This is a genomic window from Nonomuraea candida (genome assembly GCF_000725485.1).
Taxonomy (GTDB): domain Bacteria; phylum Actinomycetota; class Actinomycetes; order Streptosporangiales; family Streptosporangiaceae; genus Nonomuraea; species Nonomuraea candida.
Genome location: NZ_JOAG01000030.1, coordinates 170,939 through 221,308 on the forward strand (window position 1 = coordinate 170,939; position 50,370 = coordinate 221,308).

Below are 50,370 nucleotides of genomic sequence, written 5' to 3' on the forward strand. Positions count from 1 at the left end.
GCCGATCTTGTCGTCGATCTCCGCGTAGCGCTCGGCGTCCATCACGAAGTCCAGGTATTCCTGCGGGGTGCAGCGGATGGTCTCTTCCACGATCACTTGAACCATAGAAAGAGAGTACTCTCTCACTATGGCGAGAACGACCCCGGGCGTGACCCGGGAACGCATCCTGGACGAGGCCATCCGGCTGTTCGCGCGGGACGGCTACGACGCGACCTCGGTGACCGACATCCAGCGCGCCTGCGGCCTGGCCGGCGGCTCGGGAGCGCTCTACAAGCACTTCCCCTCCAAGAAGGCCCTGCTGGAGGCGGCCGTGCGGCGCAACCTGGACACCATGGCGCGCCGGAGGGCGGAGGTGGTGGAGCACGTCCCTGACGACCCCCGCCAGGCGCTGCGCCTGATGGCGGACGCGGTGTGGAACGTGATCGACGGCGACCGGGACCTGGTGCGCATCATGCTGCGCGAGTTCACCGCGTTCCCGGAGATCTTCGAGCCGATGTGGCAGGGCGTGCTGGCCACCCTCTACCGCGAGTGCACCGTCTGGATCGAGGCCCAGCGGGCGGCGGGCGTGGCCGAGGCGGCCGACCCGGAGGCCACGGCCGCCGTGCTCATCTCGTCGCTGACCTACTTCCCGCTGCTGCGCATTCTCATCGGCCACACGCCGGGCGACCTGGACCGGGAGACGTTCCTGACGGCGTGGGCCGGCCACGCGGCCCGCACGCTCGCCCTGCCGGACGAATGACGGTAGCGGAGCAGGCCGACGGCGGTGCGCCCGTACAGCTCCGCCCGCTCCCCGGGAGGGGGCCGTCGAGGAGGTCGCAGAGGGCGGTGAGCGCCTGGCGCGGGCTGGCCGCCCAGTGCTCCAGCGGTCCGTCGAAGATCCGCTTCTACGCCGACGACCCCGCCGTGCGGCCGCATCGGCTCGATTTCAGCGCCAGGTCGCCGAGGTCGAACGGGGAACGGGTCTGGAGTTCAACCGGCTCCCGGCCGCGAGTGATGATCGGTTCGTACCGCTCCTGGCTGACGTGACCGATCATGGTCGGCATGGCTTTCGCGTTTCCCGAACGATCATCGAACCGGGATGAGACACCCTCTCAGGGGCAGCTCTCGCGGTACGGAAGGCCCGGGACATAGACCTTCCACTCCGCGGGGGTGAGGGAGCCACCCGCCCGCCGGCAGATCGCCCGGATGACGCCGGCGGGCTCGACGACGTACGTGCGCACCACCCCGTTCAGGTCAAGGGTGACGACCCCGGCCCCGTCGGCCGTGAAGGCGATCGACTGGAGCTGCCCCGTTTCCGGGTTCTGCCCGCCTCCGGTGTCGCGCAGCGTGCCGAGGCCCGTTCCGGTGACAGGATCGAACAACCGCACCCTGCCGTCCGGCGCCGCGACCGCGACGATGTCGTCACGCGGAGAGTAGGCGGCGATCGACGACTCGCCCGACTCGTCGCGGACGACCGGGCCGAGGCGGTTGCGGGCGGTGTCCCACAGCGTCAGGCGGCCCCGGGAATCCAGGACGACCACGCCGTCGCCGTCGCGGAGGAAGAAGATCCGGACGCCGGCGGTGCTCCTTCCGCCGGTGCCGAAGGGCTCGGTCACCGACCGGCCGGTGGCGGCGTCGAGCAGGCGCTGGCCGGCCCCGGCGACGGCCAGCCGCTCGCCGTCGGGAGAGAAGGCCACGTCGTTCGTCTCGGGAAGTGGCACGCTCCAGAGCTTCCGCTTCGCCTTCCAGTCCCATACCTGGGCGGTGTACGTGAGCTTGCCGCGCCCGTCGTCCGGGCTGCGCAGGACGAGCGCGAGGCGGGCGCCGTCAGGGCTGAAGCTCGCCACGTGGGGCTCCAGACCGCCCGGATCGGGGGCGATCCCGCCCAGGACGGCTCGCGAGGCGACGTCCACGATCCGCACGGCGCCCTGGTCCACCGCGGCCAGGAGCCTGCCGTCCTGGCTGAAGTACGCATCCTGCGCGGCAGGCAGCGCGCCCGTCGTCTTGCCGCTGCGGACGTCGCGCAGCCGGGTCCGATCGCCGGCCTGGATCGCCGCCATCCGCCCGTCCGGGCTCAGCCTGCCGAAATCGATCGAGGCGGACACCGGGGTGACGGAGAGGTCGGAGACGTCGACGGAGAAGACGCGATCCTCGACGAGATAGCGGAAGGTCCGGCCGTCGAAGGCGCCCTGAGGCTGCTCGTCGTCAGCGTCCGTACTGCCCAGCAGCGGCACCGTCGTGAGAAGCTGGGCATCGGCCATCCGCCAGAACTGCACCTCCTCACCGGTGATCGAGGCGAGCAGCTTCCCGTCGCCGCTGACCGTCACCGCCCCGCTGTTCCAGGTTCCTTGCGTGCCGGCGCCGTCCTTGACGCCGATGTCCACGACGGATCCGTCCTTGACGTTGGTCAGGCGCACCGACGTCGTCCGCGGCGCCGCCAGCCACGTGCCGTCCGCGCTCGCCGCCGAGCGGGCGGTGGCGGGCCGCGTGCGCCCGCCCGTTCGCGGGTTCCACTGCTGCGCCTGGTCGGGCTGCCGGATCGTCACCGTCCGGTCGTCCACGTGAGCGATCTCCGCCCAGCCGTTGACGAGGTCGAGCGGGCGCGCGAAGGTCCAGGTCCCGACGGCCGTGCCGCTGGACAGGTCCCAGGCGCGGGCCCGCCTGTCGGTCAGGACGACGAGCGTACGGCCCGTGGGCGCCAGGGCCACCGCGATCACCTCGTCTCCGGACAGCCCCAGCCGCGTGATCCCGCCGATCCTCCTGCCGGTGCGCACGTCCCACACCTGGGCGCTGTCCCGGCTGACGCTGGCCAGGGTCCGCCCGTCGGCGCCGAGGGCTCGCACCGTGTCGCCGGCGGTCACCCGATCCGCGAACACCGCCGACTCGCGCTGGGCGAGTGCCGTCGTCAGCCCCGCCCTCGTGAGCGGCGTGTGGTCCAGGCTCCACGCCGCCACGCTCAACCGCATCGCGCGCATCGGATCCGTGATGCGTACCTGCTGGGCGAGCCCGGCCAGCCGGGTCGCCTCCGACCTGCCCAGCGACGCGGTGATCTGCTCGGCCCGCCGATCGGCGGTCATGCCCTGCTGCACGGCCAGACCTCCGGCCACCAGGGAGATCACCAGCAACCCGCCGAGGCTCAGCGACACCAGGCGGGCGCGCTTGGCGCCGCGCCTGGCCAGCTCCGCGCTGGCCTGGAGGAAGGCCTGTTCCGCGGGGGCCAGCGTGATGTTGCGCCGCGCGTTCGCCGCCCACCGCAGGGCGTTGTCCAGGCTGCTGCCGCGGAACAGGTCACCGTCGCGCCGCCCGGCCCCGTCCCACCGGCGCGCCGCCGCGAGGATCTCCCTGTGCACCGCCAGCCCGTCGCGGTTGCTGTCGATCCAGCGCCGGTACCTGGGCCAGGCGTGCGGCAGCGCCGGTCGGGCCAGCCACAGCTCCTCGCCGTCCTGGGTCAGCAGGTAGGCGAACACCTGGAGGATCTTCTTGATCGCCGCCGCCTCGTGCGGCGCTCTTCCCTGGAGGACCTCGGCCCGGGCCGCCCGCCACACGGTCAGGTTCCCGTGCTCGTCCACGGTGACCAGCCGCAGGAACACCTCGGCCGCCAGCTCCCGCTCGGCAGGCTCGAGCATCGCGTACGCCTGCTCCGCCAGCGCGCCCAACGCGGGATCGTCGGCCGGCACGGCGATCCGCAGGGCCTCGCGGCCACCCTCGGCGAGCAGCCCCGCGGTGTCCAGCCGCCCGCCGCCACTGACCAGGGCGAGCAGCAGCTCACGAGAGGTCGGGCGGTCGAGCGGATCCTTGGCCAGGGCGGCGGCCGCCAGCGGCCGCAGCGACGACGGCAGCACGCCGAGATCCGGGCTGGCGGACAGCACGCGGTGCATGACCCCGCCCAGGCTCTCGGCCTGGAACGGGTCTTCCCCGGTCGCCGCGAACACCACGATGCCACCCCAGGCGAACACGTCGGCCGGCGCTCCCGCCCGCTGCCCGGTGAACACCTCGGGCGCCATGTACGTCGGGGTGCCGGTCACCAGCCCCGTCGCGGTCAGCGACATCTCGGCGGTCCTGGCGATGCCGAAGTCGATGACGCGCGGCCCGTCGGGGCCGAGCAGCACGTTGTCCGGTTTGAGGTCGCGGTGCACCACGCCGGCGTCGTGGATCGCGGTCAGTGCGGTGGCCACGGCCGTCGCCAGCCGGTGCAGGTCGCCGCCGTGGAACCGGCGCCCGTCCGCCACGGCCCTGCGCAGGCTGGGGCCGGGCACGTACTCGCTGACCAGGTACGGCCTGGGCCCCTCCAGGTGCGCCTCGATCACCCGCGCCGTGCAGAACGACGAGACCCGCTGCGCCGCGGCGGCCTCCTTGGCCAGCTGCGCCGCCCGGTCACCGTGCAGCACCTTGATGGCCACCCGGGTGCCGTCCTCGGCATAACCCTCATAGACGACCCCCTGGCCGCCGGAGCCCAGCCGGCCCGCGAGCCAGTAATCGCCCAACCGCTGGGGATCGCCAGCGACAAGATTGTTCATGGGACCTTGGATGCGAAGATCACCCGCGAAGTTCACGGAAGCGACGGTCGCGCTTCGCACACCCCTGCGATGCCGTCCGGTGATCACGGTGAACGTCGGCGGCGAGAGCCGCGATCGGCCCTGGGGCCGGCAGTCCCGCTCAGGCCGCTTCCCGCCGGCTCCCTCAGCCGCGGGGCTGAGGGAGTGGCTGGGGGTCGCCGTCAGATCAGGCGGGTGACCTCGCCGCTGTCGATCGAGTAGTGGGCGCCGATCACCTTGAGCTGCCCCTTGGCGATGCGCGGAGCGAACAGCTCGTCCTTCTTGAGCTGTTTCACCACGTCGACGGTATTGATCCGGATCATCTTGTCGATGTCGCCGCCCGAGCGCTTGTAGGCCGAACGCAGCGAGGAAGCGATCGTGCTGAGCTTGCCCGGCAGCTTCTTGTGGTCGTGCAGCGACTCCGCGGCGGCCGTGACGGCTCCACAGCGCTGATGGCCGAGCACGACGACGAGCGGGGTGCCCAGCTCGGCGGGGCCGTACTCCGCCGAGCCCGTGACGAGCGGGTCGATGGTCTGGCCGGCGGTCCGCAGCACGAACAGGTCACCCAGACCGGTGTCGAAAACGAGCTCGGGGGGCACCCGCGAATCGATGCATGAGAACACGACCGCGAACGGGTCCTGCTTCTGCGCGACCTCCGCCCGTCGCGCCGCGTCCTGGTGCGGATGCGTGGGAGAGCCGGCCACCCAGCGGCGGTTGCCCTCACGCAGCCGCGCCCACGCCTGGTCCGGGGTGGCGGGACGCGCCTCGGGGCCGGTCCCGTCTAAGGCCCGGGCGGGTACGGCGGTGCCGGTGGAAACCGCCGTGGCGACCAGGCCGCCTCCCACGACCAGTCCCGCGCGCAGCCAGCTCCGCCGATCCATCTTGTGATCGTTTTGCATGATCTGGAGTATGTGCCTCCTCGGCGTTGAGCGCCAGAAAATGTAACTCTTGTCACAGATATTGTTACAGGGAGTCATATTTGGGTTTCGTGGGGCGACGGCGGCCCGGCCTCCCGAGGGGCGGCCGGGCCGGACAGCCCGGCAGGCCAGGCAGCCAGTGAGCCGCTGCTCGCTCCTCCCGCCCGGTCCGCGCCCTGAGCCGGTCGGCGCGGGCCCGCCGGGCCATCCGCAGCCCCGATGCCCTGGCGCTTCGGCAGGTCCTTCAGGCTCCGGGCGGCGCGTTCGACGGGCGTGGTTCTTCTCGCAGGGGAGCTTCCCAGGTGGCGGTGATGTCGCGGGCGACATCACGCAGGAGGTCGATGAGCAGGTCCGCGAGCGGTGTGAGGCCGGCGTCGCTCTTGGTCACGGCGTAGAGCCGGCGGTACGGCCTGGGGCAGGCCAGCTCGCGATGGGTGGTGCCGGGCGCATGGGTCAGGGCCAGGCGCGAGACCAGGGCCACGGCGATGCCCGTGCCGACGAGGGCCTGGGCGACGTCGTAGGACTCGGTCTCGAACCGCACGGCAGGAGTGAACCCGGCCGCGCGGGCGGCGTCGTGGAACTGCTCGCGGGCGGCGTGGCCGGCCAGGATGGAGACCCACGATTCGTCGCGGAGTTGTTCCAGGCGGAGTCCGGCGTCCGCGGGCTGCCCGGTGGCCAGGGGATGGTCATCGGGGAGCACCACGACCATCGGGTCCACCAGGAGCGAGTGGGCCCGCAGGTGCGGGGGCGGCACGAGCGGGGCGCCCCAGGACGCGACGATGGCCACGTCCAGGCGCCCCGCGCCGATCTCGGCCGCTCCGCGTCCGGACACCACGTCCATGACGGAGACGTCGGCGTCCGGATGGCGGTGTCGCAGAGCCGTCAGGGCCGGCGGCAGCAGGTGCAGGGCGGCCGCCTGGAACGTCCCGATCCGCAGGCGGAGCGAGAGGTGGCCGAGCAGTGCGGCCAGTTCCGCCTCGGCCCTGTCCGAGGCCTCCTCCACGGTTCGGCCGTGTCTGGCGAGCAGCGCGCCGGCCGCGGTGAGCGTCGCCCCGCGCGGACCACGGACGACCAGGGGCACCTGCCAGTCGCGCTCGGCCTTGGCCACCTGCTGGGTGACCGCCGCGGGGGTGAGCCGGAGTGCGTGGGCCGCCGCCGTCAGGGAGCCGTGCCGCTCGATCAACGCGAGAAGCCGGAGCTGCCCCGGATCCACCACCATTCACCGATCTTAACGCTGCACCCTTCTGTTTTAACTTCTCTTGAGGGCGGAGGGCTGGAAGCCTGGTGGGGCACCCATCGGCCGCGATCCCCGGAAGGGGTTCTTTTCCATGCCCACGCATGTCCCCGTTTTCATCGCCACCACCTTGCTGCTGGCGATGCTGCCCGGCGCGAGTCAGGCCCTGATGATCCGGCAGGTGCTGGAAGGCGGGCGACGTACGCTCCGGGGCACGCTCGCGGGCAATGCCAGCGGCTTCCTGCTGTGGTCCACGGCCGCCGCGGCCGGGCTGTCCGCCGTCCTGCTGGCCAGCCCTGCCGCGTACGCGGCGCTGCGGATCGCGGGCGGCGTCGTGCTGATGATCCTCGGGGTGAAGACGCTACGGACCGCGCTCACCACGGTCACCATCCGCCCGCCCGACGAGGGCGGGCGGCGCACCGGATTCGTGGGCGGATATGTCACCGGCCTGGTCACCAACCTCGGCAATCCCAAGGCGGGCGTGTTCGCCGTCTCGGTGCTGCCGCAGTTCGTGACCGCGGAAGGCCCGGTGTTCCTGTCGACCGTCGCGCTGGGAGCCCTGTGGGCGCTCGTCAGCGCCTCCTGGTACGCGTTGCTCACCTGGGCCGTCGGCCGCGGGCGCGCCCTGGTGTCGCGGCCGGCCGTCCTGCGGGGGCTCAGGGTGACCACCGGCGTCGTCCTGCTGGGGCTGGGCGCCGCGGTGGCAGCAGGCCTGTGAGGGCCCGGGGTTGTATGAGCGTGCATCATGGGGTGATGCGTCGTCCTGCCTCGGTTCTCGTCTCCGGCCGCCTTGTGCTGCGGCGATGGCAGAGGCAGGACATCGATGCGCTGGCCCGGGCGATCCGGGACTCCCACGATCATCTGCTCCCCTGGTCGCTCCTCGCGGTGGGAGACAGTCGCGACGTCGCGACCGATCTGGTGACCACGGCTCGTTCGGAGTGGGAGCGGGACGAGGCGTACAAGTACGCCATCCTCGTGGAGGGCCTGGTCGTGGGCGGCTGCGGGCTGATGCGCCGGGCCGGGCCGGGCGGCCTGGAGATCGGCTATTGGCTGCACGGGGACTGGACCGGCCGGGGCCTGGTCACGGAGGCCGTCGCCGTCCTGATCGCGGCGGGATTCGCGCTGGATGGAGTCGAGTGGCTGGAGATCCGGCACGACGTGGCCAATGTCGCCAGCGCGGGCGTTCCCCGGCGCCTCGGCTTCGCGGAAGTGAAGCTCCAGACCGCCCCGCATGCTCCGTCCCCGCGGATGCCGGGCGAGTCGGGAGTCGTCAGGGTATGGCGGAAGACGCGTCCGTAGCCTCGCGAGGCCGGCCAGGGCCCGACGCGGGCCGTGCTCCGCAGCTCCCGCTCCCGGCGCCGCGCGGTGTCGTCCGCGTTCACGACACCTCCTTCAGCGTTCCCTCCCGTCCCCGAGAACCGCCCCGGCCGCGCAGGGGCACGCCGCGGCGCTTCATGTGCGTCCTGCACGTGATGCGCTTCAAGTCAGTTCACTCATCCCACCACTGGAGGTGCCATGCCCAAGGGCTACTGGGTCAGCGTCTACCGCACCATTTCCGACCCTGAGAAGCTGGCCGCTTACGACAAGCTGGCCGCTGCGGCCGTCAAGGCCGGAGGCGGCCGGGTCCTCGTCCGTGACGGCCGGGTCGTGGCGCATGACGCCGGAATCGCCGAGCGCACCATCCTGATCGAGTTCGACAGCTTCGAGCAGGCCGTCGCGACGCGCGAGAGCGCGGCCTACCAGGAGGCGCTGGCCGTCCTCTCGGACGCCGTCGAGCGCGACTTCCGCATCGTCGAAGGCATCGGCTGACCGAGGCCCGGCCGGATCTTCACCGAAGGGACGTCAGTCTCGTACCGGCTGGGGGTGGACGCTCTTCCACGTGACGGTTTGTGCGGCCAGGACGCAGGTGGCGAGGAGGGCGAGGGCGGCGCCGGTCCACATGGCGGTGGCGGTGGTGTCTCCGGAGGCGCTGATCGCCAGGCCGCCGACGGCGCTGCCGGCCACGACGCCGAGGGTGATGACGGAGGTGTGCACGGTGTTGACCAGTCCGCCGGCGCCGGCGACTTCGACGACGCGGGCCACGAGCGCGGGGTTCATCGTGACGCCGACGAGGCCGACCATGAGCACGCCGGGCAGGGCGGCCCAGGGCAGGTGGGCGAACAGGGCCAGGGCCACCAGCGAGCCGGCCAGGGCCAGGTGGCCGATGCGCAGCAGGGTCACCGCGTGGCGGTCGGCGTAGCGGCCCACCACGTTGTTGCCCAGGACGGTGCACAGGCCGTAGCCGAGCAGGATCAGGGTCGTGGTGCCGGGAGAGAAGCCCGCGTCCTGCTCCAGCAGGGGGGTGAAGTAGGAGAAGGCGCCGTACGTGGCTCCGATGGTGAGCAGGCTGACCAGGTAGCGGCTCCACAGCCGGGGCGAGCGGAACTGCCGCAGGTCGTCGGCGGAGGTCTGCGCGGAGACGGCGGGCAGCGCGGGCAGGGTGCGCAGGTCGAGCAGGGCGATGACCAGGCCGGCGGCCCCGAGGGCGAAGAAGCTCGCCTGCCAGTTCCAGGTGGTGGCGATGGCGTGGCTGATGGGCAGGCCCAGGACGGCGCCGAACATGAGGCCGTTCAGCACGATGGAGATCGACGACGCGATGCGGTCGGGGCTGGGGGCGAGCCGGGCCGCCATGGTCAGGGTGAGACCGAACACGGCGCCGCCCAGGCTCCCGGTCAGCAGGCGGAGCGCGGCGATCCACCAGTAGTCGTGCACCAGGGGCACGCAGGCTTCGAGCACCGCGTAAGCGGTGACGACGCCCAGCAGCGCGCCCTTGGGCGGGACCAGGCGCAGGGCCATGACGATGAGGGGGCCGCCGATGGCCATGCCGAAGGCGTAGATCGAGATCAGCGTGCCGATCGTGGTGGTCGAGGCGCCGAGGCTGCGCGCCATTTCCGGCAGCATGCCCATCGTCTGCAGTTCGCTCATCGCGACGACGAGAAGGGTGAGCATCAGCCAGTGAAGAGGCCGTTTCATGGAGCGACGCCTTTCTGTATTTCAGAATCCAAAACTTGGGCAGCGTAAGAGAGCGGAACCATCCGCTCTCTTCGCTCAGCCCAGCAGGGAACGAAGCCCGTCGAGGGCGATCCGGTGCAGGATGTCGGGGGTGACTCCGGTCTGGGCCGCCACGCGGATGCCGGAGATGATGGTGTTGATCAGGAGGGCGCCTTCACCGGCGGGAGGGCCGTCGGGCACGCTTCCGTCGGCGCGACCGGCCCGGATGGTGTCCTCCAGCAGCCCGAGGCGCTCCCGGAGGTCACGGTCGAGAATGCGCGCGATGCGCTCATCGCGCGCCCGCAGGCCGGGGTTCATCAGGGTGTGCACGCCCATGCAGCCGGCGGCATGCCCTTCGGCGCGCGCGACCCGCTCCTCCTCGATGATCGCGTCGATCAGCTTCCGGAGCCGTTCGGCGCCACTGAGGGAGGTGTCGGTGAGGATGGACTCCTGGCGCGCCCGCATGGTGGACGCGTAGTGATCGAGCGCCCGCACGAACAGCTCGTCCTTCGACGTGAACGCGTTGTACAGGCTGCTGCGCCGCACGTCGGCCGCCTCGCAGAGCTGCTCGGTCGAGGTGTCGGCGAAGCCGTGCACCCGGAACTGCGCCGCTGCGGCTTCGAGAACCACGCTCTCGTCGAAGGTTCGCGGTCTGGCCATGAGCGAACGCTACCACGTTTTGTATTCCCAGATCCAAAATAGGCGCCGAACCCTTCGTGGCCGATCATCTGCCACGGGGCTGCCGGCCGCGTTTCCACCGCACGGGCACCGGATGGCGGCTGCCACTCCGGGAGGTGACGGTGGAGGGCTGGGCCTGGCCGGCCTCGGCGGCGTCGAGGTAGCGGATCAGCGCCTGACGGTTGCGGTCCAGGACCTCCATGCGTTCGTCGATGTCCCGGAGGGTCCCCCGCAGGATGCCGACCAGATCCGGGCAGCTGTTCAGCCGCGGCTGCTTGCCCGCCGCGCACGGCAGCAGCTCGCGGATGACCTCGGTGGACAGCCCGGCGGCGAGCAGGCCGCGGATCTGCGCCACGATCATGGGGGCGTCGTCGGCGTAGTCGCGGTAACCGTTGGCCAGCCGGACCGAGGTGAGCAGGCCCTGTGATTCGTAGTAGCGCAGCAGCCGGGTGCTGACCGAGCTGCGGCGCGCCAGCTCGCCGATGAGCATGTGATCTGCCCCGCATCAGCTTGACGTTCCAACCGATGGGAAACTTTAGCGTCGCTCCCATGCAGTACACACATCTCGGCCGCACCGGCCTGCAGGTCTCCCGGCTCGTGCTCGGCACGATGAACTTCGGGCCGGACACTCCCGAGGACATCAGCCACGCGATCATGGACCGTGCTCTCGACCTCGGCATCAACTTCTTCGACACCGCCAACATCTACGGCTGGCGCCCCGGCGAGGGCTGGACCGAGCAGATCATCGGACGCTGGCTGGCCAAGAGCGGGTGCCGCGACGACATCGTCCTGGCCACCAAGGTCTACGAGCCGATGGGTGAGGGCCCCAACACCCGCGGCCTGTCGGCGCTGCACATCCGCCGGCAGGTAGAGGACAGCCTGCGCCGGCTGGGCACCGACCACATCGATCTCTACCAGGCCCACCACATCGACAGGAACACGCCATGGGAGGAGTTCTGGCAGGCCATGGACCTCCTGGTGGACCAGGGCAAGATCCTGTACGTCGGCTCCTCCAACTTCGCCGGCTGGCACATCGCCCAGGCCGGCGAGGCCGCCAGGCGACGGCACTCGCTCGGGCTGGTGAGCGAGCAGTCGCTGTACAACCTCGCCGAGCGCACCGCGGAGCTGGAGGTGCTGCCGGCCGCGCGCGAGTACGGCCTGGGAGTGATCCCCTGGTCCCCGCTGTACGGCGGCATCCTCGGCGGCATCCTGCGCAAGCCCCGCACCGGACGCGCGTCGGGATCGGACCTCACGGCCAAGCGGCTGGCGGCCAACCGGGAGCGGGTGGCGGCCTACGAGCTGTTCTGCGAGGAGATCGGCCGCCCTCCGGCTGACGTCGCCCTGGCCTGGCTGCTCCACCAGCCCGGCGTCACCGGCCCGATCATCGGGCCGCGCACGCTGGACCAGCTCGACCGTTCGCTCCAGGCCCTGGATCTCCGTCTCGGCGCGAGCGAGCTGGCCCGCCTGGACGAGATCTTCCCCGGCCCCGGCCCGGCCCCCGAGGCTTACGCCTGGTGACCGCGCCCGAGGCTTACGCCTGGTGACCGCGCCCGAGGCTTACGCCTGGTGACCGGCCCGGCAGCCGCCCCACGCTTCACAAGCCGCCCATAGAGGGTCCCGTCAGGGAGGGCACGATCAACCTCGCCGGCGCCCGGGCAGTTCGCCACGAGCGCGCTGATGGCTCCTATGCGGGGGCGGCTTCCGGCGTGTTCTGACCAGGTGGAACCAGCCCTTCGAAGAGCAATGGCGCCAGCTCTTTGATCTCGGTCACGCTCAGGCCCGTCTCACAACAGGCGTCGAACGCTCTGCGGGCGCCTCCGTCGATCCGGAGGACGCGGCCGCTCACCCTGTTGATGACGAGTTCGCTGCCGGCCCGGTCTGGGTGCGTGACCCGGCTCACCAGGTCACGCACCTTGATCGCCGGTGGCAGGCCGCCCATGTCACGCACCATCCGGCACCGCTCGACCAGTTCCGCCGGAGTCATGTGCGACAGGACACACAGCAGCAGTTCACGGGGGACCCAACCCGCTCCGACATAGCCAGGAACAGTTGAGGACGCGTCCTGTAGCCTCCTCATCCACTCCAGGGCGCGAACCGCGTCCACTCCGCTCGACACCTCGTAGTCGTAGTAGACGTCGACATCGCCCATGCCGGTCGGCTTGATCCGCACGCCGAAGTCCTCGAGGTGGTGGAAGATGGGCGCGTTATGCTCCAGCGAGAATGCGCCGGCGCCGAAGGAACTGATGATGTCCGAGTTCTCCATGACGAACCTGAACGTCTCCTCGGCGTCCTCCTCCGTCTCCCCCGGAAAGCCGAAGAAAAGGAAACAGTGCATCCATATCCCGGACTCGGTGGCATCCCTGAGATTGCGCAGCATGACTTCTCGGCGGGTATTCTTCCGCATCAGGGACAGCACTCGCTCGGAAGCCGACTCCAGCCCCACGTAAAGCGATCGGAAGCCGATCCGGTGTGCGTTCTCGAAGTCGGCGCGCCGGAAGAAGTCCTCAAACTTCATGAGTCCGGTGAAGCACCATCCGGTCTCCGCGTGCGACGGCAGGTTCTCACCGAGACAGCGTGCGATCTTCGGCGGTATCGCCTCGTCGTTGAAGGCGAAGTTGCGCACCCCGTACCTGTCGGCGAGGGTCTCGATGGCGCGTTGCACGTCTGCCACCGCGTACCCGGCGTATTTCTCTCCGTAGACCATGCCGTGATGGCAGAACTCGCAGCGGCCCCAGTAGCACCCGCGCGAGGACAACAGCGGCAGCGTCGTCTCCGCCGAGAGGTAACGACCCAGCGGCATGTCATCGAAGTCGGGAACGGGGAGCTCCGACGGCCGTAGTGGCGGGCATGGCGGCGACGCCACTATCTGCCGTTCCTCCCGGTAGACGATCCCGGGTACGGCTTCGGTCAGCGGATCCCCGGCGCGCAGGTTCGCCAGCATCCGCTCGGCCGGCTTCTCTCCCTCGTTGCGGACGATGACGTCGAAGAATCGCCCGAACCAGTGCGGCTGGAGGGCGCCACGCTCGAAGATGCGCGAGAAAATGGTCCCGCCGACCATGACGGGCGCATCCGACACCTGCTTGATGGCCGATCCGATCAGCAGCGTGAAGTAAAGCTGCTCTTGCCCGATGCAGGACATTCCGATCGATCCGGGAGCGGGTGCGAGGATTTCTTCCGCCACCAGGCGCCGCACGAACTCCCCGATCACGGGATGTGGTTCGGCGACGCGGCGCTCCAGCTCCGAGGAGCTCAGGTTTCCCGACCTCAACCGGAACTCGTACGGGGACACCGTGAATTCTCCGCACACCCGCGACACTGCGTCCAGGTAGGTGGCCAGCGACTTGACCCCGATGTAATGGGCCTCGAAGTACGCGTCCTTGTCCGGCCGGCGGTCGTCATTCGCGGACTGTCTGAGCCGGGCCAGGTCACCGCGAAACTCATGAACCCTTTCGAAGATCGCCCCGAAGGCGGTCCGGGCGTCACGTGACAGATCGCCACCGGCGGCAACCTGCTCCAGCAGGAGCTTCGCGCACTCGTCGGACAGCAGCCACTCGTAGAACAGGACATTGCCATCGACCGAATCGACAGAGAATCCGGCCCGCTTGAGCCAGGCGGAGAGTGAAGGAAGTGAAAGGGCCGGCTGGAATGCGCTCCACTGCGGTGGGAAGACAAGCAGGATTTCCATTGCTCCGTCGCAAGAAGTGAATAGAGATGCCGTCCGTCCGGAGACTTCCAAACGGAGGCAGGGCGTCCGGGCCGGCAGACGTCACACTTCTATCGGCGGCGACGGCTGGTTGTTGTTGTTATTATTGTTGTTGTCATCGGACAGGAGAGTGTCCTCTCTTGCGCCGAGGATCTCGACAATTTCCTCCGGGCTTGCCGCTTTCATCATCTCGGCGATCTGGCGGTTGATCCGCGCCGCGGCGTCTGTCATTTCGTTCCCTCCCGCGTCGGTCGCGGTCGATCTCCATGGGATTTCGACTCCATCCACCGGCTATTGTGGATCGAGTCGGGTATGGCCACACGCCCCGCAGGTCTTCGGTTCGGTAAAACCTCGCTCTCGCCACGTAACGACCTGGTCATTCTGGCGATCAGCCGGCGGCCGGTTCATGACGGCACCCGTTTCACGCACCGCGGGACGGGTACGCAGGGTGATCGAGCCGGGTGCGCCAGAGGTGGCCGAGCCACCATCGCGGACGGATATCCACGCTCACGAACGCCGGCGAAACGGAGCACCTCTGTCTCCGGTGTTCGCGGGCTCGTATCGTTCCAGCTCGCATGACGATTCGCGTGCGATGACGTGGGGGAACCGACGTGACCGACAGGGAAGACGATTCCGTTTCCAGGCCCCTTCCTCCTTATGGGCCGGCAATCCACGACGCGATTGCCAGTAACGATCTGCAGCAGATGAAGGCGGTCGCCGAGGGGGCGAGAAAAGCCCTGTACCAGGTGGATTTCGGACCCGTCCCGGCGGAACGGTACGGCGAGGTGAAGGAGGCGCTGGAGGCCCTGGACGCGGCGATCATCCGGTTGGACAGGACGGGCGGTACAGATGGGTGACGCGGGCGGCCGGGCGCGACCCGCCAGGCCCAACCGCTATCTGAGCGGGCCCGACGTTCGCGGCCACCAGCTCGTGCACGCAGTCTGGGAGCTGACCTTGGCCTGCAACCTGAAATGCAGGCACTGCGGGTCACGCGCGGGCAGCGTGCGCCCGGAGGAGATGACGACCCAGGAGTGCCTCGGCGTCGTCCGGCAGCTCCACGAGCTCGGCGCCCGCGAGGTCACCTTGATCGGTGGCGAGGCATACCTGCGCAAGGACTGGGTGGAGATCGTCAGGTCCATCTCCGACGCCGGGATGGAGTGCACGCTGCAGACCGGGGCCTGGCAGCTCACCGGCACGCGCATCGCCCAGGCCGCGGACGCCGGGCTGGTGGCCTGTGGTGTCTCCATCGACGGACTGGCGCCTCTGCACGACCACCTGCGGGGCCGGCCCGGCTCGTTCGACGCCGCCATCGACGCGCTCGGCAGGCTCCGCGAGCACGGGATCAGAACGAGTGTCAACACCCAGATCACCGCCGCCGTCATCCCTCAGTTGCGCGACCTGTTCCGAGAGTTCCTCGCGACCGGGGTGCGCAACTGGCAGGTCCAGCTCACGGTCGCGATGGGCAGGGCCGCCGACAACCATGACCTCCTGATGCAGCCGTACCAGATGAACGAACTGATGCCGCTGCTGGCCGAACTCCATGCCGCGGGCGTGGCCAAAGGGCTGCTTCTCCAACCAGGCAACAACATCGGGTACTTCGGGCCCTATGAGGCGCAGTTGCGCGGCAGTGGCACCGCGAGCATGCACTGGGCAGGGTGCTTCGCCGGCCGCAACGTTCTGGGCATCGAGGCCGACGGGACGATCAAGGGCTGCCCGTCGTTGCCGACCGTGACCTACGCGGGTGGCAACGTCCGCGACTCCAGCATCGCGGAGATCTGGGCGTCCGCGTCCCAGCTGTCGTTCGCCCGGAAGAGCCGCGGCAAGGAGATGTGGGGGTTCTGCGCGAGCTGCTACTACGCGGACGTCTGTGAGGGCGGCTGCACGTGGACGTCACATTCTCTGCTGGGGCGGCCGGGAAACAATCCGTACTGTCACTACCGGGCGTCCGAGCTGAAGAAGCAAGGCAAGCGCGAGCGGGTGGTCCGCCGGCTTCCCGCGCCGGGGACCTCGTTCGATCATGGCCGATTCGAGATCGTGGTGGAGCCCGACCCGGACACCGCTGGGGAGCATCGGGCGGCGGGAGCATCTCCACAGGAACGCTCCCGGCCAGGGCCCCCGCCGGCGCCGGGCGACGCCGGCTCGCACCTGCCGTCCCTCGTCCTGTGCCGCGCGTGCGACTGCCATGTGTTCGCGGGCACGGATTTCTGCCCGCACTGCGGGGCGGACGTCCCGGCGTCCCAGCGAGAGTACGAAAGCGCGCTGGCCGATGCCCGCCACGCTGCGAGCCGGCTCGCGCGGGCCATCGGGAGCCTCGGACCGGAGCTGCCTGCGACGACAACACCACGCGCGTAGAACCGTGCCGTGTTGATCGACCAGCCGGCCGAGCAGCGGAGCGGCGCCGGTTCCCTCCATCTGGCCACTGCGGGTCAGGGCTGCCGGGCTGTACGACCACGGTCGCAGAGTGGTCGTGGGAGGTCATACCGGGGTCGCGCACGACTTTCCGTATGAGGGCCGATGTCCGGCCGGGGTCACTCCGGCACCGTGATCGCCATGACTGTGACCGTGTTCTTCGGCCTGTCCCCGGCAGAGCTCCTGGCCTTGGCGGCCGCCGTGGTGCTGGTGCCGGCCCGCTGGCTGCCGCCCGGCGCGCGCCGGCCCTCGACGTGGGCGGGTGCGGCAGCCCTCGCGGTGTCCGCGACCGTGCTGGCCGTGCTCGGGATCCGCTGGCAGCTCATCCCCGTCCTCGCGGGCGGGGCCATCGCGCTGGCGTTCGCCGTTCCCTCCCTGCTGAGGCGGCCCGCACGGCGGGCCCGGTGGTGGCTGGCCCTGCCGGGGTCGGCGGCATGTCTGGCTCTGGTTCTCGCCGGCGCGGCGGCGGCGTGGGCGCTGCCCCGGCCCGTGTTCCCCGAGCCGTCGGGCGCACACGCCGTCGGCACGACCGTCGTGCAGTGGACCGACCCCGAGCGAGCGGAAACCGCCACGGCCCGGGCCGATGACCGGCGGACGGTCGTCGTCCAGCTCTGGTATCCCGGGCAGCGCGATCCCGCCGCCCGGCGGGCGTGGTACCTGGGTCGTACGGCGCGGGAGGCACGGCTCGTCGCCCGCGGCCAGGCCGGCTACCTCGGCCTTCCGGGCTTCGTTCTCGACGAGGCGGCACACGCCCGCACACGCTCAGTGCCCGATGCCCCGGTGGCCTCGGGAGGCGGCCGGTTCCCCGTGGTCCTGTTCTCGCCCGGGCTCGGAGGCGTGCGGACCCAGAACACCGCCTGGGCCGAGGAGCTGGCCAGCCGCGGCTACGTCGTGGCGGCCCTCGACCACCCGTACGACTCGGCCGTCGTCACCCTTGCCGACGGCCGGACGATCCGCACCCGGGTCGCGTCCACCGGCGACCAGGCCGAGGACGACAGGCGCGCGGCCGGGTGGACCGCGGTCAGGGCCGCCGACCTCGGCTTCGTCCTCACCCAGCTCGGCCGCCTGGACCGCGGTGAGATCCCGGGCCTGCTGGCCGGGCGGCTGGACCTCCGCCGGGCCGCGGCGACCGGCCACTCCCTCGGCGGCGCCGCCGCCCTGCAGGCCGCCCGCCAGGACCCCCGGTTCGCAGCCGTCATCGACATCGACGGCTTCCCGCGAGACCCCGCGCCGCGGCCGTTCGGCCAGCCCGTGCTCGCGCTCACCCACGACGTGCGGCCGGGCGAGGAGCCGGACTATCTCTCTCGCCTCACGCGGGTGCTCCAGCTCAGCACGGCGACGAGCTACCGGCTCACCGTCCCCGGCTCGGCACATCTCACCTTCACCGACGCTCCGCTCTTCCTGCCGCCGCTGCCCGCGCTCGTCGGCTCCCTCGGCCGGACCGCCGGGCCACGTATCACCGCGGCGGCCACCGTCGCCTTCCTCGACGCCGCGCTCCGCGGCGGATCCGGCGACCTGGCCGCGACCCTGTCCCGGTACGGCCACCTCACGGTCCTGTAGGCAGCCGCTCCGGGCCGTCACTCCAGGCCGATCAGTGCCCGTCACCCCAGGACGCTCCGGACCGTCACTCCAGGCCGGTCAGTACCCGTCACTCCAGGCCGATCAGTGCCCGTCACTCCAGGCCGATCAGTTCGCCGGGCAGCGGGACGATGAGCTCGCCCTCGGCGCCGACGGCGAGCGGCCCCGTGATGGGCCGGCCCGGTTGCCACCCGCCGCGGATTCCGTCCTTGTCGAGGAAGAGCACGTAGCACTCGGCCCGCAGGTCGTAGCCCGGCTGCCCGTGATACCGCGACCAGCGCTCCAGCGGCGGGCCGCCCGCCACGGCCACCAGCCCGCCGGCGCCGGCCGCCATGGCGTGCGGGGCGCCGGGAACGAGGTGGCGCTGGACGGTGGCGCCGGAGCCCAGGTCCGCGACCGTCACCGTGGGCCGCGGCTCGCCATGGGCGGCGGTCTCCGGCCAGCCGGGCAGGACGAGCAGCTCCCGCCCGTTCTCCCGGTCGTGGAGGGGGACCACCGGCGCTCCCGGCCGCAGGTGCGCGGGCACCGCGCCGACGTCCCCCCGCCGGGGGTCGATCACCAGGTAGCCCATCACGTCGTCGGCCCTGACGGGCACCAGCACGCCGCCGCCGGGCAGCCCCACGAGGACCCCGTCCACCTCGCCCGGCTCCCCCGGCGGATCCGCCACGCCGGGCGCCGCGCGAAAGGCGTGCCGGCCGGCGCTCCACCGCGCGCCGCCGTCCCCGCCGAAGGCCCGCACGACCTCGCCCTCGACGACGATCACCTCGTCGCGCAGCACGAGCGGCGGGTACGGCAGGGCGTCCAGCTCGACCTCCCAGCGCGTCCCGCCGGCCGGCTCGGCCGCGCGCAGCACGATCCCGCCCTCCTTCCCGGCCAGGAACGCCAGCAGCCCGTTGGCCAGCAGCACGGGATCGGACAGGACCGTCGCGCCGATCGTGGTGACGACGGACCCGGTCAGCTGGTCGCGGACGGCCAGGCCGCCGGCGTCCGCCACGGCCAGCAGGCCGTCGCCGAGCAGGAGGCAGCTCCGTGGCGCGAGGACGTCGGCCGACCACCTGATCGCCGGCCCGTCCAGCGCGAGGAGGCGGCGGGGGGAGGTGACGAAGCACAGGCCGTTCGCCGCGACCGCGAGCCCGGTGACGTGACGGTGAGGGAGGGCGGCCCGCCAGCGCACCCGTCCCCGTCCCGAGAGCGGGACGGGAGAGGTGCGGTCGTTGGCGCCGTTGCCCAGCGGCGCGGGCCACGCCCCGCCGTCGAGGCCCGTCACGACCTCAGCCCGAACGCGCGTTTGGCCAGCTCGACCTGCTTGCGATCCTCGGCGTTCAGGGTCCGGCCGGCGCGCAGCGCGTTCATGGCCCGCATCAGCCAGCCGAGCGAGGTCCTGGCGCGGAAGAACGCGTCCGCCTCCGGAGTGGTGCCCATGCCGCCGGCGGCCCGGTAGGCGTCGCGGAAGGCGTTCTGGAGCCGGCGCACCTCGTGCGGCTTCAGCTTCAGATTGACGCTGTAGTGCGCGATCTGCTGGGCGAAGTTGGCGACGTCGCGGGAGGGGGCGCCGGTGGGCCGGCCCCGGCGGTCGATGGAGAAGTGCAGGGTCGTGGTGTCGATCATCGTCACGCCGGTCGCCGGATCGTAGAAGTAGTTGCCGGGATGGGAGTCGCCGTGGACCAGGGCCGATCCGCCCGGATTGGCCCGCAGGCCGTCGATCAGCTCGTCGATCCGCGCCTGCAGCAGGCCCACGTCGATGTTCTCCCGGGCCAGCCAGGGAGCCAGACCGGTGAGCTGGCTCTGCCTGGTGCGCATGTCGCGGATGTGCCGGTCGAGGAAGGCGGAGCCCACCGGGCCGCCCGAGCCGCCGGGAGCGGTGTGCAGCGTGGCGAGCAGCCGGCCGATCCCCCTGACCGCCGTCTCGAGCTCTTCCATCAGCCTCCTCCGCTCGGGACCGTCCGGCGTGCTCCCGGTCTCGCGCATCATGCCCTCGACGTCCCGGCCGGCCGCCGCGCCCATGACCACCATGCCGCTCGCGCCCGGACGGCGGGAAGTACGCGCGACGCCCCGCGCCGACACCACCCGGTTGCGCAGGATCCGGATCTTGCCCAGCCGGGCCAGCGAGGACAGCTCCCTGGCGAACTCCTCCTGGTCCGGGAAGACCTTGAGCACGCCGATGAGCGCACCCCTGGCGTCGAGAATCCTCATGACCGGCGCGCCCGAGAAGCCGCCGCCGACCGGGGCCAGGGTGACGGGGCCGGCGTGGCCGAGGCTGTGCCGGGCCAGGCGCTTCATGTCCGCCTCCCGCTGCGGCACCACCGGCAGCGACTCCATCAGCTCGCGCAGGGCGTCGGGGGCGACGTCGCCCGCCGGGGTCCTGGTGCCGGCCGCGCGCTTCGCCGCCTGCCTGGTGTGGAAGCGGTTGCGGGCCACGGCCGTCGCGAACCTGGCCGCGTTCGCGTCGAGGATCTGCTGCTTCCCCTTGGGCAGCGGTGTCCCGTCGCTCGTCAGCTCGTGCCAGACGTAGGGCACCGGGTCCGTCAGGATCCGTCTCGGGTCGTCTCCCCACTCCATGCCGTGGAACTTCTTGGGGATGGTCGTCCCCAGCTTGGCCTCGAGCTTGCGGATCGCGTCCAGCTCGATGTCGACCAGGACCGAACCGGTCACGTACTGCCGCAGGAAGATGTGGATCTCCTTGCGCAGCTTCCTGGCGTAGCGCACGGAGAACGCCGCCCACACCGGGCGGACCCGCGTCCAGTTGCCGAGCAGGGTCAGCCCCTTGGTGACCTTGTAGAACTCCTGCGCCTCCAGCGTCACGAAGCCGAGGCTGATGGCGTAGTCGCTGAGGTCCTCGCCCTTCGACCAGAGCGCGCCCTTCTTCGGCGGGATGCGCATGCCCTTCATCAGCCTGGCCGCCACGGTGTCGAAGTTCTTCGTCCTGCCGTCCCGGATGCCGTCCATGATCAGGAACCACAGGTCGAGCGCCTGCTCCTCCGTCATGGGGATGTCCAGCGCGCGGTTCACCCAGATGACGCGCTCCGGGTGGTCGAGCGGGACCTCCAGGTTGGGGTCGTCGAGGCGGCCGAAGCTGTAGATGACGCGGCCCCTGGCCGTGGTGCCCGTGGTGGCCTTGCCCTCCGTGACCCACTTGCCGGCGTACTTGCGCGCCTGCGTCTCGCCCAGGCGGAGGACGGTGCGCAACCCCGGCACGACCTCGCCCCGCCGCTGTCCCGGCATGTCGCTGACGGAGAACGGGCGGTACTTCCCCCGTTTCCGGTAGGCGCGCTGCGCGGTCCGCAGGTACCTGTCGGACGTCAGGTGGCGGAGCGTGGCGCGGGGGTTGACCGCCCCCTCGAAGATGAACAGCACGGTGGCGCCGGACTTGGGCTCGACGGCCACGGTCAGCAGGGTCAGGCGGTGCCGGGCCTTGATCGCGGGCAGCCCGGCGCGCACGGCCTCGGCGTCGCCCGAGGTGCGGTCCGCCAGCCGGGCCGCCTCGCGGAGCGCGGCCTTGAGCTCCCGCTCCCGCCGCTTCTCCCGCCGGCGGTCCCGCTGCCTGTCCCGCTGCCTGTCCCGCTGCCTGTCGCGCTGCCTGTCGCGCGGCCTTTCCCGCCGGCGGGCCGCCGGCCGCCGCTCGTCCTTCCCGCGCCGGTCCCTCCTGCGCGGAGGTCCGCGCCGGTCGGACGGGCGGCGCCCCAGCGGTACGCCGGGACGGCGCTCCGGGACCCGGCGCGGCCTGGGCCTGATCCTGTCCCAGAGCCTCTTGACCAAGCCGGCGATCTTGTCGATGACCCAGTCGATGGCGCGGTTGACCGGCCGGGACAGCTTCTGCAGGATCTGGCGGACCTTGCCGGGGATGCCGCCGATGCCGAGCAGGGCGGCCAGCGCGCCGATCAGCACCGGGATGGACCGGGCCAGGGCCCGCTCGACGAGGGCCGGCACGCCGCCGGTGCCGCCCCGGGCGATCGCGATCACCGCGTCCAGCACCGCGTTGACGAAGTCGATGATCTGGCGGGCCTGGGTGAGGATGAACCGGATGATGTCGATGATCATCTTGCAGGCGCGGATGAACGCCGACGCCGGGCTGAACAGCGACACGATCCAGGTGATGCCGGCGATGACGATGGTCGGCAGCAGGTAGCCGACCAGGTCGTCGATCAGGGTCTTCTTCAGGTCGCCGACCCGGGTCTTCAGCTCGTCGGCCAGGCCGGCCACGCCGCGCCGCCTGGCCTGCGCCACCAGCGGCACGGAGGTCTCGGCGGCGAGGATGGCCTGCTCGGGCACCCGGCGGGCGAGCCGGGCCCGCAGGTGCGGCCACGACAGCCCCAGCATGCCGGCGACCATGGTCAGGATGCCGATGGTGTCGAAGCTGCGCGGCAGCGTCACCCCGGCCACCGCGGCGCTGCCCAGCAGCCAGGTCAGCACGCCGTCGCGCAGGTGCCGGCCGGCGTTCTTGCGGAAGAGTCTCAGGCCGCCGCCGACCCCGGTGACCAGGTTGCGCAGGAACCCGATGGGGTCCTTGAGTATCGCGCTGACGGCGGTGGCGGCCTTGCGCAGCACGCCGGCCAGCATGCGGCCCAACTCGGCGATCGTCTTGATGGCGCCGCCGATGGCGTCGGCGGCCCTGGCGACCAGGCCCTTGTTCTTCTCCTTCGCCGCGGCGATCTGTTCGTCGACCGCCTTGACCGCGTCGCTGTAGCGGGTGGCCAGCGTGTCGACCAGCTCGTCACCCTTGTCGTCGACGCTGCCGGCCAGCTCGTCGAACCGGCCGGCGAAGTCGCCGGCCGCCTCCCGGCCGATCGTCTTGAGGTCGGCGGGCAGCTTGTCCACCGCGGCCGTCAGCTCCTTGCGGCCGGCGGCGATGCGGTCCTTGGCCCGTCTCAGCTCCCGCTCCACGGTGCCGGCGATGCCGGTGATGATCTCGTCCATCGCGGTCAGGTAGTGGTCGCGGGCGCGTTCGTAGATGCGGTTGGCCTCCTCGGGCAGCCCGGCGAACAGGTCCCAGCCCCAGCGCAGCTTGCCGTCCAGGCCGCCGTACCGCTCGGCCTTGTAGCGGCGCATGCCCTCTTCGTGCTCGTCGGTGAAGCGCCGGCGGGCGCGCTCCTCCTTGCGGGTGAACTCCTCATCGACCTTCGTGTCCAGATCGGACAGGATCTTCTCCACGTCGGTCTTGGTCCGGTCGAACACCTGCTGCAGCACGGCGGTGACCTGGGCGCGCTTGTCCTCGTCCCGGCCCTTGGCGCCCTGCTTGCCGGCATCGACCCGCCGGCCGGTGGCCACCCGGGTGGCGTGCATGCCGCCCATCGCCGCCGCCCCCTGCGCGGCGGCGGTGGCCTTGACCTCGGCCAGCTCGCGGGACTCGCCGGCGCGCACCTGGCGGGGGGCCGCCGCCGCGTGCGCCTCCATCGCCTTCTTGTCCTTGACCGCCTTGTCGAAGGACGGCTCGCGCGCGTTCCGGAACTCCAGTTGCCGCTCGGTGACCTTGGCCTCCGACATCTGCCGGTCGACCTGCCCGGGCCCGGCCAACAGGTCGGTGGCCGGCGGCGGCAGCCGGTCCGGGGCGGCCTGGGCCGGGTCCGGGCCGCGGGGCCGGCCGGGCGGCCGGTCGGCCGCCAGCGGCACCACCTTCTTGGCGTCCGGCGCCGGCTGCGGCACCTCGGCGGTACGGTCGGCGATCTCCTGCGCGGAGGCGTCCTTGCCCTCGCCCACCTTGCCCGCGACCTCGGCCTTGACCTCCCCGGCCTTGCCCGACTCGCCGAACTTGTCGGCCTCGTCCAGGTTCTTCGGCGCGCGCTCGGCGATCGCCTTCCTGACCGCGGCGATGAACGCCTGCTTGTCGAACTCCCTGGGCCGGGCGGCATCCATGTCCTCGGCATGCGCCGCCTTGCCCCGCGCCTCCCGGTCATCCGGCGGCGGCACCGCCGCGGCCTGCGCCGCCCCCGCCTCCACCGCCGCCGGCGGATGGCTCGACCCGATCGCCCTCTTCTTGGCGGTGACATCCTTCCTCAACGCCTGGAACTTCGGATCCGCCGCCGGCGAACGCGGCCCCGCCGCCTGCTCCTTCTTCCCGCCCTTACCCGCAGCGTCCTTGCCGTCCTTGCCGTCCTTGCCGTCCTTGTCCGGTCGCTCCGCAGCCGGACCACCGGCGGTGTCCTTGCGCCCCGGCGCATCCGCGGCCGGCGCGGCGGCCCGGGGACCGGTACGCGGCGCCGGTGGCCGCTTCACGGCCGCCGGCCCCGAAGCTCCCGCCCCAGCGGCCCCCGGAACCACGGCCCTGCCGGAAACCCCCGAAACGACAATCCCGGGAACGACAGCCCCGGGAGCGGGCGTCGCGGGAGTTGTCGGCACCGGGCTCGCGGGCACCGGAGCCGTGAAGGCAGGCGGCGTGAGGGCAGGCGTCGCCGTCGCGGGCGCGGAAGACGACACAGGCCCAGCCGTCCTTCCGCCTGTCCGGGTCACCGTGGCACCGGTGGCACCGGTGGCGACGGCCTGGTTGCCGACCAGGCTCTGCCCGGCCAGCAGCAGCTGCGCCATCCACGCCGGCGACCCCGGCCCGGCACCGCGCGGCAGGCCGCCCATCGCCGCCGTCATCGCCGCGTTGCCCACCACCCGGCGCGCATGCAGCACCGCTGACGGGCCCGGATCCATCGCGTTCTGCGTGCCCGGCCCGCGCGGGTCCGTCACCGGCGACACGGCGGGAGCCGGGGGTCGCGGACGGCGAGCTTTCACGGGAACGGGCATCCTGCGCCTTTCCTGATCACGACCCAGGACGCGTCTCAGGATGCCAGCGGCGCCGTCGCCGCACCGCGATCCGGGCGTCACGGCAACGTCGCAGAAGAGTCCCTCTCACCGCGGCACGGTGCGGCGCGGCAGGAAAGGCGACCCGGCGTGGTCCGTGCGCGTGCGAGGCCGGCCTGGCCTGCCGGGGGAGGCCGGGGCGGGGAAGGTCACGTCGTCAGGGTGTCCAGGGCGGAGAGGATCTCTTCCCGGGTGCGGCCCTTGGCCGACCCGAGCCCCTCGCGCAGCGGCTCGATCGCCCGGCGAACGCCCAGCCGGGCCGCGGCGCGGATGGCGCGGCGATCCGTGTCCAGGCGGAGCAGGACCAGATTCTCCAGCAGGACGCGTTCCCGGCCGGTCAGCTCCGCCAGCCCTTCGACGCGGAGGTCGCCCCCGGAGCCGCCGAGGTCGTCGATGAAGCGGCCCAGGGGCCCGTCGCGGTCGGCGTGCCAGGTCAGCCCCAGCTCCTCGGCGGTCCTGCCCGCCTCCCGACCCGCCAGGACCGCGCGCAACTCGGCGGCGGCCCCGGCGCGCACGGTGGTCAGGGACGACAGCAGCCGGCCGGCGATGCTCAGCAGCACCTCGCCGGACGTCAGCTCCTCGTCGTCCAGGCCGGCCACGGCCAGCAGGGCGTGGGTCGCCCCCGACCGGGCCGTGCTGTCCGGATCGGTGGTGGCCACGTCGAGCAGGAGCTCCTTGTCCGGAGCCGGGGACTCGGCCAGCAGCCGGGCGGCGCTGGCCCGGTCGCCGCCGGTGCCGTCATGCGTGCGCAGCATCCGTACCAGAGCCGGAAGACCGGCGTCGCTGCCCAGGTCGAGGAGCGCCCGGGCGGCGAAGACCCGCATGATGGGCGCCTCGGTCTCCGCCGTGGCCTCGACCAGCGCGGGAATGGCGCGGACGCAGCCCGCCTCGGCGAGGGCGGCCGCCGCCCGGCCGTCGCCCTCGCCGAGCCTGGCGATGAGGATGTCCTCCGCCTCGGTGCGCTCCTCGCCATGCAGCAGGCGCAGCGCCCCGACGCCGGGGATCTCGTCCATGGAGTCGCGGCTGAGCACTACGGGGGCGTTCACCGCGGCCAGAAACCTCTCGAAAGCCGCCGACCGTGCCATGGCCACCAGCCTCGACCCGCCACCCCCCGCGGTCAACCTCCCACGCGCGACCCGCACGCGGGTGGTTCAAACCTCGCGGCGGATCGCGAGCACGCTGAGCCACGTGCGGTGGGTGGCGCTCTCGGCGTGCTCGCGGACCTCGAAGCCGGTCTCGACGAGGGCGGCGAGCAGCGCGCGCGGCTCGCGGTGCACGAACCAGCGCAGCAGCCCTTCGTCGTACGGGACCGGCTCCCAGACCTCGCCGTCGCCGGCCGAAGTGCTCAGCCCGAGCACGCCCCCGGGGCGCAGGGCCGCGTGCCAGGCGCGCAGCGTGGGGACGGTCTCGGCGGCCGGTACGTGCAGGAGGGCCGCGGCCGACCACAACCCTGCCAGCGAGCCGGGGGCCAGCGGGGGATGGCGCAGATCGCCCAGAACCACGGGAACGCCCCGGCCGGCGGCCAGCGCGACCATGGCGGCCGAGCGGTCCACCCCCACCGGGGAGAGCCCTTGCTCCCGGAACCAGGCCGCGTCCCTTCCCGGGCCGCATCCCAGGTCGGCGACGCGCCCTCCGGCGGGCAGCGCGGCGGCGAAACGCGCTCGAAAGTCGCGGAACGCGGCGCCGGGGTTCTCCGAGCGGGAGGCGAAGACCGGGGCGATGCGGTCGTACGTGGCGGTGGTCCGAGCGATGGGATCTTCCACCCTGCGGATATTGCCAGACTTGGCCGAGCAGGTCACTGCGGGCACCGACGGGCAGGTCGGTGCGCTTCAGCGCGGCCGGCTGGTGGGGTGGGCCGGCGGGGTGGCTGCCAGGCTGGTCAGGAGCTTGAGCCGGTCTTCGGAGGTGCCGCCCGGCTCGGCGGTGTAGATGGTGAGGCCGTAGACCGTCCGGCTGGAGACGGGCAGGTCGAGGGACTGGTAGGTCAGCTCCATGTCGCCGGCCTGGGGGTGCCACAGCCGCTTGGTGCCGGCGTGGCGGATGCGGACGTCGTGGGCGGCCCACCGGCCGCGGAACGCGGTGCTGAGGGTGGACAGCTCCCCGATGAGGTCGTGCAGGGCCCGGTCGTGGGGCTCGCGTCCGGCCTCGGCGCGCAGCAGCGCGGCGCTGACGGCGGCGGCCTCGTCCCAGTCGGCGAAGAACCGCTGCGCGCCCGGATCGAGGAAGACGTAACGGGCGAGGTTGGCGCGGCCGTGCCGCGTGGCGGCGGGGCTGTCGAAGACCGGCGCGAGCAGGGCCCGGGCCGGCGCGTTGCAGGCGACGATGTCGGCGCGGCCGTTGCGTACGAACGCCGCCGACATCGTCATGGAGTCCAGCAGCCACTGGACGCGCGGCGGGACCTGGACGTCCTTGCGGCGCGCGGGCGCGCGGCGGGCCGCGAGGGCCAGGTCGAACAGGTAGGTGCGCTCGTCCTGGTCCAGGCGCAGGGCCTGGGCCACCGCGTCGAGCACCTCCTGCGACACGCCGCCGATGTGGCCCTTCTCCAGCCGCGTGTACCACTCGGTGCTCACCCCGGCCAGCACCGCCACCTCCTCGCGGCGCAGCCCGGGGACCCGCCGCCGGCCGCCGGCCGGCAGCCCGACCTGCTCCGGGGTCAGCTTCGCTCGCCGGGTGGCGAGGAAATCCCGGATCCGGGCGCGGTGGTCGGGCCGGTCGTCCATGCCTTCCACGGTAACCGCAGGGTTCGCGCAGGCGCCGACGGTAAGGGGGTTGAGCTTGTCCCCCCGATGAACGCGCTCTGCCTCGCGCCCGGCCAGGCGGGTTTCCTGGGATCAGCGGGGAGAACGCGACATGGAGATGGCCCCTGTCCGGCCGGCTCTCGTCGTGGTGATCGGCCCGCCCATCGCCGTCGAAGCCCTCCTGCGCGGCACCAACTGGACCTCCAGCACCCGGAGTATGACCATGACCGGCAAGACCGTACTGATCACCGGCGCGACCAGCGGCATCGACGCCCACACCGCACGGTTGCTCCTCGGCCGCGGCCACCGCGTGGCCGTCACCGGCCGCGACGAGAGCAAGCTCAAGTCCTTCCTCGACGAGACCGGCCACCCCGACCGGCTGCTCGGCATCATCGCCGACGCCGCCGACTGGCCGGCCACCCAAGCCGCCGTGACCCGCACCGTGGCACGCTTCGGCGCCCTGCACGCCGCGGTGGCCAACGCCGGCTTCCTCCCCGCCGACCACCCGCGCACCATCGCCGACGGCGACCCGCAACTGTGGGCGCCCATGGTCCTGACCAACGTCCTCGGCCCCGCCCTGCTGGCCAACGCCGCCCTGCCCCACCTGGAGGCCGCGGGCGGACGGCTGGGGCTCATCGGCAGCGTCGCCGGCCTGAAGAACAGCCCCGCCAACCTCTACTCCGCCACCAAGTGGGCCGTCACCGGCATGGCCGAGAACCTGCGAATGCATGCCACCGGCCGCGGCGTCGGCGTCACCCTCGTCAACCCCGGCATGACCGACACCGCCTTCTGGCACGGCGGCGTGCCGCCCTTCGCCCTGTCCCCCGAACCCGTCGCCGAGGCCATCTGCTTCGCCCTCGGCCAGCCGGCCGGCGTCGACCTCAACACCCTGACCATCCGCCCGGTCGGCCAGCCCGCCTGAGGCAGATCCGACACCCTGATGGCCGAGGTCACCACGTTCTCCTAGGAGATCCATCGCGCTCCTGGGAGATCCATCGCGACGCGCGCCCGCGACGCTTCCGCGAGCGCCTGACCCCCGCCGACCCACCGACGACGTCGTGCTCACCGGCGCTGTCACTTTCTGATACGTGCTCATTACGGGCCCTCCAGGAGGTCACATGTGGCGGAAGGGACAGGGGAAGACCTATAGACGCGCACGGTAATCAATTGAACACTTCTGGTGACAGCACGAGCTCGGCGAAAGGAACCTCTCATGCCGACTGCCCGCATCGCCGCCGGACAGACCGCTTCCGGACAGGGCTGGCAAGCCTACGGAGCCAATGGCATCTTCATCGACGTCGATACGAGCTCCGCCCGCTTCTCCGGCCGCCCGCACTACGTCACCTCCATCTCCGGCCCCGGCGGCAGCCAGTGGAACCTGGTCGGCCCCAGCGCCGTCTACAGCCCCACCGCCACCAGGTTCCGCGTCTACGTCAAGTGGAAGGACGGCAGCCCGCTGACGCCCGCCACCGCCCAGCAGTACGGCTGGTACATCACCTGGATCGGCTACGACAACCCCTGAGCGAGCCCGGCGCCCGCCTCCCCCGACAACGGTGGCGGGCGCTTCCGCGAGCCGCACGGGTACTGGCGCACCCGGAACACGGCCGTGCCGGCGGTCACCCGCCGGCACGGCCCGGCCCTCGGCACGGGGCCCCGGCCGTACGTCAGCAAGCCGGCGCGGATTCACGTACACGATCCGCACGAAGCGAGCCCCCGGCCCCCTGGAACTGCGAGGGACCGGGGGCTCTCTCCGAGGTTCCTGGTGCACCGACGCGCGTCACAGGGTGGCCCGCCATCACGCGAAGGCTGCGCCGATGGCGTCGCCGATCTCGTTCAGCACGTCGCGCGAGACCTGGACGTCGCGGGTGAAGGACAGGAACGCGTGGGGCACTCCCCCGACCGGCCGGTGCGTCACCGGCACCCCCGCCGCGCGGAGGGCGTCCGCGTACCGGATGCCCTGGTCGCGTAGTGGGTCGAGCTCGGCGGTGACGATGAACGCGGCCGGAAGCCCGGCGAGGTCCGGTGCGCGCAGCGGGGAGACGCGAGGGTCGGCGCCCTCGTCGGGGGTGTTCAGGTAGGCGCCCCAGAACCACTCGAGCCAAGGGCGCGTCAGCAGGGGGCCGGCGGCGTTGTCGTACATCGATGTGCTGTCGTCGAAACGGTCGGTTGCGGGATAGGCGAGAGCCTGAAAAGTGACGGCCGGCCCGCCGCGTCGCTTCGCCTCCTGTGCGGTGACGGCGGCGAGGTTGCCTCCTGCGCTCTCCCCGAACAGGGCGATGCGCTGCGGATCGGCGCAGTGTCGAGACCCGGGCCAAGGCGGCGAGCACCGAGGGTGGCCGTCGCACGCGAGACCGCATCCTGCACGCCGCCGCCGAGCTGATGTTCAAGCAGGGCGTCGCCGGCACGAGCATTCCCGACGTGCAACGCCGGGCTCAGGTGAGCGCCTCGCAGATCTACCACTACTTCGGCGACAAGAAGGGCCTCACGGCGGCGGTGATCGAGTATCAGAGCACCGTGAAGCTCGAACAGCAGCGGCCCCTGCTCGACCACCTCGACAGCATCGACGCATTGCGTGAATGGTGCGAACGCGCCGCCGTCCGCCTGGACGCGGTGCACTGCGCCGGAGGGTGCGAGATCGGCTCGCTCGCCAGCGAGCTGTCGGACATCGACCCCTCAGCCCGTCTCGGCCTGGCGACGGGATTCGCCGCGTGGCAGGCGGCGATCGAATCCGGGCTCGCTCGCATGCGCGAGCGCGGCGACCTCGGAGCCGACGAGGACGTTTCGGCGCTTGCGGTCGCGCTGCTGGCCGCGATCCAAGGCGGCATGCTCCTGTCGCAGGTGAACCAAGACGCCACCCCGTACCGCCGCGCGGTCAACGTGGTCATCGACCACATCGCAGACCGCTTCGCGGCGGCGAGAGGGTGAACGCGGCGTGACACCTCCCCGCCGATCCATCGGCTGCCGGGCTCCTGCTCGGCGCTCAGCGCCCGGAGAGGCGGGACGGGATCACGCGGTTCCCGGACGCCGCTGTCGTCACCGGGACCGTGGCGCACCCACCTGCTCCCGCGCGGCCTGGTCCAACCGGAAGAACCACTCCGGCTCGCCAGGCGACGGCTCCCGGGGGAACCGGCCATGGCGGGCGGCCTGCTCATCAGAGAGAGATTCAAAGGATGCCGCCGGAACGGCAGGGACATCACCAGGGCGAACCTCCGCCGTCACCGAACCGAAACGAGGGGGAACTGCTGGGCACCGTCGGCCCCAGCCCGCCATGGATGGGCGGCCCGCCATGGATGGCCGGCCCGCCATGGACGGCCGGCCCGCCCCGTAACGGCACCAAGGTCGCCCTCGCCCCGCCAGGGGATCTTCGGCGCGGGCACCTTTGTCACTCCTGCTATGGATTCGTCCCCGTCCAGCTCGGCCAGGCCCTGCGGTCGGCGAGGTGCGAGAATCCCGCCGACCCCTGCGCCACCCGGCACGGCCGGGTGGCGCGTCAGGCGATCAGCGCGAACTGGCGCCCGGAAAGAAGTAGTTCGGAGCGCAGGTACGGGTCCCGGGATCGCAGTGCCCACGTGACGTCGACCAGGCGGTCGATGACGGCGGTGTCCGCCTCCGTGGCCTGGCAGGCCGGCGCACGAGGCCGCCACCGTGCACGCCAAACCCCTGGATGGGGTGCCGGCAGGAGACGTGTCATGGGCCCCGAAACGGCGTTGATCTCGCGGCTTGCCTGGTGGCGCGTCCGCTCGAAACTGGCCAACCTGCTCTTCACCTTCGAGCTGCAGCGGCGCGCGGAACGGGCCGGGGCGGACCTGATCAGCGTGGCCACCCGCCCGGGCTCCACCGCCACCGGCATCATCGAGCTGGGGCCGTTGCGGCCACTGGCGGGCCTGTTCCTCAAGCCGCCAGAACGCGGCGCGGTCTCCTCGCTGTACGCCGCCCGCGAGGTGCAGCACGGCGTCCACCCCTTCCGGGGCGAGCGCGCGGACCTGGGCCGGCAGGTCGCCGCTGTAGCCAACCAGCTCGGCCTTCGCGTCGGCGAGGCCGGTGACGAAGCCGGCTTCGGCGCCGGGCCGGGCGGTGGCGATCACCCGGACGCCGAGAGCTGCGGCCAGCTGCACGGCTGCCCGACCGTGAAGCTCTCCACGCCCTCGCCGAGGGCCCCGACGGTGCCGGCGAAGTCCTTGCCCACCACCAGCGGGAAGCGGTGCTCCATCATCTGCTGCACGTGGCCGGCGGCGACCGGCAGGTCGAAGCCGTTGACCGAGGAGCCGGCCACCTTCACCAGCACCTCCCCGGCCTCGGGCTGCGGAGTGGGAAGGCCGGCCAGGGCCGGGGTGACGGGGACGGAGTTCAGCGTTACGGCAACATGGAGTGATCGTCCGGGACGCGCGCCCGTGACGGCCCGGCGCCCGGGTCGAAACCACGACGCAATGTACCGCTGGATCATCGGTGACGGGCTGGTCAGGCGTCCTCTGCCGAGTCGGGCAGGCTCGGCAGTGCGTCAGGGCACGTCAGTAGTCCGTTCTCAATGATCCTCACAGCCTGGCGGCGCGGACATCCGATCCGATTCCGCCGCCGGTCTCGGCCGCCTGCCGGAACTACGGCACCGCCCTGGTACGGGATTTCGGCCCCCCTACAGGCCGAAGGCGCCGCCCTCGATGAGAATGACCACGCCGATGCCGATCAACACGATCGGCAGCAGCGCGTGACCCCACCGGCTCAGCGCCCGGGCGACGACCGGCCGGGTGGCGAAGAACCGCCCAGCGGCACACCACACGGCGACCAGAGCCAGGAACACGATGATGTAGACGCTCATCGGGCCGACACCGGCCGTGGCGAACACCGGCACGTACACCCCGATGTTGTCACCGCCGTTGGCGAAGGTGACCGCGGCGACCTGCAGCGCCCCCGGCCCTCCGGCGCGTTCCCCCGCCTGCTCCCCCTCGGCATCATCGCGGTGGTTCTTCCACGCCTGCCATGCGGCCTTGAGCCCCAGGACCAGCGGCAGCAGGCCCAGATAGGGCAGCACCGGCTCGGGCAGAAGGGTGGCCCCGAAGGCCGCGGCAGCGGCCACCGCCAGAATGCCCAGGAACCCGAGGTATTGGCCGGCCACCACCCGCGCCGCCGCACCCCGGTGCCCGGCACCCCGGGCGAAGAACAACGCCAAGATCACGATGTCGTCGATGTTCGTGACGGCGAACAGCCCTGCCGCCTGACCGACGACGTCCATATTCACGCCGGTTCTTCCCTTTCGCCTTGACGCACCCTCACCGACCCTACAAGGTCACCCACATCCAGGCGGCTCCCGCGAGCGACTGGCCGCCGCGGCGTCGAGGGCGTCGGCGTGGCCGAGCAGGCCGGCGATCGTCGCGCAGGTCTGGCCCGTGATGCGGCGACCATCGAACTCCTCCGACAACGACGCGCGCCGAGCTGGTCGCCCCTCGGGTACGTCACCGGCTCACGGCGACCGGCGACCGACCTGCCGCCCTGAGCCTGGGCACAAGGGCGTGGGGAACCATCGCGCCGCGCCCGGCCCACGGATCGGGTCGTCAGGGCGCGGGCCGCGAAGGCGGCCGGGGTGATGCCGGTGCGGTCGCGGAAGCAGCGGCCGAAGCTCGCGGGATCGGTGAAACCGAGGTGGGCGGCCACGCCCGGGGCCATCACGTGTCCGCGCCTGCTGTCTGACGTGCCGCTTTCCGGAAAGGATGGGGGTGCCGCCGCGACCGCGCTGCTCGCGTCGCTCGGCGCCCGGCCCGCCACCATCGAGGAAGGAGACGTTCATGAACGGACCGGCCCTGCACAAGACCGCCGCCGACCGTGCGCCGGAACTTCCCGTAGCCCTGCTCGATCATTCCTTCGGCGACAACTGGGAGCTCGTCGCCGCCGGCCTGCCTTCGGCCGATCAGCCCTCGGCCGATCAGCCCGCCGACCCGCACACCTACGGCGGCGGCGCGCGGGCGGCACGGTGAGCGCGGCCGGCGACCGGCTCCAGGAGACCGCCCGCCGGACGGCCCGCGCGCTGCCCGGCGTGAGCAACGGACGCCCCTTCACCCCCCAGCTCGACGTGTACAAGGTCGCGGGCAAGGTGTTCCTGATCGTCACCGACGACCCGGACGAGCAGATCATCACGGTCAAGCACGACCCCGAACTCGCCCGCGCCTGTGTGCACGGCTACGACTCGATCACACCGGGCCGCTACCTCGACAAACGTCACTGGATCTCGATCGGGCCGGGACCCGGGATCACCGAGCGCCTCGTCACCGGCGCGGTCGAGGACTCCTACGACCTGGTCGTCGAACGGCTGCCGCGACGCGCCCGTCCCGGTGCCGGGTGAGCTCCGGGAAGTGATGGGTTACTCTCGTTTTGATGACAAGTGGTCAGTCAAGTCCGTGAGGCCGCCCTTCCGGGAGATGATCATGAGTGAGTCCGTGACGTTGCCCCTGCACATGCGGCGCGACGGCTTCGACCCCGACCCCGAGCTGGCGAAGCTGCGCGACGGCGAGGGCGTCCGCCGGGTGCACACGCCGTTCGGCGTGGACGCCTGGCTCGTCAGCCGCCACGCCGACGTGCGAGAGGTGCTCGGCGACGCCACCCGCTTCAGCAACGCCCACACCATGCGCTTCCAGCCGGTCGGCCGCCAGTACGACGAGGAGGAGCTGCGCAGGATGCGGGCGGGCAACCTGCTCGCCTTCGACCCGCCCGAGCACACCCGGCTGCGCCGCATCCTGACGCCCGAGTTCACCATGCGGCGGATGCGCCGCCTGGAGCCACGCATCCACGAGATCGTCGACGCGCACCTGGACGCGATGGAGCACGCCGGAGCGCCGGCCGACCTGGTGTCCGCCTTCGCCCTGCCGATCCCCTCCCTGGTCATCTGCGAGCTGCTCGGCGTCCCGTACGGCGATCGCGGCGAGTTCCAGCGGCGTACCGGCGCGCTGCTGGACATCTCGCTGCCGGTCGAGGAGCGGCAGGCCGCGAGCCTGGAGCAGCGCGCCTACATGGCCGGGCTCGTCGCCCGCGCCCAGGCCGACCCGGGCGAGGACATGCTCGGCATGCTGGTACGCGAGCACGGCGCCGACCTGTCCGCCGACGAGCTGGTGGGCATCGCCGGGCTGCTGCTGCTGGCGGGCCACGAGACCACCTCCAACATGCTCGGCCTCGGCACCCTGGCGCTGTTGCGTCACCCCGACCAGCTCGACCTGCTCAGAAAGGAGCCCGAGCGGATCGGCGCCGCCGTCGAGGAGCTGCTGCGCTGGCTCAGCATCGTGCACTCCGGCACGAGCAAGCTCACCACCACCGACGTCGAGCTGTCCGGCGTGCGCATCCCGGCCGGCGAGCTGGTGATGTGCGCGCTGCCGGCGGCCAACCGCGACCCCGCGTTCCTGGCCGACCCGGACCGGCTCGACATCACCCGCGGCGACCTCGGCCACGTCGCCTTCGGCCACGGCGTGCACCACTGCCTGGGCGCGCCGCTGGCCAGGATGGAGATGCGGATCGCCTTCCCGGCGCTGTTCGCGCGCTTCCCCGGGCTGCGCGAGACCGGCACCGCCCCGCGCTTCCGCTCCTTCAACGTCGTCTACGGCCTGTCCGCCTTCGAGGTCGCGTGGTGAACGGCCGGTCCGCCTTCGAAGTCGCGTGGTGAACGGCCTGTTCGGCCCGGCTGCTAGCGTTCGCCTGTGCACGAGCAGCGACAGCGAGCCGACGCGCTGCGCAACGCCGGCCGGATCGTCCGGGCGGCGATCGCGATCCTGCGCGAGCGCGGCCCCGACGCCTCCCTGGAGGAGATCGCCCGGCGGGCGGGCATCGGCAGCGCCACCCTCTACCGGCGCTTCGGCGACCGCGACGGCGTGATCAAGGCCGCCTTCGAGACGTACTTCGCCGAGGAGGTGGAGCCGCTGGTGGTGGCCGCCCGCGACGCCGCCGACCCCGGGCAGGCGCTGCGCCGGGCGCTGACGGCGGCGGTCGACACCCTGGCCGCCCACCACGGGCTGCTGAAGGCCGCCCGGCAGGCGGGCGCGTTCACCGTCGACATCGCGGCGCGGTTCATGGGGCCGCTCGGCGCCGTGCTGGCCCGGGCCCAGCAGTCCGGTCAGGTGCGGGGCGACCTCGCCGTACGGGACCTGGCCGCGATCATCGTCATGGCGCTGGCCACCGCCCACCCCGCCGATCCCGCTCACCAGGACCCCCGCCGCTACCTGGCCCTGCTGCTGGCCGGCCTGCGGCCGTCGGACGACGCCCTGCCTGCCCCCTCCCCCACCCCCTTCCCCGCCTGACCGCCGACCCCGCCGCTCACCCGTAGCCGGGCAGCTCGAACGTCTCGACGCCGGCCTCGTCGGTGATGGCCGCCACGCTGGCAGGGCGGCGCGGGCGGCCTCGTCCACCGGCGTGACGACGCCGCCCACGGCCTGCTCAGCACCCTCCGTACCACGTGACATCACCCGGGGCACGGCGGTCCGGCACGATCAGCGGTACGGGACGAGTGACTTCCAGGAAGAGACCGTCACCCAGGGGTCGGGGATGACCCGGGTCGCCGGCTCACTCGTGACCGACCAGGTCCGCGCCCACGCGCCCCGCCGCCCGCGACCGCGCGGTTCGCGCGACGAGTTCGTCCAGCATGAGGGCGACGTTCTCGGCCGGCACGGCGCCCGGCGTGAAGTGGACATGGTCCTGGAAGTCGTCGGCGAGGGTCAGGGCGACCGTTGTGGGCATGGGGGCGACTTCCAGGTCGCCGAGGATCTGCCGCAGATGCTCGACGGCGCGGATGCCGCCCTGGATGCCGTAGCCGACGAAGCCCGCGGCCTTGCCGTTCCACTCGGCGTACAGGAAGTCGATGGCGTTCTTCAGCGCCCCGGGGACGGAGGCGTTGTATTCGGGGGTCACGAAGACGTACGCGTCGTAGGAGCCGATCTTCTGTGCCCAGGCGTGGGTGTGAGGGTGGCTGTAGTGGCCGGCGCGCGGCGGGACGGGCTCGTCCAGATGGGGCAGCGCGTAGTCGGCGATGTCCACGACCTCGAAGGTCGCGTCGTCGCGGTGGGCGGCGAGGGTGTGCACCCACGTGGCGACGGCCTCGGCCTTGCGGCCCGGGCGGGTGCTGCCGACGATGATCGCCACTTTCGGCCTGCTTGCGGGTGCGGTCTGGCCGGTGATGGGCGGCTGGATCGTGGATCGCATGACGGATTGCCTTCCGGAATCGGGTGTGTGTGTACGGCTCGGGCCTCGGATCGTTGATCGGGTGGGGTCAGGGGAAGCGGTAGGCGCCCACTTCGTGCAGCACGGTGACGGCAGGCGGCTCGTCGCACCGCTCGTCCAGCGTGGCCCGGTAGTGCTGGAATGCCTCCACCTGCCGCAACACCCCGGGCCCGTCGGCCATCTCGGCCACGTCCACGAAGGTCACCCCGTCGTCGAGCTGGAAGGTGGCGTAGCGCAGGCCCTCCGGCCGGACCGCGTGCATGTCCGCGTAGACGGCGCGCAGCAGCTCCCGTTCACGCTCCACCTGTTCGGGCTTGATCTTCCAGCGGATCATCACGTGCATGGCGGGCTCCTCACTTTGGCTGTCGGGGTCGGCTGTCACCGCCGTACGGCGGCCACCGCCGCAATTTCGAACGACAGCATGTATTTCAAAATACGCGCTGTCAACTCAATGCTAGGATGAGGCCCATGGCCACCCGGAAGTACGAACAGCGCCTGCGCGCGGAGGCGGCACAGGAGACCCGGCGCCGCATCCTCGACGCGGTCTACCAGCGGCTGCGCGAAGCGCCCTCGGAGCCGGTCAGCATCGACCGCATCGCCCGCATGGCCCGCGTCGCCCGCCCCACCGTCTACCTCGTCTTCGGCTCACGCGCCGGGCTCTTCGACGCGGTCGGCGCGGACCTGCTGCAGCGCGGCGGCTTCGACCGCATGCTCCAGGCGTCGGCCCATCCCGACGCCCGCGAGGCACTGCGCGGCACGATCCACGCCCTCGTCGAGATGTACGCCGCCCACCGCGACGTGCTGCGCGTGCTCGCGTCGATGGCACTGCTGGACGCCGCCGCGGTGGGCGGCGCGGTGCAGCGGATGGAGCAAGGCCGCGCCACCGGCATGGCCGAGCTGGCCCGGCACCTGAACGATCAGGGGGCGCTGCGCCCCGACGTCACCCTCGACCAGGCCACCGACCTGCTCTGGCTGCTGACCGGCTTCGACAGCTTCGACCTGCTGCACACCGGCCGCAACCTGTCCCTCGACCAGACCGCGACGACACTCACCACCACCGCCGAACGAAGCCTGTGCCGATAGCGCCGGACGTGATCACGCCAGTTTCGATCCAGCACCCCAAGAACGGCCCACGGCGCGATCAGCGGGGCCCCAGCAGTGCGGAGATGAACGTGGGCACGTCGCGGGTGGTGGAGATCATGTCGCCGCCGGTGGAGGCCCAGGAGGGGTTCTGGCGGGCGATGTCGATCGTCTTGCGCTCGCCGGCCGAGTCCGTCCAGAGGCGCTTGGCGGCAGCCCCGCCGGAAGAGCCTGCTACGTTCCGGGCATGAGAACAGTTCCGTTCACCGGTGGTGAGAAGGAAAGCCTCCAGGCCAGCCTGGACCGGCATCGCGACGCGGTGTTGTGGAAGATCGAGGGCCTGGACGACGAGGCGCTGCGGCGCCCCATGACCGCGTCAGGGACGAACCTCCTGGGCCTGGTCAAGCATCTGGCGGCCGTCGAGTACTGGTGGTTCGCCGACACGTTCGGGCAGGAGCACGAGGAGCTCCCGTTCGATGACGAGGACGAGGACGCCGACCTGCGCGTCGACCCCGGCGAGACCACGGCCGGGGTTCTCGCCTTCTACGCCCGCGCCCGCGCGTCCTCGGACGAGGTCAGCGAGAAGTTCGGCCTCGAGGACCTCGGCACCAACGAGCGCGGCGAGAGGATGACGCTGCGCTGGGTGCTCATCCACATGATCGAGGAGACCGCCCGGCACGCCGGCCACATGGACATCCTGCGCGAGCTCATCGACGGCGCGGGCGGCGACCACCGGCGCGACTAGGGCACGTCCTGTAGATCTTGGAGACGGCACGATGCAGATCATCCCTGTGGGTGATCGCCTGAAGCGTCACGATCTGACAGATGATGAGTGGGAGCGGTTGGAGCCGTCAGTGCCATCGCCCACCTGCCGCTTCGGGGGACCCTTCGGATCACTCCACCGTGGTCCGGGTCGCCCGCGGCAGCGGCCCGCGCGGGTGCTGGCCGACAAGGCCTGCTCCTCCCGGGGCAACCGCGTCTCCCCACGCCGGCGCGGCATCAAGGCGGTCATCCCGATCGAGAAGGACCAGGAGACCAGCCCGTGGGGTGTGTGCAGCTCACCGCACTGACCGTTCCTGGACCTTGCCGGCATCGAACTCGACATACTCGATGACCGCGCCACCCGGATGGCGAATCGTCAGGTTGCGTCCGGTGGGGACCTCGTTGGGGCCGTCGAGCGTCTCGCCGCCTTCCTGAGCGACGATCGCGAAGACGTCGTCGAGGCTGTCGACGATGGCGGTGGCCTGCACATTGCGGTAGGGGGCCAGCGCCTTCGGGGTGCCCGCGACCAGGAGACAGCCGCCGATGCTCGCCAGTTCGACGTCCCGGTAGGTGAAGCGCAGTTCCGGCTGGGTGCCGGTCAGGGCGGCAAAGGTGGGCAGTGCGGTGTCCAGATCGTCGACGTAAACGCGGGCGTAGGTAGCGCGGACCGCCATCAGGGGAACCTCTTGATCATTTCGCTTTTCCCGAATTGTCGAAACGACCTTATACTGGATCCGTTCTGGAGCGCCAACCCGGTGCCGACGGCGCCGAGCAGGAGAGTCGGGATGCGATCGCAACCTCAGCCGAAGACGGCGAACCTGGACCTGGCCGCCGTGCTGCACGCGCTCGGCGATCCGATCCGCCTGGAATTGGTGCGTCTGATGGCAGCCGGCGGCGAAGTGCCGTGCAGCCCGGCGCATGTGGAGGTGCCGCGCTCCACGCTCTCCAACCACTGGCGCATCCTGCGGGAAGCGGGCATCACGCGGACGCGTGCGGAGGGTAAAGCTCGCTACATGACCTTGCGTCGTGACGATCTGGAGGACCGCTTCCCGGGCGTGCTGAGCACGATCCTCGCCTCGACCACCTCGCTGACGGTGGATGGCCAGAACGCCGGCTGATCTCACCCGGCATCGGCCGGTGTCATGACGGGCGGCCTCCCATCGCGCCGATCTACGCAAGAGTCGCTGTCAAAGATCCACAAGACGCACCCCAGTACTGCGGCCCTCCTGCGCGGACTGCCTCGGCGCCTACGCCGGGAAGCCCGCGACCTGAATCGAAGCCGAGCTCACGTGCGCCCGCTCAGCCACCCGAGCGGGCGCGCAGCACCAGGTCGTGCAGCGCCGCCTCGACGGTGGCCCGCTCAGGCAGGGCCGAGGCGTCGCGGGCCTCCTCCAGGGTCCGCGTCATCCGTTCCACGTCCGCCTCGAATCCCTCAGCCGGGGCGAGGCCGCCGGGCAGGAGGCCGTGCTCGGCGGCCTGCTTCGCGGCGACGAGTTCGGGCAGGTACGCGGGCCCGTACGCGTACAGCCGCGTCAGGTCGGCCTGCAACTCCCCCGTCCGCATGAGATGCGTGCCCGTGGCCAGCACCCGGAAGGTGTAGAGCAGCGGCTTCAGCTCCCCGGTCTTCTGGAACAACCGCCACTGCGTACGGGCGAACCCCAGGTAGTGGTGGGCGTGATGCCGCGTCAGGCAGCCGGGCGCCAGCGCGACCAGTTCCTCGTGCGCCGGCGAGGACGCCACCACCAGGGGCGACAGCACCTGCTCCAGCACGTAGCCGTTGCGGCCGAGCAGCAACCGGCAGAACTTGGCGGCGTCGTGGGTGACGAGGTCCACCTCCACGCCGTGGCGCGTCCACATCCGCGACAGCGTCTCGGGGCCGTGCCGCAGCCCCGCGACCTCCTCGACCGGCAGCACGTGCATCCCGCGCAGGTCCACGTCCGAGTCCACCGACGGGAATCCGTACAGGTGCGCCCCGCTCACCGTCGCGAACGCCAGCGGATACGGTTGCTCACCAGGGATCTCCGCCAGCCACCCGTACAGTTCCACAATTTCCCCCTTTTTCGCATGCCGATCAGTGCATTCTCCACCCCTTCGGTGGGTCCACCGGAGATCAGGTGGCGGCCGGCGCGGTGGGGATCCAGTTGCCGTGGAAGCCCGCCGGGATGCGCACCGGGACGTGCACCTCGGCGAGCGGGGGCGCGGCCAGGTCGGCGGCGTCCAGGATGGCCAGATAGCTCGTGCCGGCGCCGCGGTCGTGGGCGAACGTCATCAGGTACCCCTCGTTCTCACCCTTGCCGGCCCGGGGCACGAAGACGGCCTCACCGCAGGTGTGACCGGGAGGCAGGCGGTGCACCGCCCGTTGGCCGCCGGTGAGGTCGTAGGCGTAGATCTCCGATCGCGCGGGCTCGGCGTCGAGCGAGAAACTCGTCGTGTAGCCGTAACGGTGCGGGAGCCCGAGCACCGCGTCGGCCACCCGGGGATACTCGCTGGGCGCGTCGTCGAGCGCCTCCTCCGTGACCGCGCCCGACCTCAGGTGCAGCGTCCAGCGGTGCACGGCCGGGAGCCCGCCCTCCAGGTCGCCGGGGCCGCCGCGCCACAGCGTGGGGACGCGGGTGCCGGTGACGGTGATCGTGCCGGCCCGGCGGTCCTCGAAGGCGTTCATGGTGTGCCACACGTAGCACGGGGCGACGTCGAACCAGCGTACGGGCGCGTCGTCGCCGGCCGTGCGCGCCAGCACGCCGAACCGGGCGCCGTGCGCGTCGTCCCAGCGCCACGGCGGCCCGCCCGCCGCCGCCCCGGCGGCGTCGAAGACGACCGGCAGATCCATCAGGATCATGTGGTCGCGAGTGATGGCGAAGTCGTGGGTCATCGTCGCGCGCGGCACGTCCACGACCCGCGTCTGCAGCACCTCGCCGGCCGGCGAGACGCGGTAGCAGGTCAGGTACGGCGGGCGCAGCTGGTAGCCGAAGAACAGCAGCTCGCCCGTGATCGGGCAGGTCTTCGGGTGCGCGGTCATCGGGGTCCGCAGCGCCCCGTCGAAGGTGTGCGGCCCGATGGTGGCCAGCTCCGGTGTCACCTCGTACGGGAAGCCGCCCTCCTCCAGGGCGAACAGCCGGCCCGCGTGCGCGATCAGGTGGGTGTTGGCCGTGGTGACCCGGTAGTCGATGCGGCCGCTCTCCCGGTCCAGGGCCAGGGCCAGGCGGGAGCGGCCGGGGTGCTCGTACAGCGGCGTGCGCACGTACCGGTTGCGGTACCAGCGGGCCACGCCGCCGTCGAGCGCGATGGTGTGGATCATGCCGTCGCCCGCGAAGGAGTGCGGCGACCAGCCGGTACGCGGGTTGGGCCCGTTGCGGAAGAACTGCCCGTGCAGCTCGGCCGGGATCTCACCGACGACCTTGGACGGCCGCAGGGTCACCTCCTCGGCGACCGGCGCGTTGTTGCCCGCGAGATGCAGCGGCACCGTTCCGGACATGCTGGAACTCCTGTCGGCAGGTGGTGGGGGGACGCCGACCACCGTGCACGACGGATTCCGCGGATACCAGTCTTGTTCTTCTCGCCCGTCTCAGCCGCCCGCGGAAAGCCCAGGTGAGCCGGACGCCGCTCCGGGGCGGTCGCCCCGGAGGCGGGCCGCCCGCCGCGCCGGCGACGGGGGCGTGACATCGCTCAGGCGCGGTCGTCGTGACATCGCTCAGGCGCGGTCATTCGGCAGGACAGGTGGTGCCCGGCTCGGGCAGCCTCAGGCCGATCAGGTACGTGGTGGCGTGCTGGATGGGGCACTTCTTGCCCAAGAGGTACATGACGTGGCCGGGCCCGTCGTAGGCGACGGTCACCGATCCCGGGATCATCCCGGTGAAGCTCTCGGTCCACGCGTAGTCGCCCCACGTGCTGCCGGCGCCCAGGAACGGCGGCAGGCCGCGAGTCTTAAGTGGTCGGGACGGGTTGGCGACCTGCAGCGGCCAACCGGTGCATCCGAGCGCGTCGAATGAGGCTCCCCCAAAGTTCGGCGAGATCTTCTGCGCCTGACGGCGGAACTTCTGCAGCTGGGCGTGGCTGCTGTAGCCACGGTCATCCGCGCAGGTCATCGCCAGCACTCCGGGCGCGGCCCAGAACTGCGCGTTGCCGAGGGCGAAGTCAGCGAAACCGGATCCGTCCCCGCGTCGGGCCTTGTCGACCGCCTCGGCGAAGGCCAGCCACCGCGAGTCGTCCGGTCCGGGGTCGCCGATGAAGCCGAAGCTCCTCAGATGCCATCCGGTCAGCTTGCCCTTGCCGAACTTGGACGACGTGACCGGGATCGGCCTGCGATCGGCGTCTCGAACGAGCTTGCGCCAGACCGCCCCGGCGTCCTGCCCGTGCAACGCGCAGGCGGGAGTGTCCGCGCACCAGGTGGTGAATCGGGTGAAGACCCGTTCCAGCACGGGCAGGCTCCGCAGCGTCTGGTCGGGCCAGCCGGCGACCTGGTTGATCGTCCCGTCGAGGTACATGGCCCGGATGCGCTGCGGGAACAGCCGGGCATAGGCGGCGGCGGACACCCCTCCGTAGGAGTTGGCCATGAAGCTCAGCCGTTCCTCGCCCAGAGCCTCGCGAACCGCGTCCATGTCCCTGGCCACCGACAAGGAGTCCATGTGGGCGAACAGACCGGTCTTGTCCGCGCTCTGGCAGGCCTTGAAGGCCTTGGTCATCGCCGCGGCCAATGCCTCGTACTGCTTGCGGCCCTGTGGCTCGAACAGTGACGTTCCAGGTCGCATGCAGGATGAGGGCACCTGATCACGCCACACGGCGGTGCGCGGCGTGTAGGCGATGAGGTCGAACCTGCGCCGCAGCTCGGTGAGGTCGGCCGCGGCGCGCTTCAGGTCCTCGATCCCGTCGGCCCCGGGACCACCGGGAACCCCCAGCACGCTGCCGATCCGGCGCGCGGGCTCGGTGGCGGGCAACCGGGCCAGGTCCAGCTCGACCTTCGGCCCGTCCGGCTTGGCCCAGTCCACCGGGACCTCGATCGCAGCGCACCGCATGCCCGCCGGCATGCCCTGGCCGGCGCAGTCCCGCCAGGCCGGCCGCGCGTCCCGGGCGGCGAAGGCCCCCGGGGTCATTCCCGCCAGCGCCGCCACCGTCACACCGATGACCACCCCTCTGGTCCCGCCGCGTCTGAGCCGCCGTTTGATTGTCGTCATGGTGATCACTCTGGCGACACCGGCCGGTCGGCCACCACCGGGACGTCCTCCGTGTTGGTTTCGGGAGGTCCCCACAGGGCTGTCCGAAGGTTCTCCCTCAAGCGTGTCCGTCAGGCCGGCCGGGGCGCGCGGTCAGTGGCAGCGCAGGTCGATCCCGGCTTCGTGGCCTCCGTCGAAGAACTCCACGATGACGTCCCTGGACCCGTCCGCTCGCCATGATCCGCGCGGGCTTGACGGTACGTCCCGCAGGGCCGCCTCCCCCGCCGCCCAGCCGGCCGCCCCCAGCCCGGCCCGCGAGCCGTCCACTCCGACGGTGATCATGATGTCTCCTTCGGTTCGGCGATCGGCGGCCGTCGCCCGGCCGCGCACGCGCTACGGCGCTGACAGGGCCGCCGCCTTCCGCAGCGCCGCCCGCGCGTCCGGGACGGGGTCGCCGTGCCCCACGCACGCGATCTCCGCGTCGAGGTCGGCGAGCCTGCGGAACGAGCGCAGCAGCTCCTGCCGGTCCATGTTGAACACCCCCGGCATGACCTGCCCGTTGACGTGCGCCACGGTGTCGCCGGTGAACAGCACGCCCGCCCGGGGCAGGTGCACGGCGATGCTGCCGGCGGTGTGCCCGGGGGTGGCGATCACGTGGGCGCCGCCGCCGAAGGCGATCAGGTCGCCGTCCTCCAGCTCCCGGTCCACCCGGCACGGCGGGGCGGGCGGCAGCAGGTGGGCGCCGAGGCTGCGGTGCAGCGCCCGTTCCTCGTCGGTGAAGTTCGGCGGCGGCGCCGGCACGTCACCCCTGATCACCGGCGCCTCCGCCCGGTGGGCCAGCACCTCTGCCTCGCCCCACGCCGCGACCGCCGCCGCGCCGCCGCAGTGGTCCTCGTGGTAGTGGGTGAGCACGACCCGGCGTACGGCGTCCGTACGCAGGCCGAGCCGGCCGATCGCCGCGGCGATCTCGTCACCGCTGGTGGCGATGCCCGTGTCGATCAGCGTGAGCGCGCCCGCGTCGTTCCACAGGTACGCCTGCCCGAACGCGAGCCGCAGCAGGGTCAGCTCCGGACGGATTGCCACGATCTCCACTGTTCCGCCTTCCTTCTTTTCGCGACGACCAGGTAACCCGGTCGGAGCCGCCGGCGTCCAACAGCGATCCGCGCCGGATTGACAACCGTTCGTTGTCAGTCCATCCTCCTGGCGTGGACGCGGACATATCGGGCATGCGCGCTTTCGTGGTGACCGCCGAGGAGCTGCACTTCGGCAGGGCGGGAGCGCGGCTGTTCGTCAGCCAGCAGGCGCTGTCGAAGCGCATCCGCAGGCTGGAGGACGCGCTGGGCGCCGCGCTGTTCGAGCGGACCACCCGGTCCATCCGGCTGACGGCGTCCGGGCGGCGCTTCCTGCCCGCGGCGGCCGAGGCGGTGGCGGCCTTCGACCGAGCCGTCGAGACGGTCCGCGCGGCCGACGACCCGGTCCGGGTGGACGTCTACGACGAGCGGTTCACGCCGCTGCGCCTGGTGCGCGAGGCCAGCGAGCGCGATCCCCGGATCCGGGTGGAGCTCAGCATGCGGCAGGGGCTGGCGGTCGCGCTGCCCGCGCTGCGCAGGCAGGAGATCGACGCCGCCTTCGGCAGGGTGCACGACCTGCCCGGGCCGTGGCCGCCGGAGCTGGCGCACCGGCTCGTCCGCCTGGAGCCGCTGGCCGCGTTCGTCCCGGAGGACCACGCGCTCGCGGGAAGGAGCGAGCTGCGGCCGGTGGACCTGCGGGCGGGCGGCATCGCCATGCCGGACCCCGCGGGCGCCGCGGAGTGGCGCGGCTACCTGGAGCGCCTCGCCGCCCGGCTCGGTGCGCCGCTGCGCTTCAACGCGCCCGCGATCGGCGTAGGGCACCTGGTGGAGCAGTTCCTGGCCGAGAAGAGCGCGGTGGGGCTGGGAGAGCTGAGCATCGACGCCGCCGGGAGCGGGCTGCGCCGGATCCCGATCGTCGAGCCGACCCCGCTCATGCCGTGGTCGGTGGTCTGGCACCGGCGCAGCCCGCGCCCGCTCCTGCGCTCGCTGCTCGCCCAGCTGCGGCCCGCGCGCCTGCCCGATCCGGCCGACCCGCGTTACTGGGTGCCCGAGGTCGACCAGGCCGCCCCGGCATGAGCCCTGACGTGGTGACGACCGCGCTCGCCGTCCCCGGTGCGGCCATTCGCCGCATCGGCCGCAGCGCGCGGGCGCCGGAACGCCGGGACATGGACGAGGGCGGCCGGCGAGGCGATGCCCGGGCCGGTCCGCCACTCGTCACGTCGTCGCGCAGGGCCTAGGACCAGGCGTGCCACCGCTGGTCAAGGTTGAGGTGGCAGTCCCACAGCACCAGGCGCGTGCCGTTGGCGGTGCTCCCCCTGTCCGCGAGCCCCACGCACTTGTTGGACGGACGGTTGACCAGGGCGAAACTTCCGTCGCTCAGCCCTCGCACCACCCACTGCTGGTCGGGGTTGAGATGACAGTCCCACAGGACCAGCCGGGTGCCGTTGGCGGTGCTCCCGGCGTTGGCCAGCCCCACGCACTTGCCCGACGGGTAGCCGGAGGCGTAGCTCATGAGCGAGTACAGCGGGTTGCCGAAGTACCACCACTGGTCGGGGTTGAGGTGGCAGTCCCACAGGACCAGCTCCGTCCCGTTGGCGGTGCTCCCCGCGTCGGCCAGCCCCACGCACTTGCGCTGGCTGGTCGCGGTGCTCTGGAAGTAGTAGGGCTGGGTCGCCGCTGCGGCCCGCCCCGCGCCGTACTGCGTGGCGCCGGCCGAGGCGGAGGCCGTCGCCTGCGGCTGGCCGAGCAGGAGCAGGCAGACGCCGGACAGCACGGCCGCCGCCAATGACAGCGGCCGGCGGAAAACGACTGACATGTTCGTCCCTTCCTGGTAACGGTACGGCGAGGCCGCCATCGCGGCGGCCATGCCCGAACGATGTCCCGGCACGGCGCGGCGGGGCACGCCCCGGCGAGAAGTCCGTACAACTCCGTACAGCAGCCACCGGGCGTGACCGGCCAGAGACGGCCCGCGGTTCGCCGCCAAGCCCAGGTCCGGCGGCCTGCCCCGGGGCGCTCGATCTGCTCGATCGTGATCGGTTATGTACAATGACCGCATGCGTTCCTGATCTTGTTCCGGCCCCGCGTCGGAGGCCCTCCGGCCCCGTGGGGTAAGCGTTCCGGCAGATCAGGTCTCTCGTGTTCATCGCTCCTCGCTCCCTCTCGCCCGCTCCGGCTTCCGGCCGTGCGCGCGGGCCACCCCGGATCCGGCGTCAGCCGGCCCGATCGCACCACCGAGGAACACCATCGAGGAGACACGATGATCGATACTCGCCTTGCCGGGCAGAACGTCCTGGTCACCGGAGGAGCCGGGAACATCGGGGCGGCGATCAGCCGCGCGTTCGCCGTCCAGGGCGCACGCGTGGCGATCCACTATCTCGCCCAGGACCTTCCCGCCGCCGCGGACGCCGAATGGGCCCACATCACCCCGTCGGCCGACGAGGCCGGCAAGCTCGCCGCCGAACTCGGCAACGGCTCCTTCGCCATCAGCGCCGACCTGTCCGAACCCGGCGCCGCCTCCCGGCTCGCGGAAGCCGTCGCCGCGCGGGCCGGGTCGATCAACGTCCTGGTCAACAACGCCGCGCACTGCGAGCTGCCGGACGGCGTCGACACGCTCACCCACGGCTCGCTGGAACGCCACTACCGGGTCAACGCCATCGCGCCGGCGCTGCTGACGTCCGAGGTGGCACGCCTGCGCCAGGGCGACGCCCCGCGGTGCGTGGTCAACATCACCACCGACGCCGCGCGGGCGTTCCCCGGCCAGACCGGCTATGGGACGTCGAAGGCCGCGCTCGAAGCGCTCACCCGCTCCATGGCCCTGGACCTGGCGCCTCGGGGCATACGCGTGAACGCCGTCGCCCCGGGCCCCGTCCAGACCGGCTGGATGGACGCGGAGCTGGTCGCCCGGGCGACGGCGATCGTGCCGATGGGCAGGGTCGGCGAGCCGGCGGACATCGCCGACGCGGTGGTGTATCTGGCCTCGTACCAGGCGCGCTGGATCACCGGCCAGGTCCTCCAGGTCGCGGGCGGCCACGCGCTCTGACCACGCCTCATGACGGCTCAGGACGACCCGTCGTGGACGGAAACACCTCGGTGAAACCTCCCGGGCAGCGTCTGAGCGCCGCGACGGGTCGTCCGGAAACGGGTTGCGCGACCATCCGATTCGTCCTCATAATCTCCGCCATGATCGAGAACCTTCCCTTCCTGCCGCCCGTCACCGCCGATCGTCCGGTGGCGGCGCGACAGCAGATCCGCCGACCATGGAGGTCGATGCTCGTCCGGGCATGATCGCCGCCCTGGTCGCGGGGCTCCTGGCCGGCTATGGCATCGCCATCCCGGTGGGCGCGGTCGCGACATACCTGGTGGCCCTCACCGCTCGGACGTCGTTGAGGACCGGCGCCTTCGCCGCGCTCGGAGTGGCGACAGCCGACGGCCTGTACGCCTTGATCGCCGTACTCGGCGGCACCGCACTGACCCCCTTCATCCAGCCGGTCGTGGTTCCTCTGCGATGGGGAGCCGCGCTGGTCCTGATCATCATGGCCCTGCGGGGCACGGCGACGGCGATCCGTCAGTATCGCCGGCGCCACCGGCCCGCGAGCGCGGGAGCCATGTCGCTCAGCCCGGGACGCGCCTATTGGGCGCTGCTGGGCATCACGATGCTCAATCCGCTCACCGTGATCTACTTCGCGGCGCTGGTGCTCGGCATCCAGACCACGGCGACCCCGCACGTCCTGGAGCAGGCCGTGTTCGTCCTGGCCGCCTTCGCGGCCTCGGCCAGCTGGCAACTGCTCCTGGCCGGTGGCGGGGCACTGCTGGGCCGGGTCATGACCGGCAGCCGCGGGCGGCTCATCACCGCCCTGGTCTCCGGCGCCCTGATCACCTTCTTCGCCCTGCATCTGCTCCTGTCCGCTGCCTGACGGCGCGTCGCCGCCGGCGTACCCATCCCTGTCCGGGGCCGTCGATCACCATCCGAACGACGGCCCCGGACACGATCAGCGAGCCGGCGCCAGGCCGGGGTGCCCAGGTAGCGGACTTGGTGTTGCAAAACCGTCATAAGCGCCTGCGTGTACGAGTGGGGCAGCGGGGCAGTGCGAGGCGGATGGGGTCAACTCCTGCCTCCGGATCGCGGCGCCGGCTCGTCACTCTGCTGATCGCCGTCACGCTGCTCGGCATCACCGAGTCCATGATCGGGCCCTACCTCGTTCTGTTCGGCACCGAGCGGCTGCGGTTGTCCGTACTCGAGATCGGCGTCTTCATCTCCCTCACAGCGGTCAGCGGCATGGCCGCCAGCCTCTGGCTCGGCCGTCGCTACGATCAGCGTCCCGGCCGGTGGCCGGCGGTGCTGGCCGCCTCGCTGGCGGGGACGGGATACCTGTCGCTCCTGGCGACCCCGTCGTACCCGCTGGTGCTCCTCATCGGCGTGGCCTTGCTCGGCGCCGGCAGCGCGGTGTTCCCGCAACTCTTCGCGCTCGCCAAGAGCCACACGGACGGGGCGGCGGTCAGGACGGGCGGCACGCCCGTCCTGCGCTCGGCGTGGTCGCTCGCCTGGGCGATCGGCCCGCTGGCGGGGAGTGCGCTCGTGGCCGGGCCCGGCTACTCCTGGCTGCTGATGGGCACCGCCTGCGGGTTCTGCCTGGTGGTCGTGGCCCTGCTCGGCCTCGACGCCCGCCCGCCGCAGGTGTCCGCGCCCGTCGAGACCGCCCCCGACCGGCCGCTCACCTCGCAGACCGTGGCACTGTCGATCGCCGGCTTCACCCTGTTCCACGTCGCGATGTTCTCGGGGGCGGTGGCCCTGCCGCTGTACGTCACGCAGGTCCTGCACGGCTCGGCCGGCTCGGTGGGACTGATGTTCAGCGTCGGCGCGGTGGCGGAGATCCCCGCGGCGCTCGCGCTGCTGCTGCTGCCCCGCCGCTGGGACAGGAGCCGGGTGATCCTGGCCGGCATGGGGCTCATGGTCGTGTACTTCGCGCTGGTGACGGCGTTCACCGGGATCGTGGCGCTGGTGCTCGTCCACATCGCCCGGGGCGTCGCCATCGCCGTCGTGGGCGCGCTGGGCATCAGCCACATGCAGGACCTGCTGCCGGCGGCCCCGGGCCGGGCCACCACACTGTTCGCGAACGCCGCGACGGCGGGCTCCCTCGTGTCGGGCATCGCCGCCGGCGCCCTCTCCCACGCCCTCGGCTACCGCGCGGCCCTGCTCGTCTGCGGCGTGCTCAGCGGGGTGGCGTGGCTGCTGTTCCTCCTTGCCCGGCGCCGGGCATCGGCCGAGACAGAGAAGTGCTTCCCCGAGCCTGCGCCACCACGCTGAGCAGCCGACGACGCACCGTGCCGCCGGGACGGTGCCGCCGGGACGGTGCCGCCGGGTCAGGAGGCGGGACGCAGCAGGCCGTACAGCCGGTCGATCTTGCCGGCGTCGGCGATGAGCGGCAGCGTGTCGAACGTCAAGCTCCAGTCGGTGACCTTGCCGTCGCGGTGGCCGAAGCGTTCGATGACGCCGTAGGTGATCTCGCGGCCCTGGCTGCGCACGGTGCCGTACCACTCCTG

The 50,370-nt window shown here is 71.8% G+C and carries 49 protein-coding genes and 1 pseudogene (1 of these 50 running past the window's edge); 23 read left to right on the forward strand and 27 right to left on the reverse strand.

All coding sequences use genetic code 11. The features are described from left to right. Nucleotides 1-105, reverse strand: partial view of an SRPBCC family protein gene (locus tag IO39_RS28285; RefSeq protein WP_043629068.1) — the start only. It extends 381 nt beyond the left edge of the window; the window shows 105 of its 486 coding nt (coding positions 1-105); the start codon lies at nt 103-105; the stop codon falls past the left edge of the window. A 22-nt stretch (nt 106-127) separates the two neighbouring features. Between IO39_RS28285 and IO39_RS28290 the strand changes: the two genes are divergently transcribed. Next, the gene (locus tag IO39_RS28290; RefSeq protein ID WP_043629071.1) at nt 128-739 is read left to right on the forward strand and encodes a TetR/AcrR family transcriptional regulator; all 612 of its coding nucleotides are present in this window, start codon (nt 128-130) and stop codon (nt 737-739) included. 145 nt (nt 740-884) lie between these two features. On the opposite strand, the gene IO39_RS54900 is transcribed toward IO39_RS28290, so the two are convergent. The 4 genes from IO39_RS54900 to IO39_RS28305 form a co-directional block, all read right to left on the reverse strand. Next, nucleotides 885-1,043 (reverse strand): hypothetical protein, encoded by a 159-nt coding sequence (locus tag IO39_RS54900; RefSeq protein WP_157548993.1) that lies wholly within the window; start codon nt 1,041-1,043, stop codon nt 885-887. Between the two features lie 48 nt (nt 1,044-1,091). Next, a complete protein-coding gene (locus IO39_RS51050) occupies nt 1,092-4,496 on the reverse strand; it encodes a WD40 repeat domain-containing serine/threonine protein kinase (protein ID WP_084773632.1) in 3,405 nt (1,134 codons plus the stop codon). 200 nt (nt 4,497-4,696) lie between these two features. Beyond that, entirely contained in the window at nt 4,697-5,413 is a 717-nt protein-coding gene (locus IO39_RS28300) for a carbonic anhydrase (protein ID WP_211267200.1), read from the reverse strand. 262 nt (nt 5,414-5,675) lie between these two features. Further along, nucleotides 5,676-6,650 (reverse strand): LysR family transcriptional regulator, encoded by a 975-nt coding sequence (locus IO39_RS28305; RefSeq protein ID WP_052423475.1) that lies wholly within the window; start codon nt 6,648-6,650, stop codon nt 5,676-5,678. A 109-nt stretch (nt 6,651-6,759) separates the two neighbouring features. Between IO39_RS28305 and IO39_RS28310 the strand changes: the two genes are divergently transcribed. The 3 genes from IO39_RS28310 to IO39_RS28320 all read left to right on the forward strand — a co-directional run bounded on the left by IO39_RS28310 (nt 6,760) and on the right by IO39_RS28320 (nt 8,474). Next, a complete protein-coding gene (locus tag IO39_RS28310; RefSeq protein WP_043629076.1) occupies nt 6,760-7,383 on the forward strand; it encodes a LysE family translocator in 624 nt (207 codons plus the stop codon). 35 nt (nt 7,384-7,418) lie between these two features. Continuing rightward, nucleotides 7,419-7,964 (forward strand): GNAT family N-acetyltransferase, encoded by a 546-nt coding sequence (locus tag IO39_RS28315; protein ID WP_043629279.1) that lies wholly within the window; start codon nt 7,419-7,421, stop codon nt 7,962-7,964. A 216-nt stretch (nt 7,965-8,180) separates the two neighbouring features. Beyond that, the gene (locus tag IO39_RS28320) at nt 8,181-8,474 is read left to right on the forward strand and encodes a DUF1330 domain-containing protein (protein WP_043629079.1); all 294 of its coding nucleotides are present in this window, start codon (nt 8,181-8,183) and stop codon (nt 8,472-8,474) included. Nucleotides 8,475-8,507: 33 nt separating this feature from the next. Here IO39_RS28320 and IO39_RS28325 read toward each other — a convergent pair whose 3' ends face one another. From IO39_RS28325 to IO39_RS28335, 3 genes are all read right to left on the reverse strand, one after another. Then, on the reverse strand, nt 8,508-9,677 hold the full coding sequence (locus IO39_RS28325) for an MFS transporter (protein WP_043629082.1): 1,170 nt from the start codon (nt 9,675-9,677) through the stop codon (nt 8,508-8,510). Between the two features lie 75 nt (nt 9,678-9,752). Next, nucleotides 9,753-10,355: a TetR/AcrR family transcriptional regulator gene (locus IO39_RS28330; RefSeq protein WP_043629084.1), complete on the reverse strand. Its 603-nt coding sequence runs from the start codon at nt 10,353-10,355 to the stop codon at nt 9,753-9,755. A 64-nt stretch (nt 10,356-10,419) separates the two neighbouring features. After that, a complete protein-coding gene (locus IO39_RS28335; protein ID WP_063765355.1) occupies nt 10,420-10,863 on the reverse strand; it encodes a MerR family transcriptional regulator in 444 nt (147 codons plus the stop codon). 59 nt (nt 10,864-10,922) lie between these two features. On the opposite strand from IO39_RS28335, the gene IO39_RS28340 reads away from it, so the two are divergent. Then, complete coding sequence (locus IO39_RS28340; protein WP_043629087.1) at nt 10,923-11,891, forward strand: aldo/keto reductase; 969 nt, start codon at nt 10,923-10,925, stop codon at nt 11,889-11,891. A 166-nt stretch (nt 11,892-12,057) separates the two neighbouring features. Here IO39_RS28340 and IO39_RS28345 read toward each other — a convergent pair whose 3' ends face one another. Both IO39_RS28345 and IO39_RS54905 read right to left on the reverse strand, forming a co-directional pair. Beyond that, a complete protein-coding gene (locus IO39_RS28345; RefSeq protein WP_052423476.1) occupies nt 12,058-14,058 on the reverse strand; it encodes a B12-binding domain-containing radical SAM protein in 2,001 nt (666 codons plus the stop codon). Nucleotides 14,059-14,139: 81 nt separating this feature from the next. Then, on the reverse strand, nt 14,140-14,307 hold the full coding sequence (locus IO39_RS54905) for a hypothetical protein (RefSeq protein ID WP_157548995.1): 168 nt from the start codon (nt 14,305-14,307) through the stop codon (nt 14,140-14,142). A gap of 380 nt (nt 14,308-14,687) precedes the next feature. Here IO39_RS54905 and IO39_RS28350 point away from each other — a divergent pair, with 380 nt between their 5' ends. The 3 genes from IO39_RS28350 (at nt 14,688) to IO39_RS28360 (ending at nt 18,045) form a co-directional block, all read left to right on the forward strand. Then, nucleotides 14,688-14,933 carry a DUF1843 domain-containing protein gene (locus tag IO39_RS28350; protein WP_043629089.1) on the forward strand — a complete coding sequence of 82 codons (246 nt, stop codon included), beginning with the start codon at nt 14,688-14,690 and terminating at the stop codon, nt 14,931-14,933. After that, a complete protein-coding gene (locus IO39_RS28355; RefSeq protein ID WP_043629091.1) occupies nt 14,926-16,428 on the forward strand; it encodes a radical SAM/SPASM domain-containing protein in 1,503 nt (500 codons plus the stop codon). The genes IO39_RS28350 and IO39_RS28355 overlap by 8 nt, the downstream gene beginning before the upstream one ends. Nucleotides 16,429-16,626: 198 nt before the next feature. After that, the gene (locus IO39_RS28360; RefSeq protein WP_052423494.1) at nt 16,627-18,045 is read left to right on the forward strand and encodes an alpha/beta hydrolase family protein; all 1,419 of its coding nucleotides are present in this window, start codon (nt 16,627-16,629) and stop codon (nt 18,043-18,045) included. 112 nt (nt 18,046-18,157) lie between these two features. On the opposite strand, the gene IO39_RS28365 is transcribed toward IO39_RS28360, so the two are convergent. The 5 genes from IO39_RS28365 to IO39_RS28385 form a co-directional block, all read right to left on the reverse strand. Then, nucleotides 18,158-19,330: a PQQ-binding-like beta-propeller repeat protein gene (locus IO39_RS28365; protein WP_043629094.1), complete on the reverse strand. Its 1,173-nt coding sequence runs from the start codon at nt 19,328-19,330 to the stop codon at nt 18,158-18,160. Then, the gene (locus tag IO39_RS54910) at nt 19,327-24,057 is read right to left on the reverse strand and encodes a phosphotransferase (protein ID WP_157548999.1); all 4,731 of its coding nucleotides are present in this window, start codon (nt 24,055-24,057) and stop codon (nt 19,327-19,329) included. Before IO39_RS54910 ends, IO39_RS28365 begins: the two co-directional genes overlap by 4 nt. 938 nt (nt 24,058-24,995) lie before the next feature. Further along, on the reverse strand, nt 24,996-25,892 hold the full coding sequence (locus tag IO39_RS28375; protein WP_157549001.1) for a HEAT repeat domain-containing protein: 897 nt from the start codon (nt 25,890-25,892) through the stop codon (nt 24,996-24,998). A gap of 105 nt (nt 25,893-25,997) precedes the next feature. Further along, complete coding sequence (locus IO39_RS51060) at nt 25,998-26,609, reverse strand: class I SAM-dependent methyltransferase (protein ID WP_052423478.1); 612 nt, start codon at nt 26,607-26,609, stop codon at nt 25,998-26,000. Nucleotides 26,610-26,675: 66 nt separating this feature from the next. Further along, entirely contained in the window at nt 26,676-27,566 is an 891-nt protein-coding gene (locus IO39_RS28385; RefSeq protein ID WP_043629099.1) for a helix-turn-helix transcriptional regulator, read from the reverse strand. A gap of 130 nt (nt 27,567-27,696) precedes the next feature. On the opposite strand from IO39_RS28385, the gene IO39_RS28390 reads away from it, so the two are divergent. Next, nucleotides 27,697-28,506, forward strand: coding sequence for an SDR family oxidoreductase (locus IO39_RS28390; protein WP_245642291.1), 810 nt, complete (start codon nt 27,697-27,699; stop codon nt 28,504-28,506). Nucleotides 28,507-28,797: 291 nt separating this feature from the next. Then, nucleotides 28,798-29,106 (forward strand): hypothetical protein, encoded by a 309-nt coding sequence (locus IO39_RS28395; RefSeq protein WP_043629100.1) that lies wholly within the window; start codon nt 28,798-28,800, stop codon nt 29,104-29,106. Nucleotides 29,107-29,379: 273 nt separating this feature from the next. Here the strand turns inward: IO39_RS28395 and IO39_RS28400 are convergent. Continuing rightward, nucleotides 29,380-29,865 (reverse strand): annotated as a pseudogene (locus tag IO39_RS28400) (alpha/beta hydrolase); the annotation flags it as partial. A 77-nt stretch (nt 29,866-29,942) separates the two neighbouring features. Between IO39_RS28400 and IO39_RS28405 the strand changes: the two are divergent. Both IO39_RS28405 and IO39_RS59910 read left to right on the forward strand, forming a co-directional pair. Continuing rightward, nucleotides 29,943-30,509, forward strand: a complete 567-nt coding sequence (locus IO39_RS28405; protein WP_281200169.1) for a TetR/AcrR family transcriptional regulator — start codon at nt 29,943-29,945, stop codon at nt 30,507-30,509. Between the two features lie 764 nt (nt 30,510-31,273). After that, complete coding sequence (locus IO39_RS59910) at nt 31,274-32,113, forward strand: SDR family NAD(P)-dependent oxidoreductase (protein ID WP_245642294.1); 840 nt, start codon at nt 31,274-31,276, stop codon at nt 32,111-32,113. 101 nt (nt 32,114-32,214) lie between these two features. Here the strand turns inward: IO39_RS59910 and IO39_RS28415 are convergent, their stop codons facing one another. Then, nucleotides 32,215-32,811 carry a cadmium resistance transporter gene (locus tag IO39_RS28415; protein ID WP_245642296.1) on the reverse strand — a complete coding sequence of 199 codons (597 nt, stop codon included), beginning with the start codon at nt 32,809-32,811 and terminating at the stop codon, nt 32,215-32,217. A 550-nt stretch (nt 32,812-33,361) separates the two neighbouring features. Here IO39_RS28415 and IO39_RS28420 point away from each other — a divergent pair. From IO39_RS28420 to IO39_RS28435, 4 genes are all read left to right on the forward strand, one after another. Next, nucleotides 33,362-33,550 (forward strand): hypothetical protein, encoded by a 189-nt coding sequence (locus IO39_RS28420; protein WP_043629109.1) that lies wholly within the window; start codon nt 33,362-33,364, stop codon nt 33,548-33,550. After that, entirely contained in the window at nt 33,547-33,915 is a 369-nt protein-coding gene (locus tag IO39_RS28425; protein WP_043629111.1) for an MmcQ/YjbR family DNA-binding protein, read from the forward strand. The genes IO39_RS28420 and IO39_RS28425 overlap by 4 nt, the downstream gene beginning before the upstream one ends. Before the next feature lie 82 nt (nt 33,916-33,997). Beyond that, on the forward strand, nt 33,998-35,191 hold the full coding sequence (locus IO39_RS28430; RefSeq protein WP_043629301.1) for a cytochrome P450: 1,194 nt from the start codon (nt 33,998-34,000) through the stop codon (nt 35,189-35,191). Between the two features lie 66 nt (nt 35,192-35,257). Next, nucleotides 35,258-35,854: a TetR/AcrR family transcriptional regulator gene (locus IO39_RS28435; protein ID WP_043629114.1), complete on the forward strand. Its 597-nt coding sequence runs from the start codon at nt 35,258-35,260 to the stop codon at nt 35,852-35,854. Between the two features lie 262 nt (nt 35,855-36,116). On the opposite strand, the gene IO39_RS28440 is transcribed toward IO39_RS28435, so the two are convergent. Both IO39_RS28440 and IO39_RS28445 read right to left on the reverse strand, forming a co-directional pair. Then, nucleotides 36,117-36,752: an NADPH-dependent FMN reductase gene (locus tag IO39_RS28440; protein WP_052423483.1), complete on the reverse strand. Its 636-nt coding sequence runs from the start codon at nt 36,750-36,752 to the stop codon at nt 36,117-36,119. Between the two features lie 67 nt (nt 36,753-36,819). Continuing rightward, nucleotides 36,820-37,113: a hypothetical protein gene (locus IO39_RS28445; protein WP_043629117.1), complete on the reverse strand. Its 294-nt coding sequence runs from the start codon at nt 37,111-37,113 to the stop codon at nt 36,820-36,822. 125 nt (nt 37,114-37,238) lie between these two features. On the opposite strand from IO39_RS28445, the gene IO39_RS28450 reads away from it, so the two are divergent. Next, on the forward strand, nt 37,239-37,853 hold the full coding sequence (locus IO39_RS28450) for a TetR/AcrR family transcriptional regulator (RefSeq protein ID WP_043629120.1): 615 nt from the start codon (nt 37,239-37,241) through the stop codon (nt 37,851-37,853). 244 nt (nt 37,854-38,097) lie between these two features. Further along, nucleotides 38,098-38,595 (forward strand): DinB family protein, encoded by a 498-nt coding sequence (locus tag IO39_RS28460; RefSeq protein ID WP_043629125.1) that lies wholly within the window; start codon nt 38,098-38,100, stop codon nt 38,593-38,595. A gap of 313 nt (nt 38,596-38,908) precedes the next feature. Here the strand turns inward: IO39_RS28460 and IO39_RS28470 are convergent, their stop codons facing one another. Further along, nucleotides 38,909-39,286: a VOC family protein gene (locus IO39_RS28470; protein WP_043629127.1), complete on the reverse strand. Its 378-nt coding sequence runs from the start codon at nt 39,284-39,286 to the stop codon at nt 38,909-38,911. Nucleotides 39,287-39,397: 111 nt separating this feature from the next. Here IO39_RS28470 and IO39_RS28475 point away from each other — a divergent pair, with 111 nt between their 5' ends. Further along, nucleotides 39,398-39,730, forward strand: coding sequence for an ArsR/SmtB family transcription factor (locus IO39_RS28475; RefSeq protein WP_043629131.1), 333 nt, complete (start codon nt 39,398-39,400; stop codon nt 39,728-39,730). A 181-nt stretch (nt 39,731-39,911) separates the two neighbouring features. Here the strand turns inward: IO39_RS28475 and IO39_RS28480 are convergent, their stop codons facing one another. The 5 genes from IO39_RS28480 to IO39_RS28500 form a co-directional block, all read right to left on the reverse strand. Next, nucleotides 39,912-40,658 (reverse strand): nucleotidyltransferase domain-containing protein, encoded by a 747-nt coding sequence (locus tag IO39_RS28480; protein WP_245642298.1) that lies wholly within the window; start codon nt 40,656-40,658, stop codon nt 39,912-39,914. 64 nt (nt 40,659-40,722) lie between these two features. Continuing rightward, nucleotides 40,723-42,084 (reverse strand): carotenoid oxygenase family protein, encoded by a 1,362-nt coding sequence (locus tag IO39_RS28485; protein WP_043629136.1) that lies wholly within the window; start codon nt 42,082-42,084, stop codon nt 40,723-40,725. A gap of 226 nt (nt 42,085-42,310) precedes the next feature. Further along, the gene (locus IO39_RS28490) at nt 42,311-43,780 is read right to left on the reverse strand and encodes an alpha/beta fold hydrolase (RefSeq protein ID WP_084773639.1); all 1,470 of its coding nucleotides are present in this window, start codon (nt 43,778-43,780) and stop codon (nt 42,311-42,313) included. A gap of 132 nt (nt 43,781-43,912) precedes the next feature. After that, nucleotides 43,913-44,101 carry a hypothetical protein gene (locus IO39_RS58040; RefSeq protein ID WP_043629140.1) on the reverse strand — a complete coding sequence of 63 codons (189 nt, stop codon included), beginning with the start codon at nt 44,099-44,101 and terminating at the stop codon, nt 43,913-43,915. A gap of 51 nt (nt 44,102-44,152) precedes the next feature. Then, nucleotides 44,153-44,842, reverse strand: coding sequence for an MBL fold metallo-hydrolase (locus IO39_RS28500; RefSeq protein ID WP_245642300.1), 690 nt, complete (start codon nt 44,840-44,842; stop codon nt 44,153-44,155). Between the two features lie 122 nt (nt 44,843-44,964). Here IO39_RS28500 and IO39_RS28505 point away from each other — a divergent pair, with 122 nt between their 5' ends. After that, nucleotides 44,965-45,906, forward strand: a complete 942-nt coding sequence (locus IO39_RS28505; RefSeq protein ID WP_043629143.1) for a LysR family transcriptional regulator — start codon at nt 44,965-44,967, stop codon at nt 45,904-45,906. Between the two features lie 157 nt (nt 45,907-46,063). On the opposite strand, the gene IO39_RS28510 is transcribed toward IO39_RS28505, so the two are convergent. Then, nucleotides 46,064-46,645, reverse strand: coding sequence for an RICIN domain-containing protein (locus IO39_RS28510; protein WP_169789133.1), 582 nt, complete (start codon nt 46,643-46,645; stop codon nt 46,064-46,066). 441 nt (nt 46,646-47,086) lie between these two features. Between IO39_RS28510 and IO39_RS28515 the strand changes: the two genes are divergently transcribed. The 3 genes from IO39_RS28515 (at nt 47,087) to IO39_RS28525 (ending at nt 50,134) form a co-directional block, all read left to right on the forward strand. Next, nucleotides 47,087-47,869, forward strand: a complete 783-nt coding sequence (locus tag IO39_RS28515; protein ID WP_043629149.1) for an SDR family NAD(P)-dependent oxidoreductase — start codon at nt 47,087-47,089, stop codon at nt 47,867-47,869. A gap of 217 nt (nt 47,870-48,086) precedes the next feature. Next, the gene (locus IO39_RS28520) at nt 48,087-48,743 is read left to right on the forward strand and encodes a LysE family transporter (protein ID WP_043629151.1); all 657 of its coding nucleotides are present in this window, start codon (nt 48,087-48,089) and stop codon (nt 48,741-48,743) included. Between the two features lie 182 nt (nt 48,744-48,925). Continuing rightward, on the forward strand, nt 48,926-50,134 hold the full coding sequence (locus tag IO39_RS28525; protein WP_043629153.1) for a sugar efflux transporter: 1,209 nt from the start codon (nt 48,926-48,928) through the stop codon (nt 50,132-50,134). Between the two features lie 56 nt (nt 50,135-50,190). Here IO39_RS28525 and IO39_RS56155 read toward each other — a convergent pair. Beyond that, on the reverse strand, nt 50,191-50,370 hold a 180-nt coding region (locus IO39_RS56155), incomplete at its 5' end, for a hypothetical protein (RefSeq protein ID WP_043629155.1).

Coding starts and splice junctions, on each gene's coding strand:
- IO39_RS28510 (WP_169789133.1), bottom strand. CDS start 46,645: ATGTCAGTCGTTTTCCGCCGGCCGCTGTCATTGGCGGCGGCCGTGCTG.
- IO39_RS28305 (WP_052423475.1), bottom strand. CDS start 6,650: ATGGTGGTGGATCCGGGGCAGCTCCGGCTTCTCGCGTTGATCGAGCGG.
- IO39_RS28335 (WP_063765355.1), bottom strand. CDS start 10,863: ATGCTCATCGGCGAGCTGGCGCGCCGCAGCTCGGTCAGCACCCGGCTG.
- IO39_RS54900 (WP_157548993.1), bottom strand. CDS start 1,043: ATGCCGACCATGATCGGTCACGTCAGCCAGGAGCGGTACGAACCGATC.
- IO39_RS28320 (WP_043629079.1), top strand. CDS start 8,181: ATGCCCAAGGGCTACTGGGTCAGCGTCTACCGCACCATTTCCGACCCT.
- IO39_RS28310 (WP_043629076.1), top strand. CDS start 6,760: ATGCCCACGCATGTCCCCGTTTTCATCGCCACCACCTTGCTGCTGGCG.
- IO39_RS28395 (WP_043629100.1), top strand. CDS start 28,798: ATGCCGACTGCCCGCATCGCCGCCGGACAGACCGCTTCCGGACAGGGC.
- IO39_RS28470 (WP_043629127.1), bottom strand. CDS start 39,286: ATGGCGGTCCGCGCTACCTACGCCCGCGTTTACGTCGACGATCTGGAC.
- IO39_RS28300 (WP_211267200.1), bottom strand. CDS start 5,413: ATGCAAAACGATCACAAGATGGATCGGCGGAGCTGGCTGCGCGCGGGA.
- IO39_RS58040 (WP_043629140.1), bottom strand. CDS start 44,101: ATGATCACCGTCGGAGTGGACGGCTCGCGGGCCGGGCTGGGGGCGGCC.
- IO39_RS28485 (WP_043629136.1), bottom strand. CDS start 42,084: ATGTCCGGAACGGTGCCGCTGCATCTCGCGGGCAACAACGCGCCGGTC.
- IO39_RS28415 (WP_245642296.1), bottom strand. CDS start 32,811: ATGGACGTCGTCGGTCAGGCGGCAGGGCTGTTCGCCGTCACGAACATC.
- IO39_RS28315 (WP_043629279.1), top strand. CDS start 7,419: ATGCGTCGTCCTGCCTCGGTTCTCGTCTCCGGCCGCCTTGTGCTGCGG.
- IO39_RS28460 (WP_043629125.1), top strand. CDS start 38,098: ATGAGAACAGTTCCGTTCACCGGTGGTGAGAAGGAAAGCCTCCAGGCC.
- IO39_RS28515 (WP_043629149.1), top strand. CDS start 47,087: ATGATCGATACTCGCCTTGCCGGGCAGAACGTCCTGGTCACCGGAGGA.
- IO39_RS28345 (WP_052423476.1), bottom strand. CDS start 14,058: ATGGAAATCCTGCTTGTCTTCCCACCGCAGTGGAGCGCATTCCAGCCG.
- IO39_RS59910 (WP_245642294.1), top strand. CDS start 31,274: ATGGGCCCCGAAACGGCGTTGATCTCGCGGCTTGCCTGGTGGCGCGTC.
- IO39_RS28520 (WP_043629151.1), top strand. CDS start 48,087: ATGGAGGTCGATGCTCGTCCGGGCATGATCGCCGCCCTGGTCGCGGGG.
- IO39_RS28490 (WP_084773639.1), bottom strand. CDS start 43,780: ATGACGACAATCAAACGGCGGCTCAGACGCGGCGGGACCAGAGGGGTG.
- IO39_RS28475 (WP_043629131.1), top strand. CDS start 39,398: ATGCGATCGCAACCTCAGCCGAAGACGGCGAACCTGGACCTGGCCGCC.
- IO39_RS28525 (WP_043629153.1), top strand. CDS start 48,926: ATGGGGTCAACTCCTGCCTCCGGATCGCGGCGCCGGCTCGTCACTCTG.
- IO39_RS28330 (WP_043629084.1), bottom strand. CDS start 10,355: ATGGCCAGACCGCGAACCTTCGACGAGAGCGTGGTTCTCGAAGCCGCA.
- IO39_RS28290 (WP_043629071.1), top strand. CDS start 128: ATGGCGAGAACGACCCCGGGCGTGACCCGGGAACGCATCCTGGACGAG.
- IO39_RS28440 (WP_052423483.1), bottom strand. CDS start 36,752: ATGCGATCCACGATCCAGCCGCCCATCACCGGCCAGACCGCACCCGCA.
- IO39_RS28450 (WP_043629120.1), top strand. CDS start 37,239: ATGGCCACCCGGAAGTACGAACAGCGCCTGCGCGCGGAGGCGGCACAG.
- IO39_RS28390 (WP_245642291.1), top strand. CDS start 27,697: ATGGAGATGGCCCCTGTCCGGCCGGCTCTCGTCGTGGTGATCGGCCCG.
- IO39_RS28360 (WP_052423494.1), top strand. CDS start 16,627: ATGACTGTGACCGTGTTCTTCGGCCTGTCCCCGGCAGAGCTCCTGGCC.
- IO39_RS28325 (WP_043629082.1), bottom strand. CDS start 9,677: ATGAAACGGCCTCTTCACTGGCTGATGCTCACCCTTCTCGTCGTCGCG.
- IO39_RS51050 (WP_084773632.1), bottom strand. CDS start 4,496: ATGAACAATCTTGTCGCTGGCGATCCCCAGCGGTTGGGCGATTACTGG.
- IO39_RS28445 (WP_043629117.1), bottom strand. CDS start 37,113: ATGCACGTGATGATCCGCTGGAAGATCAAGCCCGAACAGGTGGAGCGT.
- IO39_RS54905 (WP_157548995.1), bottom strand. CDS start 14,307: ATGACAGACGCCGCGGCGCGGATCAACCGCCAGATCGCCGAGATGATG.
- IO39_RS28430 (WP_043629301.1), top strand. CDS start 33,998: ATGAGTGAGTCCGTGACGTTGCCCCTGCACATGCGGCGCGACGGCTTC.
- IO39_RS28355 (WP_043629091.1), top strand. CDS start 14,926: ATGGGTGACGCGGGCGGCCGGGCGCGACCCGCCAGGCCCAACCGCTAT.
- IO39_RS28385 (WP_043629099.1), bottom strand. CDS start 27,566: ATGGACGACCGGCCCGACCACCGCGCCCGGATCCGGGATTTCCTCGCC.
- IO39_RS28420 (WP_043629109.1), top strand. CDS start 33,362: ATGAACGGACCGGCCCTGCACAAGACCGCCGCCGACCGTGCGCCGGAA.
- IO39_RS28340 (WP_043629087.1), top strand. CDS start 10,923: ATGCAGTACACACATCTCGGCCGCACCGGCCTGCAGGTCTCCCGGCTC.